The organism is Mucilaginibacter sp. P1_A3 (assembly GCF_056406855.1).
The window spans coordinates 115,344-173,014 of the sequence record NZ_JBFTZJ010000007.1; the positions used below are offsets into that span (position 1 = coordinate 115,344).

The window sequence follows — 57,671 nt, forward strand, 5'->3', positions numbered from 1 at the left end:
AATTATTATAGTTGATGATTGGGCAGGCGCAAGCGCACTTTATTTGAACAAGGTTTTTTGTGCGGAGATAGGATATGATATTCACGCAATCCCTGACAAGGCAAGCTGGTGGTTAACAGCGTATCCCGACCCTGACTACCGGGCAGAAATCATGCTCGCCTGGAATACAAAGCAAGCATTGGCCAAAAAAAGAGGCGATCCTCATTTTAGTTTAACAGCAAGAATACACTGTGCCGATAGCTCCATGAAATGGTACGAAGTTCATTGTGTAGAAGTTTATTGTTTAACTATGGGGCGGGTGAAAGTGGTCACCTTCCTGAACATTAACCGGATAAAAGAGAGAAACGAAAAACTGATTAATGTAATTCAGCAGAAGGCCTTATTGTTTTCTATCCTCACGCATGATATCAGATCGCCTTTAGGTAACATAAAGTCGATTTTGGATGGTTATGAGATGAATTACCTGAACAAGAATGAAATTTGCGAAGTAGCGGTGACATTAATTGATCAGATTGGGTACCTGCTAAATATGATAGATTCTACCCGGTTACGTGTTGGCAGCGAAAGGGGTACGTTCAAGTTTCGATCTGAGGAAATAAAATTGAATGTTTTTTTAGATAGTTGCCGGCACGTATTCAGCAAAGTGCTTAGCAATGCTCAGATCAATCTGATTTTTGAAATTCCCGAACCCGCCATCATTTATTATGATCAGTTTATACTGGAGATCATTTTCAGGAATATTATTGATAATGCTATAAAATATACGCCTAAAAATGGGGTAATTAAAATTTCGTTGATTCATCATGAAAAATACTCCAGTTTGGTTATCACCGATTCGGGAAAAGGAATGACGTCTAAACAAATTGATGCTATAGCCCATAACACCAATCAAAGAGCCGCCAGCCGGGAAATTGTTGATGGCTTTGGTTTAGGCCTTATAAGCGCAAAGGAAATCTTAGAAAAACACAGAGGTAAACTGGCTATTTCCAGCACGCCGGCAAAAGGCACCTCATGTGAGATAATGATATACAATTAATAGAACTAATTAGTGGTTGTGCAGAGCAGGAAGGTAATTGCGGGGTTATTATGTGTTGTTTTTGTTTTGGCTGAGCGTAAAAGCTACGCACAGTACAGGCAAAAACAAATTGACAGTATGCTTAATATAGCTACCCAAACAATTGACATTCAGCAAAAAGAAAAATTAGGGATTACAATTTACCAGGCATCTAAAATCATAAACTATGATGAGGGTATAGCCAAAGGGCTAATGATGCGCACCGGCGCCTGCTTCAACTCCGGCCGGTATGAAGAAGCTTTCAAATACGTTGTTGAGTCGGAAAGCGCAGCGCAAAAAATACATGATGTTTTATTGATTACACAGATCCAGACAGCAAAAGGAACTATATACAATAAGCTTGGCTATTATAAGGAGGGCTGGCTAACGTTGAATAGCGCCATTGTTGTTGCAAAAAAGATAAATGATCCAGGTTCGCGGCATTACTGGTTAGGGAACATTTATACAGGCCTGAGTCAATGTAAAGAGAGTTTAGACCGGGATTCAAAAGACCCGCTCTTTTTTATCAGAAAAAGTTACCTGGAGTTTAAAAATGTAAGCACCAACGCTAAATATGTTAGAGGCTATATACTGGCCACCTATAACATGGGCAGCATTTTTCTGGAACTTCACCAAATTGACTCAGCCTCGTTTTATTTACACAAAGCAGCAACCCTTGCCGAAAATTATAAAGACGATAATGTATGTGCCTTCACTTACAAAGAACTTGGTGACCTTTATTATACACTAAAGCTATATGCCTGGGCCGAAGATTATTACACCCTGAATATTGGCGTATCATCCCGTTTAAATAACGCGTACCAGTTAAGGGATGCTTACAAAGGCCTGGCTAACGTTTATTTCATGTTAAAGAAAACAGATAAAGCCGCCAATTTCCTGGAGCGGTATACTACACTTACAGATAGCCTGAATATAGTTGATAAATCGGCAGCAAAGGCCCCGCTGGTTTACCTCCTTAAAACACAGGACGAAAAAACCAATGAAAATAAAAAGCGGTTTGTCTGGCTCATCGCAGCGATATCACTTATACTTAGCATAGTAGTTTTTGCAGCACTGTTTATATCTGGTAAGCTAAGGAGAGAATTGAACCTTAGTGTTGCAACGGTAGATAAGCTGACTAAAGAAACTGAAAGTAATATTGCAAAAAGGAAAAAGGAGGATTTAAGTGAAATTTTACATCTGGCCATGGAAAATAACCCTCTTTTTTTAACCAGGTTTAATCAGTACGATCCCGAATTTGTACAAAATATACTTGATAAAGCTCCCCATATGGTTGCGGCAGAAGTGGAGATGTGCGTGTTACTGCGGATTAATTTTGACACCAAAGAAATTGCCCGTTTTACACAAAGTTCTGTTCGTTCGGTAGAAGGTAAAAAGCGCCGGATACGGAAGAAGCTAAGCATTCCATCGGCAATTGATATTAATGTTTGGATGGCGAATGTTTAATAAAAGAGGCGCCCCCTATAAATTTTACAAGTTAAAATACAGGCATACATCATCAATGATGTATCGCGGGTAAATGTGGGTAGTGATTATTGGCTCCCCCAAATTTTATAATTAGTTTTTTTGCACTTAATAAAATAGCCTTTAAAAGGCGTTAACCGAATTTTATGAATTACAACGATAGACCCTTTATCCGATGCCGTAAGTGTTCAGCTCCCTTTCATTATAAAATGCCGAGAAACTGGGTTGGGCGCAATTTGTTTTTTTTTCTTCCGGTTAAACGTTTTTTTTGCGCTAAGTGCCTCAAATCCCGTTATCGGATTATGACGTTGGAGCAAGAGCGGGCTTTTAAAGTGTGAAACTTATTGCCTTTTTATTTTTGAAATAGTATAGTGCTTACTTAATCCACCTACCTTGGAAAATATCACTAATTCTGACAGTTTTTTAAAAATTGCGGATATTATGGTTATGCCTGTTATGATCGTTAATAGTTCCGCTTCCGGCAATGATTATTTATACAGTAATAATGCCTTTTTAACGGAGATCGGTTACAATCTTCACGGTTTACAAGATTGGTTTGAGAAAGCGTATCCTGATCAGGACTACCGGAAAGAGATCATCTGCAGTCGCGACAAACGGCAGGAGATTGCTAAAAAATACGGGCACTCGTATTTCCATCTGGAGACAAAGGTTTGTTGCGCAGACGGATCATATTATTGGTACGATATATATGAAACCCGGATAGACAATTTAACCGTATTTACTTTTTTGAACATCAATGAGCTGGAAATAGAAAACAACCGGCTTAAAGATGCCGTTGAGGAAAAAAACCTGCTGCTTTCCCATATTGTGCAGGATGTGCGTGATCCATTATTAGTCATCAGAACATTGCTTGATAACCTTTATCATAACAATCAGGGTTTAGAGAAAAAACAGTTTGATAATATACTTTCCGATTTGGGTTTGCATGTGGGGCACGCCACAAACCTGCTCAATGCAGCGCTTTTTCGTACCGGAATTGAAAGGGGGGCTTTTAGTTTCCAGCCGGATTTAATTGAGCTCGAATCTTTTTTAAAGAAACGTTACGAAAGTTTAAGGCATCGTCTTACAAAAAAAAATATACGATTGCTTTTTAAGCTGGATTTTCATAAAATTATATTTTATGATCGCTTTATACTGGAGATAGCTTTTGTAAGTATTATCAATTACATTGTTTTGACCGGTAAACAGGATGGTGACATCGTTATTTCTAATATCGACGAAAATTATTTTCAAAGTTTGATCATCGCAGAGGAGCAACCGTCATATGATTTAGAGGGCAAACCAGGAACCCCAGGTAACACCAATTTGAATACAGATGGATTTAATGCCGGATTACTTAATGCAGAAAAGATCCTTGAAGAACATGGCGGCAAATTATTAACTTACAAAAAGCCTTATAATACTACTGTCTGGGAAATCAGAATAAACAAATACAATGTTTTATAAAAAAGACTCAACCTCCACCAAAATTAAAAGTATTTCAAGAAAGATCCTGCTCGCGTTTATAGCGTTAGCAATCGCCCTTGCAATAATTGCCTTGTTCGTAAATACTTCTATATCCAACCGGCTAAATGCATTATCAAAGCTCACACTAAACCTTGAATATGATCAGGCAAAATCACAAAAGGCTTTACTGTTGTTGCATGAGGCTGAGGATGACTTTCAGGCATCACTTTTAACCCCCAACGCTTTAAAAGACAAAGGCTACAAAACAAAGCTTTCAGAATCCTTTACCCTTATTGATAGTTTGCTTAAAGATAATGTAGATACCGCAAAATTAACAGCGGCGCAGCGTGCCAAAGTTAAATACCTGTACTTAAAGAAGCTAAAGCTCTCTGGCAGCCTATATGTTTTAAAGCATAGTTTTGATTCGCTTTTAACAGCGGCATCAGGCTTAAGCACGTTGAACGATGGTGCGGGCGAATACTCCACCACTGTTTATCGAAAAAAGGGAAAAGGGATGAGAAGCAGCGATACGGTGAAAAAAGAAGCCCCGATAAAAAAGAGAGGGGTTTTTGGCAGGATGAAAGATGCGATTGCCAACAAAAATGCAAATGCAGGAGTATCCAATTTAACAATCATCAACCGCAACCGAACTGATAGAATAATTGACTCTGTGAACAGGGGAATAGCCCGGCGCGACAAAGATCTGTACAGTCAAAAATTACAGCAGCTGCAACGGCGTAATTCTAAATTATTCACCACGCAAAAGCAAATGGTTGTTCTTAATATGCACATTAATAGCGAACTGGAAAGGATTGTTAATGAAGTAAACAGCATGAATGCTGGGCTTATTAATGAGCTAAAAGAAAACACGCTTAAAAACTATCGGGAAACAACCTCATTATTAAATAAGTTTTATCTCTCTTCGCTTTTTCTTGTTTTGGTGTTTGCTACCCTGCTTATTATATTTATAATTAACCTTAACCGGGCCGAAGTTTACCTGCTTCATGAGAATGAGCGATCTGTAGCTATGGCGCAGCAAAAAATGGATCTGTTACTGCACATGAGTCATGAAGTGCGTAACCCGCTTACGGCAATAAATGGTTTTTTATACATTTTTAGCCGCTCAAACCTTTCGGCAAAACAAATTGATATGCTCGGCTCCATCAGGCTTTCGTCAGAGATGTTGTTGCATACCCTTAATGATACGCTCGATGCCGCAAAAATGGAAACCAGTGAATTTAAGATCAACAAGGATCCTTTTAATCCGGACCATGTACTAAAAGAAGTATTGGAAAGCATTGAATTTAGCGCCGCTAAAAAGAAGCTGGAATTGGATTACAGTTTCGAGGGTAATAAAGTATCCATGGTGCTTGGCGATAGTTTCCGGCTTAAACAGATCATGATCAATTTACTGAGTAACGCCATAAAGTATACCCAATCCGGGGGTGTTAAAGTGAACGCAAATCTTACAGAGGTAAACGGTGCAGATAAGTTGCAAATAAGAATAACAGATACCGGTCCTGGCATTAGTATACAGCAGCAGGCGAGGCTTTTTTCAAAGTATTATCAAACAAATTCGGCCAGGGGGCAAACAGGCACCGGTTTGGGGCTATACATCTGTAAGCAGCTTGTTCAATTGCAGGATGGCGAAATTAACGTGAAAAGTAACGAAGGTACCGGAAGCACTTTTGATTTCTATATAACCTACAACAAAAGTACAGACGCAGTGATTGAAAATGCTGAGGATAATCTCTTGTGGAAATTAAATGGCCTAAGCATTTTAGCGGCTGACGATAATGAATTGAGCTTTACTTTCCTTAAAATGATGACAAGTAAATGGAACATTAAGTTTTACCAGGCATCCGGCGAAAAGGAAGCCCTGGAAATTCTATCCAAAGAAACAATTAATGTTGTGCTGGCCGATTTAAGTATGTGTGAAACAAGTGCGGAGAAATTGGCAACAAGTATAAAAAAATCAAAAAGCCTGTTAAGCAAGCCACCCGTAATTGCCATCAGCGCCGAAGAGCTATCATTGCAAGGAGAAAAATACTTAAAACAAGGCTTTACAGGGATTTTAGAAAAACCATTTACAGAGGCCGAGCTAATTAAACAGGTTGTATCTGCACTTGAAGCGTAAAAAGCGGCATCGCAAATTGTGGAAAGCGGTGCAATAATTGAGTAAAAAATACACACTTTTGATTTCTTAGCGCGTAGTCAGACTTTTAACTGTCGATCATATATTAAACTAACAGATAATTTTAATTATATAATGCGACTGACCGCCAAAAATAAAACCATATTTATATATCTTTAATCAAAGGTTGGTTTTAGTTTTGTTGACTCCTTATTGTTTAAATGTTCTCCTATGTCAATAAATTGTATCATTGTAGATGATGACGAATTTGCTATCACTCACCTGAGGGTGTTTGTTAATCAAATTCCGTTTTTTAATTTACTGGCATACTATCAATCACCTGCCGAGGCACTTTCGGCAATGGAAACAAATGATGTTCAGCTTATATTTATGGATATTGATATGCCTGAAATGAGCGGGATGGAATTTGCCAGGATATTACAATCTGCACACGGTGCCGCCGCGCCGCGTATTATTTTCATTAGCGGTTATGAAAGGTTTGCGCTGGAAGGTTACAAAGTAAATGCGCTTGATTATTTACTTAAACCGGTAGTGTATGAGGATTTTTTAAAATCAGCCTACAAAGCAAAAACTTATTTTACCGAAAAAGAGAAACAAAGCCCTGCTACAGAAAACTACCTGTTGAATGAGTTTATCTTTTTAAAAGTAGAGTATGAAATGGTACGTATTTATTTAAAGGATATATTATATGTGGAGGGGTTTAAAGATTATGTTAAAGTGTATTTAACAGGCGATTTAGGATACGTAAAGGCCCTTACCACGATGAAAGCCATGGAAGAAAAACTACCTGCTAATGGCTTTATACGGGTACATCGCTCGTTTATTGTTGCTGTTGACAAAATAGATGCCCTTACCAAAAACACCATTAAAATCAGGAAAACAACCATCCCGGTAACAGAACAATTTAAGGATGAGTTTAGGAAGTTTGCGCATAAGTGGCTGTAAATAGTTTATTTTAAAGTTTTCTCCCCCGTAAATTATGCTTTAATACTGGTCTGCTATAATGACCATTCCGTCGGTTGTAGTAAACAATCTGTCGAACCTTTTTTTTCGTTGTATGATCTTGTTTTTCTTTGCTGGTAAACCGCCTTATTTGAGGGCCAGGTTATGTTACTATCAGCTAAAATATGAGGACTAAGGAATTAGAAATATCCGATAATTTCAGTAAAACCCTGATTGCCATTTTGGCTCATGATCTGCGGCAGCCTTTCGCCACCCTGGTGATGACCGCGGATATGATTAAGCACACCAGGAAGTCGCTATCTGCCGGAGAAGTTCATTTACTTTTTGAAGAGCTGCGCAATACCGCTTCTAAAAGTATGGACCTGCTTGACGGCTTGCTTTATTGGGCAAAATCAACAAGTCTCGATTTTTCAATCAAAACAGAACCATTGCTTCTTCATGATCTTATTCACGAAGCCAACAGCCTGTATCTTTATGATCAGCTTAATAAGCATATTATATTGTATAATATCGTTCCGGAGCATCAGTTGGTTTACGCGCATAAAGAAATGATCCAGTTTATCAATAGAAATATACTAAGTAACGCTACCAAGTATTCTCCGGACGGAGGGGTAATTGGTGTAACGTGCAGCGAAGACGATAATTGGATAACGGTTGCTTTTACCGACCAGGGAAAGGGAATGACCGACTCCCAACTTCACGACCTTTTTCATTTAAAGGATAATCTTTCTGATACAGGTGACCTTTTAAAAGGAGCGGGAATGGCCATGAGTATTTGTAGTGATATGATAGCGCAAATGAATGGCAGGATCTGGGCAGAATCATTGGTTGGTGAAGGAACCACTTTTTACTATACTTTACCTAAGCTTTTATCAGATATTACCAATGAAAACAGTCCAAAAATGACAGCTGAAGTGTGAACTTCCTAAAGGCATTACAACACTGTTTCAATTTAATAAACCATTGTATCCCGTTGGGCCTTGGTTATATTTTTTATTTAATTATTTTTTTAATGTCCACAACAAGCTGCCGGGTAAAAACTCTACCGCCTGCGGCCTGGAGATGATACTGATCAAAAAACAAGCTATCGGCAAAAACAGCAGGGTTATAGTAATTAAGATAAACGCCTGCATGCTTTTCAATAATAGCCCGGCATTGATCAAAATGATGCTGCAATATTTGTTTTGATACCGGGGTATTCGCATATGATGCCTTGATGGGTACCTGGACGAAAATAAGCTTGATATGTTGTGCCTGGAGCCACACACAAAGGCTATCCAATTCATGATATTGGTAAGCGGTATATTTTGTGGGGAATATATTATGCTCGTTCCATTTTTCCCGGTTGATATCTTTGGCTTTAACAGTTAGCAAGGCGCCTCCCCAGCTATCAAGCTGAACGGGAAAAGCGGTATGTTTTCTGCGAATGATCTGGTGTATGGAGTTGTAATTTTTAAAATAAAAAACCTCCGGGAAGTTTTTTCTTATATAGCTATCGGTATTTACGTAATTGAGATAAGTTTCATTTAACGGCGCTATAAAATCGCCGATAGAGGAGCCAATGATAACATACCGGGACTGATAATCCTTTGCAAAACTTTTCACAAGCACCCGCATATCGCTTATCTGCAAACCCCAGGAGGCGAAATTATAATAAGACGTGTGCAGATTTTGTAAGATAATGTCTGAATTAAACTCATACAAACCTACCGAAGAGCCAACAGACATCACTTTTACACGCTTAATATGCTGCTTTTGCAAACGGATCATCTTTAGGTCGAAAATGGTGGAATTGGTGATGATAGGAAAGTAACCCAGGCGAAATAGCACCTCAAAAACAAGCAGTACCGGCAGCGCGAACAGCAGCGTTTTAAACAGGAATTTGACCGTGCTTTTCATGTTAAAATTTAAAGTAAATAAAGTCGCTGTTGCGGGTAGCCGTAAACGTGATAATAATGAGTATTAAGCCATAATATATGATAACCCTCACCGGCGACTTTTTTATAAAATCGATCTGCAAGGCATGTTGTTTATCGCGTTGCAGCCACTCGGCGGCCAACATGATCACGATACAAACCAGGGTTGCGGCGGTATTCACTTTTTCTATAATCACCGGGGCCGTGAACATGGAGCGCGAAAAAAGCCCCTGGTAATAATCAAAAGCCTGGGCTAAACTATCGGCACGGAAGAGAATAAAAGTGAACATGACCAGGATGAAAGTACCGACCACGCTGAGCAAAACGGGTAACGCGGGTTGAAACGGTTCTGTTATCTTTTTCTTTTTGTATAAGGTTCCGCGCAGTATAAGGGGGATGTAATAACAGCCGTTTAAAAAGCCGAAAAGGAAAAAAGTCCAGTTGGGGCCATGCCAGATGCCGATGGCAGTAAAATTGATTACAATGGCCAGTATGAGCCCCATTTTTCCCAGGTCTCTGAAGTAGATGGCAAGTGGGGCAAATACATAATCCGTAAGCCAGCCCGTTAGGGAAATATGCCAGCGCCGCCAAAAATCGGCGATATTTTGAGCAAAAAAAGGTGTATTAAAATTGCGGGTAACTTTAAAACCAATGAGGTTGGATAAGCCAATAGCGATATCTGAGTAACCCGAGAAATCCGCATAAATTTGTATCGTGTACAGAAAAGCGCCGAATAAGAGAGAGCTGGCCGGCAGTGTTTTATAATGCTCAAAAATATTGTCGGTAAATACCGCGCAGTTATCAGCAATCACAATTTTTTTGAATACCCCCCAAAGTATCTGGCGCATACCATCTGTAGCCTGTGCGTAATCAAACACCCTTTGCCTGGTTAACTGGGGGATGAGTGTTTTAGGGCGGTCAATGGGCCCCGATATAACACAGGGGAAAAAGGATACGTAACAGAAAAATACCACCCAATTTGTAGTGGGCTTAATTTTGCCATGCTTAATATCCAGTAAATAACTTATCGTGCGGAAAGTATAGAAACTGATACCAAGAGGTAGGATGATGTTCAGCGTATAAGTATCCAGCCTGATGTTAAACGTGGCAAATGCGGTAACTGTAGATTTTACGAAAAATTTGAAATACTTAAAGAAAAGCAAAGTGCCCAGTCCCTGCAGCAAACCTATCCAAAGCAACAGGTTACCTTGTTTTGTTTGCCGGGCTTTATATATGCCAATGCCTAAAAAGTAGTTAAGGGCAGAGCTGGCAATCAGCAGGGGCAGAAAGCGCCAGTCCCACCAGGCATAAAACACGTAGCCGCCTGCCAGGAGCAGGAGGTTTTGCAGTTTTACATCGCGGTTAAAAACAAACCAGTATAAAAGAAAAAACAGGCCAAAAAAAATAACGAATGTGATGGAGGTAAACAGCATCCCGATATTATTTTGAGCTTAATAATTCAATTAATCCATAGGAAACCTGCAAAAAGACAACTGCCCGGTTGTTGAACAATATTGCGGGTTTGGGAGGAGAAACTAATAGCGCCCCCTGGCCGGTCAGCCGCTCAATCTCAACATAGATATCATCAACTTCAAAACACAAATGATAATAGCTGATGTTTTTTTTCACAAAACCTTCTACCTGTTTGCCTGCAATCAGTTCAATTTGGGTTCCATCGCTTAGGGTAAGTAAAGCCAGCTCGGCATCTTGTTCCGGGTCAAAAACAGTGGCGCTTATGGCAGTAACAGTATGGAGTTTACTGATGCTGTTTATCTCCGTCGCTATATTTTTGCAGGCTACCCCTATGTGATGAAGTTTCATATGTTGCTAATTGATCTTATTGCTTATGGTGTTGATCAGTTCGCCAACATTGTTCCAGCTTTGAATTTCCCATGAGGTAAACCTGATCCCGAATTGTTTTTCAATGGCCACTACCAGCTGGATATGGTTTAAAGAATCCCACTCTTCCACATCGTTTGCGGTTGTTTCATGAGTTAGCCTAATGTTTTCGTCATCCAATACATCAATAAAAATATCGTTTACCGTTTTTAATATTTCGCCTTTATCCATGTGTATGTGGTTGTTTTATGTTGATGACGAGGCTTTTATGTAGTTTTTCTTCGGCATGCAGGTTTGGGTATCCAGTATCCAATGCCCGTCATGTTGCTCAAAGCCCAAATCCCGGTAGTGATGTTTTACAATTTCGTTTTTTGGGGTTTGCAGGTATTGCCCTTTTAAATATTTAAAACCCTTTGCTTTGGTAAAAGCGGCAATGGTGTTTAAGGTAAAATGCTCCATGCCTCTTTTTAACACCCGGCAACTCATAAACCAATTATCGATGAATAATGTATCTATAGATTCTTTCTTTAAAATGATTGCGCAGATGAGCCCGTTATCGCCAAATTTATCGGCTAACGTAAACGAAAAGCTAAAGGAATCAATGGAATCCGCAATGGCTTTAATATCAGTTTCGGTATACCTCACCGTACGTAAATTGAACTGGTTGGAACGTTGTGAAAGCTGAGCCACTCTTGGTGTATTAAAGCTGTTGAAAGGTTCTATCACAGATACCATGTTCAGGCTTTGCAAAAAAGCGTCTTCATCAGCATATTGCTGCTGCTCCGTATTTCGTTTGGCTGCGCTTTGATACTGCTTTGTACGTTCAGAATCTTCATTGGTAATAGATGTGGTTTCAAACAGGTTCAGGGTATATAAGTATTCCAGGTAATTTGCCGGATCTTCGGGCAGTTCGGGAACGGTAATGTTTGGTATATACTCACGTACCATAGCCCTTTCAAAAGGATTATCATCCAAAAACACCATAGCGTCAAAACCTATATTTAATTCGGCCTGAATTTGCCTGATATTGTCTGTTTTGTTATCCCAGTTAATTTTAAAAATCGCTATATCATCACGGCTCAGCACCATATCCGGATGCTTTTCAAATGGTTCCATGGCGATTGCTTCCGTATTTTTACTGCAGATAGCCAGGATTACGCCCCGGTTTTTCAATTTTTTTATCCAATGCTGAAACATTGTAAAGGCTTTGCCTATGCCAAGGTTTCCAAGTTGGATGTTTCCTATTCCGTCATCGCCAATTACACCGCCCCACAAGGTATTATCCAGGTCAAGGATCAGGCATTTTTTTAACCGGCCATACATAGAACCGATCAAATCGGCTGTTTGGGCGGCCACCCAGGGTAATACATCTATACTTAGCACCATCTCCGCATTTATATACAGCGATGGCTGGAAAAAGGTTGCCTTGCCTAACTGATTTTGTATGGATGAAATATCACAGATGTAAAAATTATCTTGCCCCATGGCATAGTGCATCAATTCATAATTGAGTTTTCGCAATTGAAACAGGAATGACGACGCTATTTTGCTGGCACCATTGCCAAATACCGCATCATTTATTTCGGTGTAGTTATAGTAAATGATCTTGGCGTTCAGATTGGCATTTAAAGCAGTATGGAGATCACTGATCAATGTTAACCTGTTTTGGGCCAGGCTATCGTATTCCGCGGGGCTTAGTTTGTTGTATTTGGCTAATAATTGATGCGAAGAATGGAATATGACAACCACTTCGGGAGCAAAAGCGTATAGTGCAGATTTAGGGTCAAATACCTGCAGTTCTACCTGGTTAAAATCGGCTTCCCATATCAGAAAGTCAAAACCCATATCAAAGCCTGTGCCCCTGAGCGCCTGTGTGAGTAATTGTGTGGAGGTATCGCCGAGGAGCGCGATTTTAACAGATCTTAAAGGCGAAAAATCATTCTTTAAGTTTTTTTTCAATTCCGAAAAGATCTTCATGGGCATTTTTAATAATGATGAAGGCAGGCAATGTTTTGCTTCGCTATAAAATTAGATACTTTACCTGATTGTAGAAAGTGAATATATTAACTATTGACTTATTAAAAAATCGGCTGCTTTCAGAAGGGTGGTCATTGGAAGCACAAATGACGGTTGATGATATCATAGCTACAAACTCTGCATATGCGCTTGTGGTAGTCTTTATAGAAAAAAACTAACCCTTGGTTGCCGCAGTTTAGTTATTTTTAGTAGAAGTATCGTCGTAAACATGAACGGCAGGCGGAGCTTCCCAACTCTTGATTACATTGGTTGTCAGAATATTGAATTTTTCAACGGTTCCTCCCAATTCCCCGCAGTATTTGCCAAACACTACCGAGGCAATTTTATGATGCCTGATAACATAAGAACAAAGTATACAGGGTTCTATATTTGAATACAATACAGCCTCCTTACAGGTTCCCCGCTTTTGTACAGCATCCAATATGGCTACTACTTCGGCATGGCGGGTAACATCTTGAAGCTGACGACTTTTTTCGTACCCTTCTCCTATAATTTCACCGTTAAGTACAACAACACTGCCCACTGCGCTTTCTCCCTGCGATGCCGCTATTGCAGCCAATTCATAGCAACGATCCATATATATTTTATGAGGGTTTGCATCCATAACGTGTACTGAAGATATTTGATCTTAAGGTGTGTATTAAAGGTACTAAAAATGATAAAACATACCATTGATGCTTACTGATCAATGGTATGTTTTTATGATGATATTATTTTTGAGTTCCTGTTTTTTTATCAAGGAACTGCCTTATTGCGGCGGCTATTTCGTTACCGTTACTTTCCAAAGCAAAGTGGCCGGCATCGTATAAATGATATTCGAGGTTTTTGATGTCTTTCTTATAAGCTTCAGCGCCGGCAACCGGGAATATATAATCGTTTTTACCATACACGATCAGCATCTCTGGGTTATAGGTACGGAAGTATTCCTGCCATTTAGGATACAAATCAACATTGGTGCGGTAATCGTAAAACATATCCAATTGTATTTGGTCGTTTTCTGGTCTTTCCATGGGTATACTGCCATTTCAATCCGTTGGCATCATGAAATCCTCTTAATGTGGCTTCGGCTTCTTTGTTATTCCTGTCTTTCCAATAAGCTTTAATCGGATCCCAGAAAGCTTCCAGGCCTTCGTCATAAGCACAACCATTTTGAACAATCAGGGTATCTATTCTTTCGGGATGGTTTGATGCAATACGCCATCCAACAGGTGCGCCGTAATCCATCAGGTATAAACTGTATTTTTTAATATTAAGCTGATCTAATAGTTCTTGTACTATTACAGCATAATTTTCAAAGGTATAAGCAAACTCAGCGATGGGAGGCTGTTCGCTTCTGCCATAACCAGGATAGTCGGGGGCAATTAAATGGTATTTGTCAGATAAGTCATTAATAAGGTTTCTGTACATGTGCGATGAACTTGGGTAGCCATGCAGTAATACTAATACAGGTGCATCTTTAGGACCCGCTTCACGGTAAAAAATGTTCACTCCATTGATCTTGATGAAGTGGTGTTGGGTTTGATTTTTCATGTTATTTAAATTTTAAGTTATTCAGTTATTGATTATTTAATTTACCGAACGTTCGGTAAATAATAAAAGTGCGAAAATCCTTTTCTCCGTTTAGTACTACTCATTTCAGGATTAGTACTACGGTTGTTTGTATTAGATTAAATTATGCCGCTAATAATGCAGGTATTTTGGCCAGGCTGTTTTTAAAATAGTTTTTATCGCTGGTGGCGCCGGCCAGTACAAGTGAACCCTGGATCAGTAGATTAATAAATTTTGCCTGTTGCCCCGCGGCTTCTGGCGATAAACCAAGGTCAATGGCAATATCTGCAAAACCATCTGCCAGCAGGTTAAAGCAACTGTTCACATTTTCTTTAAATGCATCAGCGTCGGTACCAATAGTTAATGTCCTGAGCAGGCAATTGTTTGCTCCTCCATTATACAATTCATCAATAGAAGCAATAACCTTTTTGAGCCGGGCTTCTGGTTTTATATTTTTATTTGCCGATACCGAAACAATATTTTGCTGGATCCATTCCTCAACAATGCTCAGGGCATGTTGTGCCATTTCCTTTTTTCCATCGGGGAAACGGTGGTATAAGCTGGCTTTCTTTAATCCTGTTGCCTTTGCCAGCAGTTGCATCGATGCTCCATCATAACCCAACTTACTAAAAGTTTCAAACAGCTTCAGATCTACATTTTCAGGATCAACTTTTTGAGTACGCATATTTTAAAATTGTTTTTTTAATATAAATGAATTCTGTTATTATGAGCTCCATTTGATATTGCTTTTTGAATTACGAATCAAATATACTGAACGTTCGGTAAAATAAAATAATTGTAGCATTAACAACGAAAAGTGCCACATAAAAGTTGAATAATACCACAAATGGAAGTTTACCTGGCGGTTTCAAAGTAACACCTTTCTGCAATTTCAGCATTAATTAGAGATGTTTTAGATAACAAAAAAATGTAAAGCATTCTCAGTCTATTCTAACCATAAAAATGATTGTATGTTAATCATCTTTTTATGTTTACGGAATTACGCATTTCTTCCATTTCTTTTTCAGAATAGCCAACGAGTCCTAAACACATTACTCCGGTTTTAATTGACGTTGTGTTTTCAACAACATACAACAGGCGATTTGCAACAACTACAGCAATTTTAGAATGTAGCAGATTGCCTGTACCTTCTGCCAAATCTTTAGTTCCTTTAGAGTCAAATGTTATACAAAGGCTCGTGTAGTCAACATCTTTTAGATGCGTTGTTTCAAGTTTTGTATTGCTTATATTTTTAACGGACGCAAACGGCAATCGTAAAATTGGATAAATCTCATCTGATTTATCTTTGCGCATGCTAACTCCCTTACCTTCTTCTGCAAGAAAATAGAAGCCAGTAGCCATGTATGTTGTATCTACTGGCTTTTCGCTCCTGGCTTTAATTAATGCAAGCAATTTTGGCTGGGGGATGGTTGTGCCTGACGGTTCGCCAGCCGTTTTAGTTTGATTTTCTGTATTTGTTTTTAGCTCCGCGTAATTTGCATGATTATATCGACCGATACAGGTTAATAACGCAAGCATAAACACAATCGACAAAGCAGTTGTCCACTTTGTTCTGCTATTGACCATGAAGATACTGCTGATTTCCTGCTTCCAAAGGAAAATCAGGATGGGGATATCTAAGAGAATAGTTAACAGCGAATAGGGTAAGAGACCCATTCCATGCTCCACTGGCCAATATTCGTTAAAATAAAATAACAGCGAAGGTTCAATTGTGAAAAATTTTACTCCAAAGAATGCTATCCATCCCCAGCGCATACGTTTATAAAACATATAATACACAAAAGGCAGGTACAATAAATCTATGTACGACAGCGCGTTTACCATTCTATACGGATAGTCTTGGCCATTAAGAAGATGGCCAAACACCACAGTGTCGGTGTATAGCAAATGTAAATACTCAAATACAGCTATAGCAAGGATTACATTCAACCATTTTTCATGGTTATAGCTACTGACCTTAAAAATATTTGCTAATATCCCTTTCTTTGGGGTTGGAGGGGTGTCTTCCCTAAAACCGTCTTCTGCCTTTTCTATATCTGCCTGTGTTATTATCCTGTTTTTTAATATTTCTGTTGCTTCAATGATGGCAGCTTGCTCATATGATTCAGGAAGCATCGTTATTTTCAGCAGGTCGACTGTAGAGTGGTCTTTGTATTGGTCATGCAGGCTAATATTCATATTTCTAAGATACTATTCGTTAAAACTATATTACCAATGAGTATGAAATAAATATGTAACGCCATCAGGTTTACAAAGCCCTAAAAAAAGAATGAAACTTGATTTCGCCCCTCCAATTTAAATGGGAAAGAGGCTTGTCAGACATTTATAGCCCCCGATCAGTGGGTACTAAAATTAAGAAGGCCTTACTTGCCTGAAGCTTACCATAAGCATATAAGACTTAGAATCCCAAATGATTTACTGTACTTATTTTAAAACAACAAAACCCGACAGTATTCGGGTTTTGTTGCACGTTGCGGAGAGGGAGGAATTCCAATCGAACACCTTATACCATTTTGACCTTTTTAGAGACTTTAAAAATTCAAATCGGATTTAAAGCCGTAGTTAAACTTGCCCGTTATAATTTGGGTCAAATTCCACAATCCATTTAATACCATATTTGTCTCTAAACATTCCGGCGTATGTACCCCAGGGACTGTCACCAATGGGTCCTTCAACATCTCCGCCTGCCGACAGTCCGTTAAATATTTTGTCTGCTTCCATTAGAGCGTGGCGAAGGTTTGTATATTAGAATATCTCATAAGCTCCATAGTGCTAATTTAAGTATTTGCTTTGATGAGGGAAAGTATATCAACAAAAAGGGGCAGTATCAAAAATCTACACTGGCCCCAAAGAATTAGACGCTATTTGGGGGCATTTTTATTGCCATAACTCTAATGCCCGTAAATCGGCCCGGCTATAGCTTTCCCCCAATAAAAATTAATATGGTTTTATTATCTGCCCTGTGTTTGCACCGAACACGCTTTTGCGAAAGCCATATTCCAGTTGTTTCATGGTTACGGGAATATCACCATGGAAAAAAGCAAAATATTGTGGAGAATCTTCAATCACTGTGGGGCTAACAGCATTAATACGAACACCATTTTCCAGCTCAATAGCCGCTGCGCGCACAAATGCTTCAACCGCGCCGTTGGCAGCCGATGCGTTGGCGAATTTCAAAACCGGCTCATGCGTTAAAGCGCCGGTGATTAATGTAAATGAACCTTTAGGATTGATGTAGTGTTGTCCAATGAGTACTAAATTAACCTGCCCCATCAGTTTGCCGTCGATACCTCTCCTGAATTCCTTATCCGTCATATTCTTCCAGGGACCAACATACGTAGGCCCAGCTGTACATATCAGCGCATCAAACGGACCAGCCTGCTTAAACATATTTTCTATGGATTCGGGCGAGGTAATATCTGCCTGAATATCTCCGCTTTTGGAGCCTACTCTTATTATTTCATGATCTTTTTCCAACACATTTGCCAGGTGCTTCCCCATGGTTCCTGTTGCGCCTACTATGACAATTTTCATTCTTTTTATAAATATTTTACTTTGTTAAGCTTGCATGTTTAAACCCCTGAAGTACGCTTTACCCCAGGTTTCACTCATAACTGTTAATTTAAAAACCCTCCGAAATAATTTTTCTGCTCACCGTTATACCGGCTGTTGTTCCCATGGCTACTGCATTTGCTACTGTACGAATACGCGTTGTATTATCGCCACAGGCAAAAACTCCATTAACTGTAGTTTCTTGAAAAGGATCAACCTTAACGTAGCCATCTTCAGTTAATTCGCATCCCAAAGACTCCGGTATCCGGCAATGTTGTTCAAAAGGGCTCCGTGTGTATATAGCCTTCACAGAAGATTTTGTGCCATCGTTGAAAATGATATTTTGAAGATACCCGTTGATGTGTTCCAATTTTTCAACTTCCTTGTTTACTATTTTTATCTGATGTTTTTCAAGTTTCCCGGTTTGTTCGGCGGTCAACGTGGATGGACCATTGGTAAAAAGCGTTAAATTATTTGTCCAATTTGAAATAAGGCTGGATAACTCATAGCCATCTTCTCCATTGCCGAGGATGCCGGTCTTTTCATTTCTCACCTCATATCCATGACAAAAAGGACAATGAAGAACCGAAATGCCCCAACATGCTGCAATACCCTCCATTTCAGGCAAAATATCCCTGATGCCCGTTGCAAAAATTAATTTCTGTGCGCTAAATGTTTCGCCCGATGCCGTCTGAATTTCAAAACCATTTTCGGTCTTATTGCCGTTTATGGCCAAATCGTTTAAAAACGTTACGGTGTGATACATTTGTACCTGCTGTTTTCCAAGAGTTGCAATTTCTGCAGGGGTTTTTCCATCCTGGGTGAGGAAGTTATGCGAATGAGGGGTTTGCTGATTACAGGGTTTTGCGCTATCAATAATTAAAACCTGCTTTAGTGCCCTGCCCAAAGCCATACCTGCTGCAAGCCCTGAATAACTTCCTCCAATGATTATTACGTCAAAATTCTTAAGGTTTGTCATTTTATGATATTTTAAAAATTGTATTCATTGATTGAAAAAGCGATGACGATTCGTACCGACTGTCATCGTATACTACTTGTTGTTATCCTTAGATGAAACCAAGCGGATAATAGAATCCACCAAAGGTACGCCGGCAAACACTATCCATGGAACTAATGGAATGGTCAATAACAGCGTTCTTTGATACAATGGCAATACCGATAACGGCTTACCAAACAAATAAAGGAATAATGTGATAGAGGGGTAGATTATTATCCAAACCTTTAAAGATGCTATTAACTTAGCTTTTGTTTTCATACTTTAGAAATTACTTTTCGGGAAGCGTTTTGCTCTGTACAAAGGTAATTTCAGCGGTAAACTGAAGGGTAGGACAAAAATGTGATTATGTAGGATTTATCTAAAGTTATGCCTGAACGCCTCGGGCGAATGTCCCGTGTGCTTTTTAAAAAACCGGATAAAATAAGAAACATCTTCATACCCCAGGTGGTATGCTATTTCATTTACCTGGTTAGAAGTTGCCAAAAGGTATCTCTTGGCTTCCAATATAATATGCTCGTTAATAAGCTCGGAACAGGTTTTGTTTAGTGTAGCCTTAGTGATTGCATTAAGCTGATAGGTGGAAAGATTCAGCATAACAGCATATTGAGATACTTGCTTATGAGTAAAGATATTTGCCTCTAAAAGTTCTAAAAACTTTTCAAGTCGTTCCTGGGTATAAAGGCTGACATCACCGGAAGGAGCGCTGCTGTTTTGCCGGATAAGTTCGATAAAGAAAACACCCATATTTGCTTTGATAACCTCTTCATATCGTTCTTGCTTATCGGCATACTCCTGAAAGATGTAGGTCATTATAGTAAGCAACTTTTGCAACCCATCAGCATTAAGCTGATAATGATTGACGTTGCTGGCTTCGTGTAATAGCTGGTTTGATACCCTGTCATGAGGGAAATAAAATTCATCTCTAAATTGCATCAAATACCCGGTGCTTCCTGCTTTTAGTACCAATTGGTGTACCTGGCCCGGGCGCATAAAGAAAACAGAATTATCATCAACTGTGTATGGCATAAAATCTATTTCATGGTGGCCGGCCCCTTTTTTTAAAGCGAGAATATAAAAAAAATCATGCCGGTGAAGCTCCTGAACCATGTCTTCCCCGGCAAGTAAATTATGAATATCCCGGATGCTAAAGCTTCCAGAAAAATCCGGCTCCTTTTGCGTTACATTAATATGTCTTATTGGTATTCTGTCCATTTTAACTTAAATACTAAAAAGCTGTTTAACTTTGATTTATTAATGTTTTTATGCTTATAATGAAGCACTTAACCACCCGTCATTGCGAGGCACGAAGCAATCCCCACCTTACAGAGTAGCTTTACAAATCCGATCTGCACAGTTTGGGATTGCTTCGTGCCTACCCATGATGTATTCGCTAAAACCCCTTTTGTCATCCTGAGGAACGAAGGATCTATTCGCAAACTGTACAGGGCGAAGAAGCACGGTGGAGAGTAGATCCTTCGTTCCTCAGGATGACAAACTTTTTTAACCTCATTTCTCCTTCAGTGTCTCCCAAATTTCATCACTCGCAATGATGTGCGGGTATGTACTTCATTTAGACCAGGCTGCTCATCACGTCGAAAGTAATCTGGCCTTCCTTAAAAAACTCGTCTGTGCTGTAGTTCAGTAAGCCTTCGGCAGCCTGTTTCATTTGCGATAAGGCCAATTTTAATAAACCCGGGCCTACGCTTACCCTTGATACGCCAAGACTTTCCAATTCTTTCAGGTCGCGGATTTGCCCATATAACAGGATGTTGATGGGTACATCTACGTTTTCCAGCAATTGAGCTATTTCATGATAACCAGGAATTACAATAGGGTACACGCAGTCGGCTCCTGCCAATTGGTAAGCTTTTGCACGTTCAACAGCCAGGTTCACGGTATCCTTTTGCATAGGCTGAAAAAACAGATCGGTACGGGCATTGATGACTATCGGCACATTATATTGAATACCTACTTCCCTTATGGCTTCTATCTTCAAACACTGTTCGTGAATGGGTGTCATCATTTTACCATGATCATGGCTGTCTTCTATATTTAAGCCGATGGCGCCGGCATCCAGCAGCATTTTTATATTATCCTTCAATTGCGCAATGTTATCAGCAAATCCACTTTCCAGGTCAACAGAAACAGGCAAATCAACGGCAGCAGTTATATGCGATACATTTTCCATTAACTTTTTGTACGGGATATGTTCGCCATCGGGAAAGCCTGCGATAAGGTTCGTAGCGACGCTTGCTGTAGCCAGAGATTGGTAACCAAGTGATGCGATAAGTTTTGCACTTAGCGGATCCCATATATTAGGCAGGATCAATAATTGCGCTGCCAAATGTTGCTGGCGAAATAAATCTGCTTTTTCTTTTTGTGTTAACAACATGGTAGTCTGTATTAAATTAATAAGTTTTTAATATTTAGCTGTTTAGGGGCGATCATAAATTATCCACACTCCACTTATAAGCAGGAATGGTTGATAACAATAATGAGCCTGCACTTACAGCAAATACCGAATAGTTAAATGGTGATTTGACGCCGAAAAAAAGTGCCATACACAAGGCAAAAGTTAATGTGAGCACAAAACTGCCCAATGCCATAATTCTTGTTTTATAGCCCGCAATCAGCAATATCCCGAAGATGACTTCTAAAAAAGTGGCCAGCCAGCCCATAACATCGGATACTGATTTAGCCACGAAAGGTAGCAATGCATGAACATAAGTGAGGAAACTATCCCAGTTACCCCAGTCAACATTATGCTGGCCCGCCGGCCCAAGCCAGCCAATACGATCCAATACGGGATAGATAAAACCAATCCCGAGCGCGAGCCGCAGATAAAGCTGGGCATAAACAATATGTTTTTTCATTGCTATAATATAAATAGATATTTGGTTTTATTAAGTACCCCTGTTTTCTGAACGGAAGATCATCCGTAGTGCCTGATCCCTGGTTGTATAGGCTACCAGCCAGCTATATAAGGTTTTGATCTTGTTATTATAATTAACCAGCGATATGAGGTGGATAAATAACCAGCTGAACAAGCCTAAAAAACCGCTAAAGTGGAGTTTGTGTTTAAGCAGATCAGCAACCGCCGTATTTCGCCCTATTATGGCCATATCCCCACGATCAAAATATTTAAATGGCTCCATAGGTTTTCCTTTGGCAATAGCCAGGAAGTTTTTAGCTAATGCCTTCCCCTGCTGTATGGCAGGCTGCGCCAGTTGCGGATGCCCTTTAGGATAAGCAGGATCTGTTTCCTGTATGCTGATATCGCCTATAGCCCATACATTGTCCAGGCCCGTTACCTGGTTATATGCATTGGTAACCATCCTGTTGCCGGCCCCAAGACTGGTTTCTGGAATACCTTCAAAAGTATGCGAGGTAACACCGGCCGCCCAAATCAAGGTTTTTGTTTCAATCTCCCCACCATCAGAAAGCTTCACTATATGACCATCATAGCTGTTTACGCGTGTATTTAGTTTAATCTTCACGTCGAGTTCTGTCAACGCCTGATAGGCTTCTTTATGGGTTTTATCACTCATTGGGGCCAGTAATACAGATGTGCCATCAACAATATGAATGCTGCCCCCGGCACCTTTTAGTTCGGGGTAGTCTTTTCCTAAAATATATCGTTTCATTTCGGCCAGCATGCCGGCAATCTCCACCCCAGTAGGGCCACCGCCCGCCACAACAATAGTTAATAACCTCTTTCGTTCGGCCGGGTCGGTTTCAATAACGGCCTTTTCCATAGTTTTCATCAATTCATTTCGCATATACAATGCGTCATCAATTCCTTTTATCGAAATGGCCTTTTCCCTGATACCCTCGTTACCAAAAAAGTTTGTTTTTGTGCCGGCCGCAAATACCAGGTGATCATATGAAAGTGCACCATCACTCAATTGGATAGTTTTATTTTCTGTATCAACCCTTAATAATTCTGCCATCCTGAAACGGACGCCTTTGTCCCTAAACATCTTACGAAAAGGGTAACTGATGCTTGACGGATCAAGAAAACTAGTGGCCACCTGGTAAAGCAGGGGCGTAAAGTAGTTGTAATTATTTTTATCAACCAGCGTAACCTGGTAATGCTTGTTTTTGAAAAGCAGCCGTGCAAAACTTAAGCCTGCAAAACCGCCGCCTACTACAATGATCTTTTCCCTGTTGTCAAATTCTTTTAAATTTTCCATATAGTATTAATTTATGAGGGATCAGTAGGGCAGGTATAGGCATTGCTTACTAATCCTGGTATTTGATTATTAATGTGCCCCAAACTTATTGCGGTAGTCATGGGGTGTTACCGTCGGCAAAACACAGTTCGGTTAATTACTACCACATGGGCAGCCTTAACAGAAGGCTTACCTTATAATAGGTACTATCCTTCAAGTGTGGATTCAGTAGTAAATAACCAGGTTACGAAAGCTCCTTTTTGGATGTTTTAAACACATTATCCTCAAACCAGCCTTTTGTTGCCCCCGTTAATTCAGGGGATGCTTTTTTATTAATCGTATCAAAAACCCATTGCAGGTTTTTTTCCCTGAGAGACTCCTTGATCTTATTTTCGGTATCAATCATAGCCTTATGGATGGTGCAATAGTCGCCTTTCTTCCAAGGCAGATTTTCCTGATCTAATAAGATACAATTGTCTCTTATCCCATTACATTCAAAAAAAGATATCTCGCTCTCAACCGCCAAAACAATATCCAAAAAAGTAATTTCGTCTGGAGCGCGGGCCAAAGAATAGCCGCCTTTTACGCCGATATTCGACTTTACAATTCCCGATTTTTTGAGTTTGGTAAAAGTTTTGGCGAGATACGTTTCAGATATATTTTGAAATTTAGCCAGGTCGCGAACGGTGATCGTGCTCCCTTTAGGGTTACCTACAAAATACACTAAAGAGTGTATCGCATACTCCACATTTTTTCCTAAAGTTGGCATCCAGTTAGTTTAAGTGATGTTTTTGTTTGTTGCTCAAAAATAAGCAATTGATTACTATGCTGATCGTATGTATTCTAATATACAGGCATTTCCGTAAACGAATCGCCCAGGGCCTGCTCTAAATTCTCAGCAAATCCGCCTCCAATAATTAGCAATTGTTTTACCATTTTTGTTTAATTTAGATAATTACGATAATACTTATCGCAAATAACGATAAATATTATCAAGTATTTATTGCCGTCCATTTGTAAACCCCGTATTTGTCAGAAATTGACGTAATTATGTCAGAAACAGCGGCGCAAAGTCCCTTATCGATTAATTAAAAGCATAGCTTCCTAACTCAGCCGCTGCAGCAACTCTTCCCGGTTGCAGGTTATTAAACAAACCTGTATTGTTTTTTTAAAACAACCCTTAAGTTTGTAAACATGACCATGGAAAACGCAAAAGACTGGATCGCCCATTTAAAGCTCCAGCCGCATCCGGAAGGTGGATATTATAAAGAAACATTCCGATCAAATCAAACGGTGTTTAGGGAAACCGGCGGCCCTCTTAAACAGGCCTGCACTTCTATCTATTATTTATTGGAAGGAAATGATTTTTCCGGGTTCCACCGCTTATCGTCTGATGAGATCTGGTATTTTCATAAAGGAATCCCGTTGTTGATCCACGTTATTGATCACGACGATAAGCTGGGGAGCTTTGAGCTATCGGATATAACAACGGGCAGTTTATCTTTAGCTATTGAGGCGGGTTGCTGGTTTGCCGCAGAAACCATTACACCCCATGGGTTCTCCCTTGTTAGTTGTGCGGTTGCTCCCGGGTTTGATTTTAGCGAATTTGAGATGGGTAAAAAGGACGTACTACAACTGCTATACCCGGAGCATAAGAACATTTTAAACAGGCTTTGCAGGGATTAAATGTACCTGTAAAAGAAAGTAAACCAGGAAGCACCAGTATATTACTGATGCTTCAGGTTACTCCCAGGTTTTAATGGTTTAGGCTTTGATCTCGAGATACTTGTTGTGTTTTCTGAGGATCTGTCCTGGGCTAAAGCTGTTATGCAAAACAGCATGATTATAAGTGTAGCGATAAGGTATTCCATTGTTTTTGAGGTTAACAAGTGCTTATAAATTGTATATTGTACCTGTTATTCCCGGTTGTAAACAGGCTTAACAGATGCTATTTTTTATTTTCCTTTTTTTGTTTTGGTAGTACAATTTTATGGAGCAGCCAGTCAGCACACAATACAAAGCTGTTGGTATTTTTTGCCGCATGAAGAAAAAGTAGATTTATAAATAATTACTACGATGGAAATGACAGCCGAAAAAATATCAGTGATCATAGCAGATGATCATACCCTGTTTATAAACGGACTTTGTATGTTATTGCAAAATGAGCCCGATATTGAGATCATGAATATTGCCGCTAATGGCAAAGAGGTATTGGGCCTGTTACATACCAATACACCCAACCTATTATTGCTTGATATAAATATGCCGGGCATCAATGGTTTCGAGGTGCTTAAACGGGTAAAATACTATCATCCTAAAATTAAGGTGATCATGCTTTCCACCTATAATGAAGAGCACCTGATTGAAAAAGCAAAAGCCGCGGGCGCCAACGGCTACCTGTTTAAAAATGCCGAAAAGAGTGAATTGTTAAAAGCTATGCGCCTGGTGGCGCAGGGCGAACTATGTTTTCCATACAAACAACCGGTTACCAATTCAACGTTTAATGAATCGGATCCTTTTTTAAAACAATTCCAGCTTACCAAAAGAGAAGCCGAACTATTACAATTCATTAAACAGGATTTCACCAATCAGCAAATGGCCAATCACCTTCATTTGAGCATTTATACGGTTGAAACGCACCGTAAAAACATCATGCAGAAACTGAATTTAAAAAACCCGGTAGAGCTTAGCCGGTTTATACTACAATATGATTTATAGGGCTTTATTGATAACGGGAATATAAACTGATACCAAAGTACCCTTGCCCACCTGCGAATCAAGCTCAACCTTACCGTTTAAAAAATTGATCCGCGATCGCAGGTTGCTTAGTCCCATCCCTTTGTTGATGCCGGGATTGCTGGCATCAAATCCTTTACCGTTATCTTCAATGGTTAAGCTGATATTATCCTTGTCTCTTATTAATGAAATATCAAGCCGGCTTGCATTGGCATGCTTCATTACGTTGTTTACACTTTCCTGTAGCACCCGGTATAAAATAATTTCTGTGGTATCATCAAACGGCGCATCAAAGCCCCTGCTAAAAAAGTTTATAGCAATGGCTTCGTTTTCAATATTCTCAATAAACTGTTTAACCACCTGCGCCAGGCCTGTTTTATGAAGCGCCCAGGGCATCATGTTGTGCGATATTGTTCTTACCTCTCTAAAACCATAATCAACCAGGTTAATTACTTTCTCAAACCGTTTTCGTTGTTCATCGTCTACGAAAGGCAATTCGCCGCCAATAACTGTCAGGTTAATTTTTGCTGCAGACATCGTTTGGCTTACGCTATCGTGCAAATCCTGGGCTATCCGCCTGCGTTCGCTTTCTTCCGCTACAATGATGGCCTGCATGGCGATGTTGCGTTGCTTTAGCTGTGTTTGCTTATAATAAATAAACCCTATTACAAGTATCAGCAGTATAAAAACAACGATGCCCGTCATCCAGTAATTACGCTTTGTTATCTCAAACTGCTGTTGCAATAGCTGGTCTTCCCGCTGTGTTATCTCGTATTTAGTCTGTAACTCATCAATGCTTTTTGAATTTTTGGTGTTATTCAAAGCATTTAATGCCATGTGCTTTTTTAAATAAATAAGCGCTTGCCTGTAATCGCCTGTTTGCCCGTACAAATCAGCTATCTCATTTACGGCGCTGGCTTGCATATCTGTGTAATTTATTTTAGTGGCGTATTGTAAGCAGCTTTGTAAGGCATCAAGTGACTGGGGGTACATTCGTTTACTCTTATACACTAACCCAAGATTAAAATAATTGATGGTAAGCGCCAGGGTATCGTTTAAGGCTTTTTTGGTATCGATAGTTTTTAAAATATCCTGGGCAGATTCATTTTTCTGTTTAATGCTCCCCATAACATCAACCATGAAGTTGTGACTGTAAGCTTCGGATGTATTTTCTTTTGCTTTTTTAACAAAATCCAAAGAGTCGCTTATATCAAAAGACTGCCTGAAATAGTTTAAGGCCTCGCGGTAGTTATGTTTGGTTTCATACAACAAGCCAACCTGGTTTAAAGCGGCCATCAGCACGCGCCGCGACCCGTTTTTAGGGGCATAGGAAATTGCCATGTTGTAAAACTCCAGCGCTTTATCGTAATTCTTTAGTTTGGCATATTGCGTTGCCAGCTCATTATAGTTGTCTGCTAAAATATCTGCCTGGTTTATTTTACTCAGAATGCCCGCGGCCTTGTTATAATAGTAAGCTGTAGAATCATAGCTGCCTGTTAAATACCAGGCTTTCCCAATATCTCTCCATATTAAGCCGAGCGCCTTTTTATTATCGAGTTTGGTTGCAAGCCCTAACCCTACCTTTGCAATTGCAAAAGTTTCATTTGGATTTTTTAGTGATGAATAGCTTGTAATTTGCGTAGCAGCGTTTAACCGTTTTTGAGCTGGGGACTTACTGAAAACTATTTTTTTTAAACTATCAATATTTTGACCGGAACACGGAATTACGGCTAAAATAAACAGAAGTAAAAAAGAGTATTTCATATCCGGGTATATGTTCCCAGCTAAAGATAGTGATTTATATGCTGTCGGAAAAAAACTGCAATTGTGTAATAATAATTATCAAAGCCGATAGTATAGCCAATAAAGAGAACAGCGTTTGCCGTTGCCTTGCGTCAATAATATCCGGTATTTTACCCGTACTCTGCAATCTTTTACACCTAAGCTTATACCTGTATGCTAATACAATAAATGGGATGGGGATACAGTAAATCAAATATTCCAAATAGCTGCTCATGACATTTTTCTTTAGGTTAAAAAATCTGTTGTTATAGCCCTGTGTTTAATAAAGTCATCAATTTTCCATCGTGACTTTTGGCTGTTTTTTATAATACAATTTTATGGACCTGCGCTAAGGCCTACAATACAAAGCAATTGGTATTTTTTGCGACCCTGTTAAAACGTAAGTTTACCGATAGTGAGTAGGGTGGATAAAGACAGAAAAAAGCGAGCGGAATGATGCTATCAAAAAGTGCAGATGCTTTTAGCATTAATGCACCTATAACCCGCGAATTAATAAAAAAGATTAACTTTAATAATGAATGATTTGGAATGAATTTGAAACATCTGGTGGGTATAAAACCGTTTAAAAACACATTGACTTTTGGTTTTTGAATAAAATTTCCTGGATATCCATCAGCTAACCAAATTCATCGTTGATAACGGTGTTGCCCGTCTTCTATAAAAAGATAATTATTGAATGAAAACATCATACCCACAAAAAAAAACGGAAAGAATCCGGGGTCGCACTAAACTACTGCCGATCTTGATTTTGACGTTTATAGCTCTTGCCTGCTCCTTAAATGAGGCAATGGCCCAAAAAAGTAATTTATCGGACTGGAACGTTCCGCCACCATTGCCACCCCGTAACCTACCAAAAGGAAATACAGGGAAATTGGTACCCGGTAAGCCAATTGTATTAACACTTAAGGATATCTCTGCAATTTCGCTGCCACCCGGACCGGCCGTGCAGATGCAGGCCCTGGCCGCTATTGCCACTACATCACCATTGGTAAACGCCCCCGACCAGCCAACTATATTGGGTATTGAAACAGGATCGGCAGCAATACCATTGCCCGGCGCGCCTGATGCACCACCGCTGCCGCGACAATCGCCCCAGGACGTACCGGTTACCTCCACTTTTGATCTGCCTGTTCCGGAATCGCCAGAGATGCCGGTTTCTGCCACAGAGCCGACACCATCGGGACAAACCTCGACTGCAAAGGGACCACTTCCTGTAATGCCGGATGTGATGAACCAGCCTACCCCCGTGTTACCCCAGGGTAATGGCCCGGCTATATGGTCTACTCCCGGTATCCTGGAAAATGTAAGCTTTAAGCTGGTAAAACCGGCAGCAAAAAAAGCGATCAGATCCCGCGGTAAAGGCGCAAAAAAAGTTAAATCTCCATCACCCAAAAAGTAATGGCAATAATGGCATAATGTCAATAGATACCTATAGGCATTATTACAAAAACACAAAAATGAAAACTACACCAATGGGGTTTAAACATATATTAATTATAATATTAACATTGATTAGTGGTGTTACATCTGCCCAGATGAGATTTAAGGCCGGGGATGAATTTCAAAGACATGTAATCACAAAATCAAACTGTGTACTGCAACGCGGCAGCCAAACCTTACATGTTGGCTCGGTTTCTATAGTTGTTAAAACTTACAAAGTAACCGATGCTTCTCCAAAGGCAGCCTCATTTACAATCACCACAGATAAGCTTGTTGATACAATAAATACCATGGATCAAAACCTCGTATACAATTCAGGCAAGCCAGCCGATCCTAATTCAGTTATTCAAAGTGGGTTGCAGAAAATGGTAAATGCCCAGTCAATGGTTTCGGTAAACAATAAAGGCGAAATATTGAATTTAAAACGCCCTGCTTTTGTAAATGATACCCTTTTGTCGTTCACCGGGATACAGCCAGAGCATTTGTCGCCAGGCAGCACGTTACAATTCATGGTAGATTTCCCGGTAAATCCCACGCTGAAAAAAGGGTATTCATGGGCCGATGTTACGCCATCAGCAACAACCAATTATACAATTTACGCTATAAATGGCCTAACCACTACCATAACCTACAAAACCTCCGTTTTAGGCGGTAATTTAAATAGCCGGATTAATGGTTCATTATTAATAGATAATAACACCGGTGTTGTTTTAAAACGATATTCGCAAACCGTTTCTACCGGGTACGAAATGGTAAATGGCATCGTTTACACAGCCACCCACAGAACCGCCATTACGGAGGTCAGCATTAAAAAATAAATATCATTATACCTATCCAGGAAAGTAATTGTTAAAGCCCTTTTTGTCATCCTTCGTTCCTCAGGATGACAAACTTTTCAAACGTCATTTTCCTTTCAGTGTTCCCCGGATAGTAAACCTACCCATGACGTATTGGATTTTGAGGCGTGTGGACCTGTCAGTCTGAGCCTGTCGAAGACTCGCGCGGAGAGGCCTTTGCCCGCTTATCCTTCGACAAGCTCAGGATGACAGCCCTTTTTTTGTTACGTCATTTTCTCCTTCAGAGGCCACCAGATTTTACAACTCGCAATGAAGATCTATTTTTTTTAAACAGCCTCTAAGAGATAGAAAAATCCATCATCCTATGCTATCGTCTTTTTGTATTCAACGGCTGCCATACCGGTGAAACCTGTATTTTTCCACACGAAGAGATTACCCGCAAGGGGCTGCTGTTTAAGCTCATCCTCTGTCAATCCTTTTTTTGCAGTAGTTATGTATAGATCCCCAAAATTCGAACCTCCAAAAGTGCAGGATGTTACGTTGGCTACCGGCAGGGGCAATGCAAATAGTTTTTCGCCTTTAACAGGGTCCCAACGTGTTACCTGCCAGCCATTCCAATGGGCAATCCAGAGCATGCCTTCACTATCTATGGTCATACCATCAGGATAGCCGTCCCTTTCCTCAATAACAATCACCGTTCTTTTGTTGTCTATATTCCCGGTGCTTAGTTCAAAATCATAGGCTACCACGGTCATGGTAGGCGTATCTATAAAATAAAAGGTTTTATTATCCAGGCTCCAGGCCAGGCCGTTGGATATTGTGGTATTATCAATTTTAAGGATAATGTCGTTATTGAGATCCAACATGTACAGGCTTCCCGCATTTGGCTGCTCGTTGATAGCCATTGAACCGATCCAGAACCTTCCCGCCGGATCACATTTGCCATCATTAAACCGATTCTCCAACAAATGAGATTCGGGGTGAGCAAACAGGCTGAGGTTTTCGCTTTCGCGGTTAATGATACCCAAACCATTTTTTAACGCCACCAGGAAATCCCCATCGTTACAGATAGCTACTGCACCAATCATCTGCCCAACATCCAGCGTTTTGCAGGTTTCCGTATCCGGGTTAAATTCGTGAATATGGCCGCCCAGTATATCTACCCAACACAGGGTTTTAGTTTTATCATCCCAAACCGGTCCCTCTCCTAAAAAGCATTCACTTTTAAAAGCAACCTCTACCATAGCTTTTTTTGATTAAGTATTTATTTTAACAATTACCTGCCTGTAGGTAATTGTAAACGCCTTTTATTTAATTCCGTTGGGCAAAGCGCTTACCGATGTCCACCCACCATCAACAATAAGGCTTTGGCCGGTAATATGTTTGGCTTCGTCAGACACTAAAAACAAAGCGGTGTTTGCTATATCAGCCACATAAGCAGGGCGACCCATCGGGGTAATGTCCGACCAGACGCGTTCATAGTCGGCCTCCTCCATAGTACGCTCGGTGAGTGTTGCCCCCGGCGCTACCGTATTTACGTTAATTTTATATGGCGAAAGTTCGATTACCAGGTTTTTGGCCAGCATTTCTAAAGCGGCCTTGGTCATGGCATAGGCCGCAAGGCTTTTTAATGCCTGGTGACCAACTACCGAAGATGTGAACAGGATAGCGCCCCCGTTTTCCTGCTGTTTCATTTGCTTTGCGGCCGCCTGGGCCAAAAAAAATGAGCCGCCGAGGTTAACATCCATTACTTTAGAAAAAGATTCTTTAGTATAGGTAAAAAAATCACCGTAAAGGGTGATGCCCGCATTGGCGATAACGATATCCAATCGCCCATAGCGCTCAACAGCGGTTTCCACCATTTTGTTGATAAAGGATAAATCGCTTGAGTCACCAACCATGGCTAAACATTGATCATTATTATTTTCATTAATCAGCGTTTCTGCTTTGTTGGCGAGGTCGGCATCAATATCGTTCAGGATCACTGTGGCCCCTTTTGCAGCAAGCATTTTACAGATCTCAAAGCCAATACCCTGACCCGCCCCTGTTACTATAGCTACTTTATTTTTAAAACTCATTGTATAAAATTAATGCGAATCCCTTAAAACCTTACTCCCGGAACCACCGATCAAAAAGTCCATATCGGCGCCTAAATGCGCCTGCTGAACATGATCTGTATATAGCTTTACATAGCCGCGATCTGTAATGGGTGGGGGTGGTATATATTGTTTTTTTCTTTCCGCAAGTTCTGCTGCGCTAATGTCAACATTTAATAGCCGGTTGGGCACATCAAGCGTTATCAGATCGCCGGTTTTAATCATGGCAAAATCCCCTCCGGTTGCAGCCTCCGGCGATACATGCAATACTACTGTTCCAAATCCTGTTCCGCTCATCCTACCGTCAGAGATGCGCACCATATCCGTGATCCCTTTTTCAAGCAGTTTTTTAGGGATACCCATATTGCCAACTTCGGGCATTCCGGGGTATCCTTTTGGGCCAACATTTTTTAATACCAGCACACTATTTTCATCTACCTCCAACTCATCCGTATCAATACGTGCCTTAAAATCTTCTATATTTTCAAAAACGACAGCTTTACCCGTATGCCGCATCAAATGCGCACTTGCCGCCGAAGGTTTGATAACCGCTCCCGCTTCGCACAAGTTCCCGGTTAATACGGCAAGGCCGGTGGCTGTATTAAATGGTGCGTCGACCGTGGTGATCACATCACTGTTGTACCCAATTACATTACTATAATTATCGCTGATGGTTTTTCCGTTCACGGTGATACAATCGCGATGCAGTATGTTATCCAGCGCCTTTAACACAACCGGTAAGCCACCCGCATAAAAAAGATCTTCCATGAAATATTTACCAGACGGCTGAAGGTTTGCGATCAGCGGGATGTTCTTGGACAGGTGATCAAAATCCTTTAACTCCAAAGGCACACCGATCCGGCCGGCGATAGCCAGTAAGTGGATCACAAAATTGGTTGAACCGCCGATGGCTGCATTGGTTTTTATGGCATTTTCAAAAGCGTTCCTGGTCAATATATCTGATAGTTTCAGGTCTTCCTTAACCATTTCAACAATCCGCAGCCCCGAAAGCTGGGCCAAAACCTTACGCCTGGAATCGGCAGCAGGGATAGCGGCATTGCCAGGCAGCGACAAACCCAAGGACTCAACCATACAGGCCATAGATGATGCTGTGCCCATAACCGCGCAATGCCCCTGGCTGCGGCACATGGCCGATTCAATGGTCAACAGTTCCTCTTCCATTATTTTGCCGGCACGTACATCATCATGATACCGCCAAACATCGCTGGTGCCAATTTGCTTCCCTCTGTGGTTTCCGGTTAACATTGGTCCGCCAGATACAACTATAGTTGGCAGGTTTACGCTGCAGGCACCCATTACCAATGATGGCGTTGTTTTATCACAGCCACATAGCAGCACTACACCATCCAAAGGATTAGCCCTGATGGATTCCTCCACATCCATACTGGCCAGGTTACGGTACAGCATGGCCGTTGGCTTCATTAAGGTTTCGCCCAATGACATTACCGGGAACTCCACCGGAAAACCACCGGCTTCCAAAATCCCCCGTTTTACAGATTCGGCAAGTTCACGAAAATGGGCGTTACATGGGGTTAACTCGCTCCAGGTATTACAGATGCCAATTACCGGTTTACCGTTAAATTCATAATCAGGGATACCTTGGTTTTTCATCCAGGCACGGTATATAAAACCATCTTTCCCTTTGCGGCCAAACCAGGCCCTGCTTCTTAATTCTTTGTCGTCCATTGTATAATTGGGGTTTTACACCTATTCAAATTTATAGAAGCAGAAGTAGCATAAAAAACACAAATTTTGCCATTACTGATACAATATTTACATTTGTTTCAACCAATACCCAAAAAAAACATCATTTGAAGAAGATTTTACGTGAGCTTTCACTTTCTACAGATGCAAGTTTTGTAGTTAAAGAAGAGATCACTTCCCAGTTTGCCGCGCCCTTCCATTTTCATGAGGGATATGAATTTACCATTATTGTAAACGGACATGGAAAATTTTACGGTGGCGATAGGATCATGAATTTCACCGAGGGTGATATGTACATTTTCGGGCCGGGCTTTCCTCATTATTTCATCAATGAAAAATCTTTTGTTGATTCCGGAGAATTGGCCCATTCCATGATCATCCAGTTTAAGGAGGATTTTTTAGGGCACGACTTTTATTTGAAACCCGAATTTAAAATTGTAAAAGAGCTGTTTAAATTGGCAAAAAGGGGTATCAGGATCAATCACCCAACAACGCAGTTAAAGAAGCTGATTTTTGATATTCACAAACAGAAAGGATTAAAAGCCTTAATTACGCTGATGCAGCTGCTGGAAAATGTCTCTTCCCTCCAAAAGGATAAAATTACCATGATCAGCTCTGAACAGTTTAAAGAACCGATCCGTGCCCGTGAGGGCGAAAATCGACTTGAAGCAGTTTTTACCTATGTGCTTGAAAATTTCAAAGAAGATGTTAATACCAAAAAAGCAGCTTCACTGGCATGCATGAACGAAGCCGCTTTTTGTCGTTATTTTAAACGGCGCACCCATAAAACGCTATCTCAATTTATTAATAACGTCAGGATCACCCACGCTTCATCTTTACTGGCCGAAAAAGAACTAAGCATATCCAAGGTAAGTTTTGAATGTGGGTTTGATAACCTTTCTTATTTCAACAGGCAGTTTAAAGCTATAATGGGCAAAACGCCGTTTGCGTACCGTAAGCAGTTTTTGTAGTTAATTGAGTTTATATGTGGAGAAATCGCTAAAAAAACACCAAGTCATGCCGGTTTATTTCGGCATCCCACGTGCAGGTAAGCACGGGAAAAGTGTGTAACAAGCAAGTCGGAGACCTGGCAGGTGTGATTGTCCTGTGGGATGCCGAAATAATCGGCATGACGTTCTCTATAAATTTTAAAAGACTTTTCCCGGAGTTTAAATCGCCTCATCAATCAAATAAAGGATTGATTCATAATTTTGAGCAACCGCTTTTGACATGGCCATTTCGCAGGTTTTTGTTGAGGAATAGTACCCATCATAATTATTTTGCTTTACTTCCAGCGCCTCGGCCATAGTTGCGGAGTCCGTTAACTCAGGAAACAAAAATCCCCGGTCGCCGGCCATACCACAGCAACCGCCATGTTTTGGCACGGTTACTTCTGCCGCAAAATGCCTGGCCAGCTCTACAAATTTATTTACCGTTTTCATTTTCTCCAAAGAACAAACGGTGTGCACGGTAATACTATCTTTCTTTTGTTTTACGGTAACAATAGGTTTTACGTGATCATGAAAAAAATCCACACTATCCAATATACGGAGTTTATCAAACTTTGCCTGGTTATCCGCAATAAGCACAGCCCGCATATTATGCAAAGTATAAGCACAAGAGCTTACATCTGTTACTACCGGCAGTTGCCCATCATTACTTGATGCCCATAGCCTTTGGACAATATCATTAGCGGTATGCTCATAGGCGTCTTTAAATCCTTTAGACGAATAGATCTGGCTGCAACAGCTGCCACTCAGGTTGTTTAACACACGTACTGCTACACCGGCTTTAGCGCAAACGCTCATAAAGGTATCCATGATATTCTTATCCTTCCCTTTGTAAGTTCCCAACATCCTGGAGATACAGGCAGGAAAATACACAATGGTATTTGCCGGGTTTGCATGAGCAAGGTTATTTACAGATTTGCTAAAAGAAAGATCAGGAGGATAGGTCATTTGATCTGACCATAAAGGCATTGCTGGTATAACCCGCTGCCCAAATTTGGTGAGCCTATACATGGCTTTATCCCCAAAAACCTTATTGATCCCGAAGCCTATTTTCAACCCTGCACGAATGCTCCACTCCACTGTTTTAAAGTTTTTAGCAACAATGAGCGCAAACTTATTTTGAAAGGGAGAATGATTTTCTCTTCGCAAACGCTTAACCAGGTCGCCGGTATTGATATCAACCGGGCAGGCTGTAGCGCAAAGGCCATCAACCGCACAGGTTTCCAAACCATCGTACTGGTACTGATCAAGCAGGAGTTTATAATTAGATTCATCACCGGCCTTTTGCAGTTTCTTTAGCACCCTTCTTATTACAATGCGCCGCCGTGGTGTGGTAGTTAAATTGCGGCTTGGGCATTTATGCTCACAATACCCGCATTCTATACACTTGTCTACTTCGCTTTCCACAGCCGGCATTTCTTTTAAATCTTTCAGGTGCGCTTCTGCATCATCATTGATGATCACGCCCGGGTTTAAAAGCCTTTTAGGGTCGATGGCCTGCTTGATGATTTTCATAATATCGTAAGCTTCACCACCCCATTCGGTTTCCACAAACGGAGCCATGTTGCGGCCGGTACCATGCTCGGCCTTTAAGCTGCCGTCGTATTTATCTACCACTAAAGCAACAACCTCCCGCAAAAACAAATCATAGCGTTTTACCTCTTCGGGTTCATCAAATGATTGCGTTACCACAAAGTGGATATTGCCATCCTTTGCATGCCCGAAGACGATGGCATTGGTGTAATTGTATTTTACAAATAACTCCTGCAGATCTAAAATGGCATCGCCCAATTTGCTTACCGGGAAGGTAAGGTCTTCCAGGATCACCGTAGTTCCGCTTGCCCGCACCGCACCTACCGCCGGGAAAAGCCCTTTCCTAACTTTCCAGAAAAAATCCTGCTCTATTGGGTCGCTCGTAAAAACGGGGGCATTTAGTAAAGAAAGTTCTGTTACTGATTGTAAAAACCCATTTACCTTAAATTCCAGTTCATCATAGGTATTTTCCTGAAATTCAATCAGCAATGCGGCCGCCGCCGGGGGCAATTCCTTTACAATTGCAGGCATCCCAACCATGTTTTCAACCGATCGTAATGATGCTCTGTCCATCAATTCTACCATCAGGGCCCCGGCATCAGTTAGCGGAATAATAGCCTGACAAGCCGAATAAATATCAGGAAAATAAATCAACGCGGTTGATTTGCACAGATAATCGGGAACGGTTTCTAACACGGCCCCCGCAATAAATGCCAATGTACCTTCGGCGCCAATTAATAAATGGGCAAGAATATCTAATGGATGGGTATGATCAATAAAGGCGTTTAACGAGTAACCAACTGTATTTTTGGTTTGATACTTATTCCTGATTTTACTATATAAAGTGCTATTTAACTCAATGCGAGCCTTCAGTTCTGTCAAGACTTGGTACAGCCCGGCACATTCATTTTTAAACCGGGAGTAGTCGTTTACCTCTTCGGTGCTAAACACCTTGCCATCGGGTAATATAAACCTTATAAATTTGGTAGTGTGGTAAGAGTTAAGTTTAACACCACAACACATGCCGCTGGCGTTGTTGGATAAAATGCCGCCCATCATGGCCGCGCTAATGCTTGATGGATCGGGACCTATTTTCCTGTTATATTTTTTCAGGAAGGTATTAACCATTTGCCCCGTAATACCCGGCTGTACCCGCACCAGGTTTCCGGATTCTTCGATTGTTATCTTATCCCAAAACTGACTAAGATCAACCAATATGCCATCTGTTATTGACTGGCCCGAAAGACTTGTACCACCGGTACGAAAAACCAGCGGGATATTATGCTGATGTGAAAACTTAAATAATGCAACAATTTCCTGCTCGCCGGCGGGTCGAACTACAGCCTTTGGTACTAAATAATAAAAGCCGGCATCTGATGCAAATGATACCAGGTCAATGTACCGGGTTTTGATACGGGCGGCGGGTAGTATCTTTTTTAATTCCTCCTCAATTTCCATCACAGTTTTAGTAGCGTAATTTATCCAAATCTATACTTTCAAAATCCAATTCCTCAAATTCTGGCAAATCAAATTTATTCAACTATCAAAGCTATAAAAAACACTGGGTTTGCTATTTATAGTACATTATTTACATGATGCATAGCCTATCATGATACAGATCATCAATAATTGTTGCCTGCCAATTTGTGACCCAGGTCATTATTATTACTGACACCTATCATACATACATCAACAGGTTTAATGAATCTTTGTGCTGTTGCTTACAGCAGGTTAAGTAATATTTTTTGATACTTAAAAGATGCTAAAAAGCACATTTTACTATTTATGGATACGGATCTGAAACTTTTGAATATAACCACGCCCTGTAACATTGGCGGCTTCTTAATTGCAGGCATCAATTACAAAAAAACGGATGCTTCCATGAGGGGCATGTTTACAATCAGCCATGATCAATATGAAAATATATTAACCCTGGCACCTGCTTTTGGTATCTCCTCGTTATTTATTATTTCCACTTGTAACAGAACAGAAATTTATGGATTTGCAGATCAACCTGCACAACTCATTAATTTATTATGTACCCAAACCCTGGGCAACGCAACCTCATTTAAACAGCTTGCCTACGTAAAAAACGGGAAGAAAGCCATAGAACATTTGTTTAATGTAGGGGCAGGCCTTGATTCACAAATTTTAGGTGATTATGAGATTATAGGTCAGCTAAAACAAGCCGTAAAATTTGCTAAGGACAGGAATTTTATCAACTGCTTTTTGGAGCGTTTGGTTAACGATGTACTGCAATCATCAAAAACAATAAAAAATGAAACATCGCTAAGTGATGGAACTGTTTCCGTATCGTTTGCCGCCATTAAATATATCAAGGAAACGGTAACTAACTTAGCTGATAAAAAGATACTGTTGCTGGGAACCGGTAAAATAGGAAGTAACACCTGTAAAAACATGGTGGACTATCTTGGTGCCACCGATATCACCCTGATTAACCGGACCGAAGAAAAAGCCATAAACCTTGCAGCAAAACTAAACCTGAAACATGCTCCAATGGACCGGTTAGATGAGTATATTGCATCAGCTGATATCATTATAACTGCCACTAATTCAAAAAAACCAACCATACTTTACACCCAGCTTGAGGCATCCGGCCCCAAATTAGTGATAGATCTTTCCATCCCCTATAATGTGGAAGCATCATCCAGGCAGCTTTCAAACATTAAACTGGTAAACGTTGATGAACTATCAAAACTAAATGATGTTACTATAACGCAACGCCAGGCCGAAGTACCTAAGGCAAAAAAAATCATAAACACCTATATCAGCAATTTTTTAGCCTGGAATCTGATGCGCAAAAACGCGCCGATGCTAAAAGCCATTAAAACTAAATTAAACGAGATAGCAACCTTAAGAGACGCGGGTTTTAAAACCGGAGAAACTAATGATACTTCAATACCAAATGAGCAGCTAATACAAAAAGTATTAAAGTCCACAGCTAATAAAATGCGACATCACAATCATGGGGGCTGCTATTATATCCAGGCGATTAATGAATTTGTTAAGGCTGCTTACCAATAATAGTTAGTAAGCATCAAATGCGAATTATAATATAAGGCACAAATTAGGGCCACCCGGCTACCAAAAGCCGACCGATCGGACTATTTTTAAAACTTTTGCGGCTATTTTAAGTATCTACATACATCTACATTTGTTGTGTATTATATACTTAAATAAAATAGCATGAACAATATCTTAGCACCCTATCACCAAAAGGGATTTCAATTAAAAAACCACCTGGTGATGGCCCCTATGACACGCAGCAGGGCAATAGGCAACATCCCTAATAACCTTATGGCTCAATATTATGGCCAGCGCAGCGGCGCCGGTTTAATTATAACAGAAGGCACCTCCCCATCGCCCAATGGATTGGGCTATGCCCGTATCCCCGGTATTTTTAGTAACGAGCAGGTTGAAGGCTGGAAAAAAGTAACTACCGCGGTACATGATGGCGGCAGTAAAATATTTGTTTAGTTAATGCATACCGGCCGGATAACTCACCCCGATAATTTGCCACCAAACGCCGACGTGGTAGGTGTTTCGGATATTAAAGCCGCCGGGCAAATGTATACCGATAGCCTGGGCCTGCAAGATTATCCTATACCCGTAACCTTAACAACAGCGGCAGTTAAAGCCACTATAACGGAACATGTAGCTGCCGCCGAAAACGCCGTTGAGGCCGGTTTTGATGGCGTTGAAATACACGGCGCCAATGGTTATTTGATTGAACAGTTTTTAAACCCCAATACCAACAACCGTACAGATCAATATGGTGGTGATTTTAAAGCCCGGGCATCATTCGGGCTTGAAGTAGCACAGCAAATTGCCGATGCCATCGGCAAAGAAAAGGTAGGTATCCGTTTTTCGCCCTTCTCAACACTTGGCGACCTACAGGACTATGATGCAGAAGAAATACATAATACCTATACTTACCTGGCGCATGAATTAAATAAAATAGGTATCGCTTATATTCACATCTGCTTTTCGCCAAAAATCGCTCAAAAAACATTCGATGAAATCCGTGCAGGGTTTAGCGGTACCATAATTATTTGTAATGGTAATACACCCGAGAGCGCCGCTGACACCTTAGCTAAAGGTTTTGCCGACCTTGTTGCTTTTGGCCGCTCGTTTTTAGCAAATCCCGATCTGGACGTTCGCATTGCAAACAACACACCGTTAAACGCGGTAGATTTTTCAACACTATATACACCAGATGCACAAGGATATACTGACTATCCAAAGTTGGCGATAACTGTTTAATCCCTTTGCAAACAATACACTATATATTTAAAGCAATATGGAAAATTTAAATAAAACGGTAACCATTGTTGGCCCACAGGAGGGGCAAGGCTTATCAATTGCAGGCAATTCATACCGGGTAATCATATCAGGCAAGCAAACTGATGGCAAGTATGCGCTTATTGAAATGTTGGTACCACCCGGTGGCGGCCCCGGCCCACATGCCCACGCCGATATACAGGAAAGTTTTTATGTGGTTGAAGGCGAGGTTGAGGTAAAATCAGAGGCGGGTAATTACACCGCGGGCAAAGGCTCATTCGTTAATATTCCCTTTGGTGGTATTGTTCACTGCTTTCATAATAATACGGATAAAACCGCGCAGCTGCTTTGCACGGTAACACCTGCTGGCCTCGACCTTCTTTTTGAAGAAATAGGCCGGCCAGCCCCTTTCGGCACCTTTTTGCCGCCGCCACCTATGGATGACGAATTAAAGAAAAAGTTAGGAGCCATCGCTGAAAAATATGGACAGAAACTTTACCCGCCAGATTACCTTGACCGCTAACCATATCTTTAAAACCAAAAGATCATGGCAATAGAATTTGAGTTTGAGGTAGATAAAGGTTTTCATTTTGGCGAAGCCTTTGCCAGTCGTTTTAATGTTGATGTTGTACAGAACCGTGTAAACTTGCCTGGAATGCTTGGCGAGGGCTATATACAGGAAGTTTTTCTTAATAATGGGCTCTCCTTATGTATTCACCATTACCACTTAAAAGAGGAATTGGTATTGCGGCGCATGGATACATCATCCTCGACTATGCTTACTATGAAGTTTGATTGCAGGAGGATCCCTGCAGGCCAAAACAATTTACCACATGACCCTCTGTTTACCGGCAGCAATGGCAGCGAAGTAGAATTGGGTACGGGCAATTTTTTCTCTGATCTTATTATACCTTCCAATCAGCATATTAATTTCCTGGTAATTGGCTCCGCGCGCCAGACCTTACTTGATATTTTAAATCTGCAGGAAGAAGGCTGCCCAATAGAATCTCTGATCAGGGATAGTCATTCATTTGTATTGCATGAGGTAATGACCCGGGAGATGGAAAATACGTTAAAACAACTGAGTCAAGTTGACCAAACCGCCCCATTGGCCATCTTGCTTTATAAAACAAAGGCTGAAGAATTGATCTATCTGCTGTTCTCCAAATTAATGACCCGGGCCGCAAGCGCCTCTATCACGGTAGACCAGGCCGATGCAGAAAAAATTTACAAGCTCAGGGCTGCTATTTTAACAGACCTGAGTTTAACACCCCAGTTGCCAGAATTATCTGGCAGGATAGGCATCAGTCTTACTAAAATGAAACAGCTTTTCATGCAAATATTTGGCGATAGTATTTACAACTACTATCAATCGGCAAGAATGAATGAAGCCGCCCGCCTGCTCGGCAACCTTTCAGTATCCGAAACCGGGTACCAGCTTGGCTTTAGCAACCTGAGTCATTTTGGGCGACTATTTGAAAAGCATTTTAAAATAAAACCCAAGAAATATAAAGATGGCTTAGCACTAAAATAGATTGTAATTTTCTATCAGAAACTTAATAATCCGTTGACCCTCAATATGGGTCAACGGAATAAACTTATACTATGACAATAACCTGTTTTCTATTTTAAGTTGAGCGTGAGCGTGGTATAATAAAACCCACCTATGGCCGGTCCGCCCAAAAACGAGTAATAGTATTTATTGGTTAGGTTACTCGCTCCAATTTTTACGTTGAGCCCTGTTTTCAGGAAATCATAATTAACCTGTGCATCAATAGTGCCATAGGCCTGCACATTGCCATTAACTAAAAACGATTGCCAGTAAAAACCGCTTTGCCATTTATAGGTTGCATTAAACCCCAAATTGCCAATCACCCGGTTACCGCCGAAAGAATAATTAGTGATCCATCGCGGTGTGTTAAAACCATCTTCCAAGGCATCCTCATTGGCAGTACGCTGTAATTTGGCATACGATACATTGCCCGAGAGGATAAACTTTTGCCATATTTTGTATTGCAAACCTAAACTGCCGCCAATGTTGTAAACCGTACTTTGCGAATTTGTCCAGGCGCGGTAACGGGCCTGTTTGGTTTTATCGTTCAGGTAATAGGGAATGGAATCCGCCTTTTGGGTGTTGGGTACGTTAATTTCAATCTGCCCGATGAAATTGTTGTACCTGTTGTAGTAAAAATCGGCATCCACACTCAGGTCGCCCTCAAAAAACAGGGATTTATAGCCTGCCTCAAAAGAGTTGATATGCTCTGGCTGCAGGTAAGTATAGGTATTCTTTTTAAGCAAACCTTTTTCCTTTTCAATGGCCGCGCTGGTGCTGCTGCCCGCGTTGAAATCGTTTTTAACAGCAGCCTGGAAAGCATCGATAGAAGTACGGATGTAGGAGTTTTCAAATACCCCGCTTGATACCACCCTTAAACCGCCAACCCGTTTTACGCCACCGCTATTCACGTTGGAGAAAGCCTCAAAAATGCTCGGAAAGCGGTAACCGCTCTGGTATGATACCCTGAAATTTTGCTCTGGAACCGGCGAAAAAACAGCCGTAAGCCTTGGATTTAATTTCAAACTAAAATAATCATTCCTATCGGCACGCAGCGTGGCCGAAAGTTTAAGCTTACTATCAAAAAACGATTTGCCTACCTGTATAAAGCCACCGGTTTTGCTGTAATCAATATTGCTGTACTCTTTGCCCTTTACGTAATTAATAAAATAGTTACCATCAGGGTGAATAATATAGGTACGATGATCAAACCCGGCTAACAGTTCAAGCCCTGTTGTTTTTTTAAAGGTTGATGAAATGGCGTTGGAGATATCAACCTGTCCCTCCGCATGCCACATATCATCCTTTACCCGCAGCGCCGATCCAATATCCCAGTTATTGATATCGGCCAGTTTATCAAGCGTATTTCTAAAAGCGGCTGTTCCCGGTTGGTAACGCCCGGCATCCGCTAATTGACGGGCCTGTTGCAAAGCCTGCGGCACGGTTGCACCACCTGCTGTGGCCGTATTAAAACCTTTTGTAAAATCGGCGTACCAGGTATTATCATCTTTATAGTTACGATCTACGTTTTCGCCCGCCGAGCGCAGGTTATATGATTTTCCGGTGTTCTCGCTCGTCCAGTAGGCGCGTACCTGGTAAATGTCATTTTTTAGTTCGAGCGCATGTTGTTGAAGCACATAGCCTGACAGCCTGAACCGATTGGCACGCTGGTAAATATTATCCAGATCGGCAAAGCGATAGGTGTAGGTTAAACGGGTATCATCATTAATTTTATAAACCAGGCCCACATCAACCTTCACGTTGTGCAAATTATAGCTGGTTACATCCTTTTCGGCATAGCCGGTACGGGCAATGGAATATTGCTTGCCACCAAGAGTAACGGTTTTCCTGTCGGATGATTCATTGCCGTAGCCATTCACCGGGTCGTACCCCGGATTATCCACCCCGCCGGGAATCCCGAGTTTAGCATTGGCGGCCGCGTTCAGGTCGGTACGGTTGTCGGCTATCCAATCATAACCTGTGGTGTAGGTACCATTTATTTTAAAGGCGAATTTTTTTGAGATAGCTTTTGCCAACCGGAAACTGGTTTCTGAAAACAACTTAGCCGATGTTTCTGAATCGCCAAGATGATTGATTCCTGTTTTTTGCTGAATACTGATCCCCTGGCTGGTAAATGGATCTTTGGTTATAAAATTAGCCAACCCATTAATAGCATTTAAGCCGTATAAAGCCGATGCTGTACCGGGGATGATCTCCACGCTTTCGATATCCATGTCGTTTGGCCCCATGGCATTACCTATCGGAGCGCCAATATGCGGCGCCTGGTTATCAACACCATCAACCAGCTGGGTAAAACGCACATTGGTGGTATTGGCAAAGCCCCGGGTGTTAATTATCCTGAAACCGAGGCTGGGCGTTATCAGCTGCACGCCCTTTACATTCTCCAGCGCATCAAAAAAAGATGGCGCGGCCGAGCGCCGGAAGTCGGCAGCGGTTATTTTTTCAATACTCACCGGCGATCGTAATATGCTTTCGCTGATGCGCGATGCGGATATTACTACCTCACTAAGTTCTTGTTTTTTTATCCGCATAGTGTCGCTTTTTACAGCAGTTGTATCTTTTGCTTTTCCTCTTTTTTGCGCAAAAAGATGGCCGCAGGTAAACGCCATCAACAATATTAAGGAGTAAAATTTCTTCATATAGCCGCAAGTTACAAATCGATATGCTTTTATTTATATAACGACAAATAAAAATAAACCGGTCGAACGGACCGGACTATAAAATTATGCTCTTCCGCCTGGTTAGACCTGGATAAGCGGACTGTTAGTTTTTAAAAATTCCTGGAATTTTTGTTGAAACAATTTAAACTGCTCAATTGCCTTAAGGCCTTTTTCGGTAAGCTCGGCACTGCCGCCACCCTTACCGCCGCGGTGCGAAATAACCACCGGCGCCCCAAAATGTTCATTCATATAATTGATCATATCCCAGGCCTGCCGGTATGACATTTTCATTTGCAAAGCCGCCTGCCTTAGTGATCCCGATTGCTGTATCCGCTCCAACAACTCCACCCGGCCATGACCTAATAACTTACCATCGGGAGTTTCAAACCAAATCCTGCCGTTTATACTTAATGCCTTGCTTGCCATGTTATAAATTGAAACCAAACATGGTGCAAATATATCATTAACAACTAACAGGAGGTTTTGAATTTTGCAGATCATTTTTAAACACCCTGTGAGCAGCAAAGTTCATTTCACAAAAAAGCGCCCCCAATTTAAAAAAGGAAGCGCAATCTTTATTTTAAAGCCCCAAAAAGGAAATACTTATTTGAAAGTTAAATCGATTATTAGGTTCTTGGTCTTTTAGGATTAAAGGCAACCAGGTAATTAAGATCCTCTGTTATAGCAACCCCACGACTATCAGTCTTAGGCTCTTCTTTCTGGAACGACTGGTTAAGTCTTGTTTTAATAGTATGAAACACCTCCATCAAAATTTCGGGACCAACTTTGGCAGCAATCGTTGGATAATAATCTTTTTGAATCCTTATTCTTTCGGTATTGGTTACCATGCTCAGTTCCCAGCTGTCGTCTGCCTTAAAGCCAAACTCTTTGGCAGTGTTCAGCAAGTCGTACATATACATGCGGGTTTCGGTTTCAACAGATTCTTTAGCAGCTATCATGAGAATTTTTTTATGGTTGTTGCAGCCTGCAGCAGGCTGGTATTATGTTAAAGCTTAACTATCACCGTATAAGAAAATGGCAATGCCTAAGTATTTAGCGGGAAGGAATTTCTTAAAGGTAGCTTTAATTTACCAAAAAGTGGCAGGTTTTAAATATTAATTAAAACATCGGGCGCTGGGGAAAGGTATACAAGTAAAAAGCACACTGCTTTCCTGCTGATTGTGTGCTAACTATGGGCCTTCGGCATGATTAGGTTAATTATCATTTTTTATAGAGGCATCGCCTCGACAAATATTGTAACAACGGATTTTAATCCGTTCATCATAAACCAAAAGAAAATGAGTGCCATCGGCACGAGGCATATCTTTAAGTGACTACCGGAATTTCCAGTTTATTGAATGTTAAATAACAGTTAACCGGCCGGGTATATGAGCCGAACCAATGGTTCTTTTTATATGTTGCTTCTTTTTCAACGGATTAAAATCCGTTGTTACAATATGAGCCGGGGCCACGCCCCTGGTTTATTTTTCAAATAATATTGGGGCTTCCCAGCATAATCTTGTTTCTCCAACGTCACGATGTCAATTATACTATACTGGCCGAGTAAAAAAGGGGGTACGCACCGCAGCCCCTTGAGAGAAAATTGAAATCTTCCGAGCACCTATTATGACCACACAAACCACAACAAAAGAGTCCCCAAAAAAGGCAAAATCCTGTTACTACCAGATAGAAAATATCCACACCTTTAGCCCCACTTTAAATATATTTGCTTAAACATATAACGGTGCAAACCGTTCTTAATTCAAAACAAACATCTGTCATGGCTAATAATTTTAAAGAAGCAAGCGTTGAAGAAATAAACCAGGTAATGCAGCAATCGCAGGCAGCGTTTGAGGCTTACCAAAAAACAAGCATCGAAGAAAAAAGCTTATTTTTAGAGGCTATCGCCGCAGAAATTGAAGCTTTGGGCGATGCCTTGCTTCAAAAAGCGTCCGAAGAAACCAACCTGCCAATTCCACGCTTAACGGGCGAACGCGCCCGCACAACAGGTCAGCTCCGCATGTTTGCAACCATGCTGCGCGAAGGCAGCTGGGTGGAAGCCAGCATTGATACTGCCATACCAGACAGAGCCCCGCTACCCAAACCCGATGTTCGTAAAATGCTGATCCCCCTGGGGCCGGTAGTAGTTTTTGGCGCCAGTAATTTCCCCTTCGCTTATTCAACCGCCGGCGGCGATACCGCAAGCGCGTTAGCGGCAGGCTGTTCTGTAGTGGTAAAAGCACACCCGGCACATGCAGAAACATCAGAGATGGTATATACCGCTATCAGGAAAGCCATTACAAGCAGCAATATGCCTGAGCATATTTTTCAGCATGTGCATGGCACTTCGTTCGAGAGCGGCAAGGCTTTGGTACAGGCAGCAGATACAGCTGCTGTTGGCTTTACCGGCTCAACCGTAGGCGGCAAGGCTTTATATGATTATTCGTCACAACGTAAAAACCCTATCCCGGTATTTTCTGAGATGGGCAGCATAAACCCGGTTATATTTTTACCGGATACCTTAAATAAAAACGCGGCCAGTCTTGCAGCTCAATACGCGGGTTCCATTACCCTGGGCATGGGCCAGTTTTGCACCAATCCCGGCCTCATGATAGCTATTGAAAGCGATGGTCTTTACAGTTTCCTGGATAGCCTGGGCAAGGGCATTGAGGCTGTGCAGCCAGCAAGAATGCTGCATGCCGGCATCCATTCGGCCTATGAAAAAAAGAGCCATGCCGCTTTGGAGCAGGATGGTGTAAAAGTGATTCAACAATCAGCCACGGAAGCAAAGGATATTGAAGCCTTGCCAACCGTTGCATTGGTTAGCGGACAAACATTTTTAGAAAACCCCTTATTGCACGAAGAGGTTTTTGGCCCTTACTCCCTCATGGTGAACTGCCAGGATGAGCTGGAATTGCTTAAAGTATTAAAATCAGTATCGGGCCAGTTAACTACCACGGTGATGGGTACCGATGATGATTTCGCCGGTCACTCCCGCCTGCTGCAATTATTGCCATCCATTGCCGGCCGCATCTTGTTTAATGGTGTACCAACCGGCGTTGAAGTTTGCCACAGCATGGTACACGGTGGCCCTTACCCGGCAACTACCGATAGCCGTTTTACCGCGGTAGGTACCAATGCCGTAAAACGCTGGGTACGCCCGGTATGTTTTCAAAGCTGCCCCGATGGCCTACTGCCATTGGCATTACAGAACGCTAACCCAACCGGGATTTGGCGCTTGGTAGATAATGAGTGGAAGAAGTAAATAACGAGGTCTTAGCATTTTTTTTGTCATCCTGAACGCAGTGAAGGATCTATTATTCGCCATACTCTTCGCCCTGTAAAGTCTGCGATTAGATCCTTCACCCCGTTCAGGATTACAAATTTTTAAGAAGGAAAAATCAATTTCCACCGCTTTATGGCGTAGTCACAATCGTATGCGTACCATCCGGATTTACAACAATAGTAGTATTTCCGCCTGCCTTGATCCCGACGGTATGTGTACCATCCGGGTTTACAATAACAAAAGTTGATCCGTTATCGATCATGGTAGAATGTGTTCCGTTTGGATTAACAATAGTACTTGTTTGACCATTTTTTATTACAACAGAATGCGTACCGTTTGGATTGACTATAGTAGCCGTAGCACCATTATCTATCCATAACGAATGAGTGCCATCAGCGTTTACCACCACGGATGTTTGACCTGTTTTAGTTATCAGGGTGTTGCTACCATCCGGATTAACAATTGTGGATATCATGCCATTTTTGATCACTACCCCAGGTTTGCCGGTGGGATAGGTAAAAGTAAAGGTGTACGCACTATCCCTGCTTGATGCCACAGCATTGTAAACAGCTAAATCATTTAAATTAAATGTATCTTTTTTTTTCGCAAACACATGGCTGGCAAACAGCATTGCTAACAGGATAAGGATAGTTTTTTTCATGATGTGGCGGTTTTGCAGTATGACGACTGTTAGCCGCTAAGGTTTAATGGGTTGCAGCGCTATTTGCCTATTTATTATATTGCCTTCTCTTATAACCTATGCTTTGAAAGATTTGTCATCCTGAACGTAGTGAAGGATCTATTCGCGAACTATGCAGAGCGAAGATGCATGGCGAATAACAGATCCTTCACTACGTTCAGGACGACAAATTTCTTTACTAATGTATTCGGTATGCCTCTTGGTTATTTTGGCGTTATCCTACTTCACAAACCTCGCCAACACATCAGGCGCGGCACCTATCATCTTTATTTTATAGCGATAGCCACCGTCAAAAAAATCTTCTTCTTTTAAAAACTCATGACCTTCTTTACTTATCCAATAGGTTTCGGTAAAATGGCGGCCCTTGTAATCGCTTTCGGTAAATAGTTTCCAGCAATCAGCTTTATCTCCTCCCGATGTGGTTATCACCTCGCTGCCTGTCACTTTATAAAGCACATATTGGGGTACATCGATACCTGCATCGTAAAAGTTAATGGCGAAAGTTTTGCCTGCTTCAAGGGGTAGCATCTCAAAAGTTTCAATATCCAGGTTCCAGTTAAAATTGGGCATGGTAAAATCAAGCTTAAAGTTTTTTTGATCGTTACCGGCAACTGTATCGGCACCCGTAATTTTATCCGTTTCCCAGTTATAGGCTTTTGTTTTTTTGCCAATGGTTTCCGCGTGATAAACCGGTGAAAAATCGGCCATTTTATTAAGCGAATAAACAGATCGGTACACCGCGCTATCGGCTCCATACCAGTGCTGGGCAATTGCAAAGTAATTTACTTTATTACGTTTCTCAATTTCCACATTGCGTAGCCAAAGCGAAAAACGCATCCGGCGACTGTCTTTTACATTTTGATAATAAACCAGGTATTGTTTAAGTCCGGGCTTTAGGGCCGACGTAATAAGGCGCAAGTCCTGTAAGCGGATGGTATCTGTTTGTGCGAATACCTTTGGTGTATGCGACAACAGCAACAATACTGTTAAACTGATGGCTATAACTTTTTCAACAATCTGTTCGGTTTTCATGGCAATTTAATGATAGGTGATCGATTGGTTAATTTTGTTGGTTAACCAAATTTGCCTTGTAATCACCTGTACAAAAAATCAATTCAACCATTGTTGGTCTTTATTTAACAGGTGGTACTATTTATTCAATAAGGCATGGTTTAGGCTGTCCGTTTAAAGTTTAGAGGTTTTTATTGAATAAACTGCGGCATCCGTTTAAAACAGGTACTATCAATCAAAAAGCTTTGTATTTTTAAGCATGCAACTGTTAAAAACCAGGCCAACCATTCTGCAGCTACAGTTATTGGTTTGGGTATCCGTCATCTTTATCCTCTTTTTTTCTCTATTGCCGATGGACGGCTTTAAGCAATCGGCTATTTATACCATTGTAAATACTTCCTTTTACGCGATTACTATATACGGCAACATTTTATTTCTGTATCCGCGGCTTTACCAAAAAGAGAAATACGTATGGTATGTAGTACTGGTTATCCTGTTTTTATTGGCTATAGGGCTGATAAGAGGCTATACAACCATGTGGCTATACAATCATTTCTTCGCCAAAACACCCGAGCTTATTACGGTAAAAACACTCCTCAACTTTATCTCGGGCGGGATACTGATATTTATCATGAGCCTTATCTTCCGGATAGCGCTGGCCTATTTTAAACTCAAGCAGCAAACCGAAGAGATCATGGTACAAAAAAGCCAGGCCGAGCTCAATTTGCTAAAATCGCAGGTGCAGCCTCATTTTTTGTTTAACACATTGAATAACATCTATTACGAGGCTTATAAAGAAGCCCCACGCACGGCGGCGCTCATAGAGCGGCTATCAGATATTATGCGGTATTTTGTGGATGAAAGTCCGAAGGATGATGTGGCTATTACAACCGAAGTGCAATTCCTCGAAAATTATATCGAGCTGGAAAAAATCCGCATCAGGCATGGGGTAGAGGTCAGTTTTGAAAAAATGTACAATTCAGATCTGCGCATTCCGCCTATGTTGCTGATGACGTTTGTAGAAAACATTTTTAAACACGGCATTGATAAATCAAGTATCGAAAACCGGGTTTCCATTTCGCTGAAGCAGCAGCAGGGTTACCTGCTTTTTAAAACCAGCAATTCTATTTATGATGTACCTTTAAATAACCAACCCAACGGATTTGGGATTGCCAATTTAAAAAAAAGACTTACCATGCTTTACGGCGAAAACTTTGAACTTGCCATTGATAGAAATGACCGAAATTTCAACACGTTTTTAAAAATACCATTAGCATGAGCTTAAGCTGTATTATAATAGATGATGAGCCCAATGCGGTAAACCTGCTGGAAATGCTAATACAGCAAAGCACTCCATGGCAACTAAAAGCCAAATGCTACAATGCTTTGGAAGCACTGGCATTTTTAAAAGGCCACAAGGTTGATTTTATATTTTTAGACATCAATATGCCCAACCTTACCGGCATGGAACTGGCCGGTCTGTTGCCGTCGCAAACCAAAATTGTGTTTACAACAGCGTACTCAGAATACGCCGCCGAAAGCTATTCCTTTCAAACAATAGATTACCTGCTAAAGCCGATAACCCTTAAACGCTTTTTGGCAGCGATGCAAAAGATAGAACATTATTTTGACAAGCCGGGGCATGTTGCGACCCAACCGTCTGCACCAAACCAGGAATACTTCTTTGTAAAATCGGGCAAGGAGCTGCGTAAGATATTACTTGATGACATCCTCTATTTTGAAGGCGAAAAGGAGTATGTAAGACTGGTTACCGCGCAGGAGCAATTGCTGATTTACCGCCGCTTAAAAGACATTGAAGAGCAACTGTTGCCACCCTTTGTGCGGGTCCACAACTCCTATATTGTAAACACCAAACAACTGGTAAAAATCCAGGATAATCATATTTATATAGGCGATAAGCGCATCCCGGTAAGTGAAAAATTTAAGGATGGGTTCATGGCGGTAATTAATAAAAGGGTGTTTTGAGGGTCCAAATTAAACACGTCGAGGTACGAAGCAATGACAGGTTCGCAGAAAAACTTTTTGTCATCCCGAACGCAGTGAAGGATCTGTTATCCGCCATACTCTTCGCCCTGTACAGCCTGCGATTAGATCCTTCACTGCGTTCAGGATGACAAACTTTTTAAATCGTCAATTCTCCTTCAGAGTCCCTGGATTTCGTTCGCAACGACGAGCGGAAGAACGGGAGTTTACGGCACCTATTTTACGATACCGTAATCTCGCCCCTTAAATCCGTTTCCATGTAATGTTTCACCATAGCCGGATCGTCAAACTCACCTAATAAGTACATCATTTTGGTTACGGCCGATTCAAAGGTCATGTCGTATCCGTTGGCTACTCCGATATCCTTCAATTGCTTGCTGGTTTCGTAGCGGCCCAGCTCAACGGTACCCACTTTACATTGGGAAATGTCAACAATAACTTTACCTTCTTTAATGGCTTTCTCCAGCAGATCAATAAACCAGCTGTCGGTTGTGGTGTTACCCGCACCAAAGGTTTCCATTACAACGCCTCTTACATCGGCATTTAAAATGGCTTCAACCACTTTGGGGCCAATGCCGGGGTACAGTTTCAGTACAGCTACTTCACTTACCAGGTTGTTATGAATAATTAATTTTTCACCATCCAATGGCTGCCTGATATCATTTACATTAAACTTCAGGTGCACGCCAGACTCGGCCAGAATAGGATAGTTTGGCGAGCGAAAAGCTTCGAATTTGGATGAATTATATTTAAACGCCCTGTTACCACGAAATAATTTGTAATCAAAATAGATACAAACCTCGGGCACACGTGAACGCTCATTCTTTTTGGCCTTGGCAATTTCAATGGCGGTCATTAAATTTTCCTTGGCATCGGTACGTATCGCGCTTATAGGCAGTTGCGAGCCGGTAAAAATAATGGGCTTCTCCAGGTTCTCGAGCATAAAACTCAATGCCGATGCCGTGTAGGCCATGGTATCCGAGCCATGTAATATTACAAAGCCGTCGTTATCATCGTAGTTAGACTCAATCAAGCCCGCCAGTTGGCTCCAGATTTCAGGATTCATGTTTGATGAATCAATGATCTCCTCAAAAGAGTGCACCTTAATTCGGCAATTAAGCTTTTCCAGCTCGGGCACGTTATCCATTATCTGCTCAAAGTTGATGGGCTTGAGCACCTTTGTTACGGGATCACTCATCATACCGATTGTCCCCCCGGTATAAATGATCAGTATCTGACTCATTAATTAAGGTTTATGCTGTTTAAATCAATTGCTGTTATTATTTATATTATATACCAAACACCTGCCTGGAGTTTTGCGTGGTGATAAAAGCCACCTCCTCCACACCGGTTTGGTGCAGATCCGCCACCTTTTGGGCTATGTAAATCAAGTATGAACTTTCATTAGGTTTACCACGAAACGGAACGGGCGTAAGGTACGGAGAATCTGTTTCTAAAACTATATGCTTTAAGTCAATTTCAGATACTACTTTATCCAAACCCGCATTTTTATAGGTAACAACGCCACCTATTCCCAAATAAAAGCCCAGGTCAATTACCTGTTTAGCCTGCTCCAGGTTACCCGAGAAGCAGTGGAAGATGCCGCGCAGATCTTCGTCACGCTCCTGCAGCAATACTTCGTACACCTCGTTAAAGGCATCGCGGCAATGTATTACTATAGGCAGTTTTAAACTTTTTGCCCAGTTAATCTGCTGCCTGAAAGCTTCAACCTGTTCGGTTAAAAATGTTTTATCCCAATACAGATCAATACCTATTTCACCGATGGCATATATTTTATTTTGTTGATGGGCGGCTTTTATTGTTGCCAGCTCCTGCTCCCAGTCTGCTTTTACCGAACAGGGGTGCAGGCCGAGCATGGGGTAACACAGATTAGGGTAGGCTTTTACCAGATCATACACCAGGGGCACCGATTCGGCATCCACATTGGGTAAAAACAACCTATTGATATCATTATCAATACAGCGCTGTACCAGGGCCGCGCGTTTATCGGCAATGGTTTCGTAGTATAGGTGGGTATGCGTATCTGTTAATACCATGCGGCAAAAGTAAAAAAGCCTTCCCGATAAATCGGGAAGGCTTTTTGCTTAATTTTTCTTTTTACTTACGGCTGTTTTTTTGCCCGCTGCCTTTTTTACCGGGTGCTTAACGCCTGGTTTTGCAACTACAGGGGCATGCTTGCCTGGTTTTACCTTTACAACTTCTATATCAAACAAAAGGGTGCTGTATGGCGGGATAACCTGGCCTCCACCTTTTTCGCCATAGGCTAAGGCAGATGGAATAACAAATTTAGCTTTTGAACCTTCGTGCAATAAAGCTAAACCTTCGTCCCAGCCCGGGATTACCTGGCCCTGGCCCAAAACTACGCTGATAGGCTCATACGGTCTGCCCGGCTGATCAAGACCTGAAGCTTTCGCCACCGACTCGATGCTGGTATCAAAAACTTTTCCGTTTATTAAACTACCCACGTAATTTACCAATACCGTATCACCGGCCAAGGCCTTGCGTAGTGCGGATGGTTTTGTAACTGTATACTTTAAACCCGAAGCTGTGGTAACAAGCGCAAGCTTATTAGCAGCAAGATAAGCATTGACATCAGTAGCTTCCTGTTGTTTTAGTTTTTCACCTGCTGCAGTTCTTTCTGCCATAGCCGCTTCTAATGATTGCACCTTAGTTATCTTAATAATAAAGGTTAAATAGCTGCTTTTAGGAAAAAACGGAGGGCGTGCCTCTTCATGTCCTTTAAAAATTGAATCGGTAGGTACCTTTACCATCGCGCTGTCATTAAGGGCAAGCAAAGGAAATATATCCATTAAATCGGCTACATTCTGAGAAGGATGGATCTGCGCCTGTACGGTATGACCCGCTACGTATGAACTAAATAAAACAGAATCCTTATCAGTTTTCTGGATGTAATGAAAGGTGATTACATCGTTCTGCTTTACCTTTTCGCCAGGGTTATGGGTAAATATCTGGCATTGCACACCTTTAGCTGTAGTTTGTAAACCACCTTGCGCATGAGCGGTTAAAGTAGCTATCCCCAACAGGGGGGTTAAGAAATAAAAAATGCTTTTCATAAATAAAAATAAAAAAGCCTTCCCGACAGGTTGTCAGGAAGGCTGTAAAAATTCTTTTTAATTACCTTGTTGTTGGTGGAGCCATCTGCGGCATAACCGGTTTTGGCGCGTTTGGATTCGGGTGAACAATATCAACCATTTCCATTTCAAAAACAATTGGTGTGTATGGACCAATTGGGCCTACGCCTTGTTCTTTATAAGCGATATCAGAAGGGATAACTAAAACAATTTTCGAACCTTTGTTCATCAATTGCAAGCCTTCATCCCAACCTGGTATTACTTTACCCTGGCCAACAGGGATACGGATAGGCGCGTATTGACGACCTGGCTCCATAGGTTGTTTTTCTTTAATAGCTACTTCTTTAACGCTGGTTTCAAATATTTTACCATTTGGAAGCCTGCCTGTGTAGTTTACTACAGCAGTATCGCCAACTGCAGGTACCGGACCAGTACCTGGTGTAGTGATCACATAATTTAAACCTGATGGAGTTTTAGTAGTTTTTAAGTTATGATCAGCAATGTATTTTTTGATCTTACCTGGCTCCTGGTTTTTCATTACATCAGTAAGGGTTTTTAAATAATCGGTAACCCTGCCGCGGAAAACCTGCTCAGTAAGCGCGCCTTTAGCAATTACTTTATTGATGTTAACCTGGAAGATTAAAAATTTACCCTTGATATTTGGTGGACGTTGCTGACCGCCTTTAAATATAGAATCAGTAGCTACTTTAAATGTAGCGCTATCGCCTTCGCCAAGCATTTCAATACCTGCGTATACGTCACCTTTTGATTGTGGTTTTGGCATTGGCATAATAATAGGCCTGCCTGCTTCGTAGCTGTTAACCAATATGGAGTCGCCATCGGTTTTCACAACCATGTTAAGACTCACGAAATCGCCTTCTTTAATATGCACACCACCTTTTGAGGTGTGGATGTTATAAAGCAAGCCTGCATCTCCTTTTTTAAAGCCGCCGTTACAACTTGCAAATCCAATTGCAGCAATGGCTAAGAACATTAATTTTTGTTTCATTTTATTGTTTTAATAGTTTTTTATATTCGGGTAATAGGGTTTTAAATTGTTGTACAACCTGTTCAAGGCTATCTGTTGAGAATCCGCCGGCAGCATTGCGGTGACCGCCACCACCAAAATATTTTTTACAAATTTCATTTGCGGGGAATTCTCCTTTTGAACGTAACGAAAGCTTTACCTTATCCTTACGCTCTACTATAAATGCAGCTAACTTAATGCTGGCCATTGATAGCGCATAGTTTACAATGCCCTCCGTATCGCCGGTATCAACATCGTATTTCTCCAAGTCTTCTTTATTAACGGATATTATGGCCGTATTGTATTCGGGCAAAACTTCAAGGCAGTTTGCAAGGCAATGCCCCAGGAACCTTAAACGGCTTTCTGACGCGCTATTGTATACTAATTCATGTATCCTCCAGTTCACAGCGCCCGCATCAATCAGGTCGGCTACTATGCGGTGTACGGTTGATGTTGTATTTGGCAGGCGGAAAGAGGCAGAATCGGTCATGATGCCTGTATAAAGGCAGGTAGCCACATCTTTATTCACCAGCTCTTTATGGTGCAGCTCATTAACTATAAAATCATAAATAAGCTGGGCAGTCGCGCAGGCGTTTATATTCCAATGCCTGTAATCGTCAAAATCCTCTGGCTCAAGGTGATGATCAATCATTATTTTATAGGCCTTGCTCTCGCCAACCAAAGCTCCCATTTCGTTAATACGGCCTAAAGCATTAAAATCAAGGCAAAATATAAGCGCTGCATTGGCAATAAGCGTGGCAGCCTTTTCGGGTTGCTCGGTATATATAATTACCCCATCGTTGCCGGGCATCCAGCTTAAAAAGTCGGGGTAATCGGTAGGCGCAACAACGGTGGCATGATGCCCCTGCTGTATTAAATAATTATATAAACCTAAAGACGAACCCATAGCATCTCCATCAGGTTTATGATGGGTAGTGATCACTATTTTTTGAGGGCTTGCTAAAAGTTCCTTAAGCGCGGCTAAATCTAACATCAATTTTAAAAAAGAGTTGCAAAGCTAAATAAATAAATTAAATACAAACCATCTAATTTAATTCAAAAAGCTTTATCATACAGATGTAAAACGCTACTTTTGCGCCAATTTTAAACAAACAGATAAAATATCATAAGCTACTTCTAAACAATAGAATATGCTTGCGATAAACATTACCCACAAAGAAACAATTAAAAATAATGGCAACTAACAGAACCTTTACCATGATAAAGCCCGATGCTGTAGCAAACGGGCATATTGGTGCAATTGTAGATAAAATAACCAAAAGCGGCTTTAAAATCATCGCGCTTAAATACACTTACTTAAGCCCGGAAAAAGCTGGTCAGTTTTATGAAGTACACAAAGAGCGTCCTTTTTATAAAGACCTGGTTAGCTTCATGTCATCTGGCCCCATCGTAGCAGCTATATTGGAGAAAGACAATGCAATTGAAGATTTCCGCAAGCTGATTGGCGCAACTGATCCTGCTAAAGCAGAAGAAGGCACCATCCGCAACCTGTTTGCAAAATCAATTGATGCAAACGCCGTTCACGGATCAGATTCTGATGAAAACGCCGCTCTTGAAGGCAGCTTCTTCTTCTCGGCTTTCGAAAAATTCTAACAATCAACAATTTA

51 protein-coding genes and 1 pseudogene (1 of these 52 only partly in view) are annotated in these 57,671 nt (G+C 41.2%); 19 read left to right on the forward strand and 33 right to left on the reverse strand.

What is annotated here, in order from left to right; translation table 11 throughout:
• From AC1D0K_RS15860 to AC1D0K_RS15885, 6 genes are all read left to right on the forward strand, one after another.
• Positions 1–1,036, forward strand: the 3' portion of a protein-coding gene (locus AC1D0K_RS15860; protein ID WP_477394410.1) for a sensor histidine kinase. Its footprint begins 56 nt before the window's first position; the window shows 1,036 of its 1,092 coding nt (coding positions 57–1,092); its start codon lies beyond the left edge, outside the window; it ends in the stop codon at positions 1,034–1,036.
• Between the two features lie 18 nt (positions 1,037–1,054).
• The gene (locus tag AC1D0K_RS15865) at positions 1,055–2,521 is read left to right on the forward strand and encodes a tetratricopeptide repeat protein (RefSeq protein ID WP_477442829.1); all 1,467 of its coding nucleotides are present in this window, start codon (positions 1,055–1,057) and stop codon (positions 2,519–2,521) included.
• A 411-nt stretch (positions 2,522–2,932) separates the two neighbouring features.
• A complete protein-coding gene (locus AC1D0K_RS15870) occupies positions 2,933–4,006 on the forward strand; it encodes a histidine kinase (protein WP_477394414.1) in 1,074 nt (357 codons plus the stop codon).
• Positions 3,996–6,143 (forward strand): hybrid sensor histidine kinase/response regulator, encoded by a 2,148-nt coding sequence (locus AC1D0K_RS15875; RefSeq protein ID WP_477394416.1) that lies wholly within the window; start codon positions 3,996–3,998, stop codon positions 6,141–6,143. Before AC1D0K_RS15870 ends, AC1D0K_RS15875 begins: the two co-directional genes overlap by 11 nt.
• Before the next feature lie 228 nt (positions 6,144–6,371).
• Positions 6,372–7,106 carry a LytR/AlgR family response regulator transcription factor gene (locus AC1D0K_RS15880; RefSeq protein ID WP_477394418.1) on the forward strand — a complete coding sequence of 245 codons (735 nt, stop codon included), beginning with the start codon at positions 6,372–6,374 and terminating at the stop codon, positions 7,104–7,106.
• Positions 7,107–7,288: 182 nt separating this feature from the next.
• Positions 7,289–8,044 carry a sensor histidine kinase gene (locus AC1D0K_RS15885; protein ID WP_477394420.1) on the forward strand — a complete coding sequence of 252 codons (756 nt, stop codon included), beginning with the start codon at positions 7,289–7,291 and terminating at the stop codon, positions 8,042–8,044.
• Between the two features lie 73 nt (positions 8,045–8,117).
• On the opposite strand, the gene AC1D0K_RS15890 is transcribed toward AC1D0K_RS15885, so the two are convergent.
• The 18 genes from AC1D0K_RS15890 to AC1D0K_RS15975 all read right to left on the reverse strand — a co-directional run bounded on the left by AC1D0K_RS15890 (position 8,118) and on the right by AC1D0K_RS15975 (position 23,996).
• Positions 8,118–9,023 (reverse strand): hypothetical protein, encoded by a 906-nt coding sequence (locus AC1D0K_RS15890; protein ID WP_477394422.1) that lies wholly within the window; start codon positions 9,021–9,023, stop codon positions 8,118–8,120.
• A 1-nt stretch (position 9,024) separates the two neighbouring features.
• Positions 9,025–10,473 (reverse strand): MBOAT family O-acyltransferase, encoded by a 1,449-nt coding sequence (locus tag AC1D0K_RS15895; protein WP_477394424.1) that lies wholly within the window; start codon positions 10,471–10,473, stop codon positions 9,025–9,027.
• Between the two features lie 7 nt (positions 10,474–10,480).
• A complete protein-coding gene (locus AC1D0K_RS15900; protein ID WP_477394426.1) occupies positions 10,481–10,861 on the reverse strand; it encodes a VOC family protein in 381 nt (126 codons plus the stop codon).
• A 6-nt stretch (positions 10,862–10,867) separates the two neighbouring features.
• Complete coding sequence (locus tag AC1D0K_RS15905) at positions 10,868–11,110, reverse strand: acyl carrier protein (RefSeq protein WP_477394428.1); 243 nt, start codon at positions 11,108–11,110, stop codon at positions 10,868–10,870.
• A 15-nt stretch (positions 11,111–11,125) separates the two neighbouring features.
• Positions 11,126–12,856: an HAD-IIIC family phosphatase gene (locus tag AC1D0K_RS15910; RefSeq protein ID WP_477394430.1), complete on the reverse strand. Its 1,731-nt coding sequence runs from the start codon at positions 12,854–12,856 to the stop codon at positions 11,126–11,128.
• A gap of 235 nt (positions 12,857–13,091) precedes the next feature.
• Entirely contained in the window at positions 13,092–13,493 is a 402-nt protein-coding gene (locus AC1D0K_RS15915) for a nucleoside deaminase (protein WP_477394432.1), read from the reverse strand.
• A 133-nt stretch (positions 13,494–13,626) separates the two neighbouring features.
• Complete coding sequence (locus AC1D0K_RS15920) at positions 13,627–13,890, reverse strand: alpha/beta fold hydrolase (RefSeq protein ID WP_477442834.1); 264 nt, start codon at positions 13,888–13,890, stop codon at positions 13,627–13,629.
• Positions 13,862–14,446 (reverse strand): alpha/beta fold hydrolase, encoded by a 585-nt coding sequence (locus AC1D0K_RS15925; protein WP_477393815.1) that lies wholly within the window; start codon positions 14,444–14,446, stop codon positions 13,862–13,864. The genes AC1D0K_RS15920 and AC1D0K_RS15925 overlap by 29 nt, the downstream gene beginning before the upstream one ends.
• 142 nt (positions 14,447–14,588) lie before the next feature.
• On the reverse strand, positions 14,589–15,149 hold the full coding sequence (locus AC1D0K_RS15930; protein ID WP_477393817.1) for a TetR/AcrR family transcriptional regulator: 561 nt from the start codon (positions 15,147–15,149) through the stop codon (positions 14,589–14,591).
• A 293-nt stretch (positions 15,150–15,442) separates the two neighbouring features.
• Positions 15,443–16,663, reverse strand: a complete 1,221-nt coding sequence (locus tag AC1D0K_RS15935) for a hypothetical protein (protein WP_477393819.1) — start codon at positions 16,661–16,663, stop codon at positions 15,443–15,445.
• 384 nt (positions 16,664–17,047) lie between these two features.
• Positions 17,048–17,206, reverse strand: coding sequence for a hypothetical protein (locus AC1D0K_RS15940; protein ID WP_477393821.1), 159 nt, complete (start codon positions 17,204–17,206; stop codon positions 17,048–17,050).
• 216 nt (positions 17,207–17,422) lie between these two features.
• Positions 17,423–18,019, reverse strand: a complete 597-nt coding sequence (locus AC1D0K_RS15945; RefSeq protein ID WP_477393823.1) for a short chain dehydrogenase — start codon at positions 18,017–18,019, stop codon at positions 17,423–17,425.
• Positions 18,020–18,107: 88 nt separating this feature from the next.
• Complete coding sequence (locus AC1D0K_RS15950) at positions 18,108–19,016, reverse strand: NAD(P)/FAD-dependent oxidoreductase (protein WP_477393825.1); 909 nt, start codon at positions 19,014–19,016, stop codon at positions 18,108–18,110.
• 393 nt (positions 19,017–19,409) lie between these two features.
• Positions 19,410–20,267, reverse strand: coding sequence for an AraC family transcriptional regulator (locus AC1D0K_RS15955; protein WP_477393827.1), 858 nt, complete (start codon positions 20,265–20,267; stop codon positions 19,410–19,412).
• A 358-nt stretch (positions 20,268–20,625) separates the two neighbouring features.
• Positions 20,626–21,447: an isocitrate lyase/PEP mutase family protein gene (locus tag AC1D0K_RS15960; protein WP_477393829.1), complete on the reverse strand. Its 822-nt coding sequence runs from the start codon at positions 21,445–21,447 to the stop codon at positions 20,626–20,628.
• Positions 21,448–21,499: 52 nt separating this feature from the next.
• Complete coding sequence (locus AC1D0K_RS15965; protein WP_477393831.1) at positions 21,500–21,928, reverse strand: DoxX family protein; 429 nt, start codon at positions 21,926–21,928, stop codon at positions 21,500–21,502.
• A 30-nt stretch (positions 21,929–21,958) separates the two neighbouring features.
• Positions 21,959–23,248 carry an NAD(P)/FAD-dependent oxidoreductase gene (locus AC1D0K_RS15970; RefSeq protein WP_477393833.1) on the reverse strand — a complete coding sequence of 430 codons (1,290 nt, stop codon included), beginning with the start codon at positions 23,246–23,248 and terminating at the stop codon, positions 21,959–21,961.
• A gap of 223 nt (positions 23,249–23,471) precedes the next feature.
• Positions 23,472–23,996 carry an RrF2 family transcriptional regulator gene (locus AC1D0K_RS15975; RefSeq protein WP_477393835.1) on the reverse strand — a complete coding sequence of 175 codons (525 nt, stop codon included), beginning with the start codon at positions 23,994–23,996 and terminating at the stop codon, positions 23,472–23,474.
• A 425-nt stretch (positions 23,997–24,421) separates the two neighbouring features.
• On the opposite strand from AC1D0K_RS15975, the gene AC1D0K_RS15980 reads away from it, so the two are divergent.
• Positions 24,422–24,913 carry a cupin domain-containing protein gene (locus AC1D0K_RS15980; RefSeq protein ID WP_477443274.1) on the forward strand — a complete coding sequence of 164 codons (492 nt, stop codon included), beginning with the start codon at positions 24,422–24,424 and terminating at the stop codon, positions 24,911–24,913.
• Between the two features lie 390 nt (positions 24,914–25,303).
• Positions 25,304–25,945, forward strand: coding sequence for a response regulator (locus AC1D0K_RS15985; protein ID WP_477393839.1), 642 nt, complete (start codon positions 25,304–25,306; stop codon positions 25,943–25,945).
• Here AC1D0K_RS15985 and AC1D0K_RS15990 read toward each other — a convergent pair.
• Positions 25,940–27,727, reverse strand: coding sequence for a tetratricopeptide repeat-containing sensor histidine kinase (locus AC1D0K_RS15990; RefSeq protein WP_477393841.1), 1,788 nt, complete (start codon positions 27,725–27,727; stop codon positions 25,940–25,942). The two genes, AC1D0K_RS15985 and AC1D0K_RS15990, sit on opposite strands and share 6 nt — an antisense overlap.
• Before the next feature lie 826 nt (positions 27,728–28,553).
• Here AC1D0K_RS15990 and AC1D0K_RS15995 point away from each other — a divergent pair.
• Complete coding sequence (locus AC1D0K_RS15995) at positions 28,554–29,165, forward strand: hypothetical protein (protein WP_477393843.1); 612 nt, start codon at positions 28,554–28,556, stop codon at positions 29,163–29,165.
• 58 nt (positions 29,166–29,223) lie between these two features.
• The gene (locus AC1D0K_RS16000) at positions 29,224–30,024 is read left to right on the forward strand and encodes a hypothetical protein (RefSeq protein WP_477393845.1); all 801 of its coding nucleotides are present in this window, start codon (positions 29,224–29,226) and stop codon (positions 30,022–30,024) included.
• 341 nt (positions 30,025–30,365) lie between these two features.
• On the opposite strand, the gene AC1D0K_RS16005 is transcribed toward AC1D0K_RS16000, so the two are convergent.
• From AC1D0K_RS16005 to AC1D0K_RS16015, 3 genes are all read right to left on the reverse strand, one after another.
• Positions 30,366–31,247 carry an SMP-30/gluconolactonase/LRE family protein gene (locus tag AC1D0K_RS16005; protein ID WP_477393847.1) on the reverse strand — a complete coding sequence of 294 codons (882 nt, stop codon included), beginning with the start codon at positions 31,245–31,247 and terminating at the stop codon, positions 30,366–30,368.
• Between the two features lie 63 nt (positions 31,248–31,310).
• The gene (locus tag AC1D0K_RS16010; protein WP_477393849.1) at positions 31,311–32,081 is read right to left on the reverse strand and encodes an SDR family NAD(P)-dependent oxidoreductase; all 771 of its coding nucleotides are present in this window, start codon (positions 32,079–32,081) and stop codon (positions 31,311–31,313) included.
• A gap of 9 nt (positions 32,082–32,090) precedes the next feature.
• Complete coding sequence (locus AC1D0K_RS16015; RefSeq protein WP_477393851.1) at positions 32,091–33,806, reverse strand: IlvD/Edd family dehydratase; 1,716 nt, start codon at positions 33,804–33,806, stop codon at positions 32,091–32,093.
• A gap of 125 nt (positions 33,807–33,931) precedes the next feature.
• Here AC1D0K_RS16015 and AC1D0K_RS16020 point away from each other — a divergent pair, with 125 nt between their 5' ends.
• Positions 33,932–34,795 carry a helix-turn-helix domain-containing protein gene (locus AC1D0K_RS16020; protein WP_477393853.1) on the forward strand — a complete coding sequence of 288 codons (864 nt, stop codon included), beginning with the start codon at positions 33,932–33,934 and terminating at the stop codon, positions 34,793–34,795.
• A 198-nt stretch (positions 34,796–34,993) separates the two neighbouring features.
• On the opposite strand, the gene AC1D0K_RS16025 is transcribed toward AC1D0K_RS16020, so the two are convergent.
• A complete protein-coding gene (locus AC1D0K_RS16025; RefSeq protein ID WP_477393889.1) occupies positions 34,994–37,825 on the reverse strand; it encodes an FAD-binding and (Fe-S)-binding domain-containing protein in 2,832 nt (943 codons plus the stop codon).
• 327 nt (positions 37,826–38,152) lie between these two features.
• Here AC1D0K_RS16025 and hemA point away from each other — a divergent pair, with 327 nt between their 5' ends.
• The 4 genes and pseudogenes from hemA (at position 38,153) to AC1D0K_RS16045 (ending at position 42,203) form a co-directional block, all read left to right on the forward strand.
• Complete coding sequence (gene hemA / locus AC1D0K_RS16030; RefSeq protein ID WP_477393855.1) at positions 38,153–39,412, forward strand: glutamyl-tRNA reductase; 1,260 nt, start codon at positions 38,153–38,155, stop codon at positions 39,410–39,412.
• A gap of 162 nt (positions 39,413–39,574) precedes the next feature.
• Positions 39,575–40,651, forward strand: a pseudogene (locus tag AC1D0K_RS16035) (alkene reductase).
• Between the two features lie 37 nt (positions 40,652–40,688).
• Complete coding sequence (locus AC1D0K_RS16040) at positions 40,689–41,192, forward strand: cupin domain-containing protein (protein ID WP_477393857.1); 504 nt, start codon at positions 40,689–40,691, stop codon at positions 41,190–41,192.
• A gap of 24 nt (positions 41,193–41,216) precedes the next feature.
• Complete coding sequence (locus AC1D0K_RS16045; RefSeq protein ID WP_477393859.1) at positions 41,217–42,203, forward strand: helix-turn-helix domain-containing protein; 987 nt, start codon at positions 41,217–41,219, stop codon at positions 42,201–42,203.
• Positions 42,204–42,292: 89 nt separating this feature from the next.
• Here the strand turns inward: AC1D0K_RS16045 and AC1D0K_RS16050 are convergent, their stop codons facing one another.
• The 3 genes from AC1D0K_RS16050 to AC1D0K_RS16060 form a co-directional block, all read right to left on the reverse strand.
• Entirely contained in the window at positions 42,293–44,881 is a 2,589-nt protein-coding gene (locus tag AC1D0K_RS16050; protein WP_477393861.1) for a TonB-dependent receptor, read from the reverse strand.
• A 102-nt stretch (positions 44,882–44,983) separates the two neighbouring features.
• The gene (locus tag AC1D0K_RS16055) at positions 44,984–45,403 is read right to left on the reverse strand and encodes a winged helix-turn-helix domain-containing protein (RefSeq protein WP_477393863.1); all 420 of its coding nucleotides are present in this window, start codon (positions 45,401–45,403) and stop codon (positions 44,984–44,986) included.
• Positions 45,404–45,528: 125 nt separating this feature from the next.
• Positions 45,529–45,861: a hypothetical protein gene (locus AC1D0K_RS16060; protein WP_477393865.1), complete on the reverse strand. Its 333-nt coding sequence runs from the start codon at positions 45,859–45,861 to the stop codon at positions 45,529–45,531.
• An 821-nt stretch (positions 45,862–46,682) separates the two neighbouring features.
• Between AC1D0K_RS16060 and AC1D0K_RS16065 the strand changes: the two genes are divergently transcribed.
• Complete coding sequence (locus AC1D0K_RS16065) at positions 46,683–48,167, forward strand: aldehyde dehydrogenase (NADP(+)) (RefSeq protein WP_477393867.1); 1,485 nt, start codon at positions 46,683–46,685, stop codon at positions 48,165–48,167.
• A gap of 151 nt (positions 48,168–48,318) precedes the next feature.
• On the opposite strand, the gene AC1D0K_RS16070 is transcribed toward AC1D0K_RS16065, so the two are convergent.
• Complete coding sequence (locus tag AC1D0K_RS16070) at positions 48,319–48,849, reverse strand: hypothetical protein (RefSeq protein WP_477393869.1); 531 nt, start codon at positions 48,847–48,849, stop codon at positions 48,319–48,321.
• A gap of 258 nt (positions 48,850–49,107) precedes the next feature.
• On the reverse strand, positions 49,108–49,920 hold the full coding sequence (locus AC1D0K_RS16075) for a DUF3108 domain-containing protein (RefSeq protein ID WP_477393871.1): 813 nt from the start codon (positions 49,918–49,920) through the stop codon (positions 49,108–49,110).
• 238 nt (positions 49,921–50,158) lie between these two features.
• Between AC1D0K_RS16075 and AC1D0K_RS16080 the strand changes: the two genes are divergently transcribed.
• Together AC1D0K_RS16080 and AC1D0K_RS16085 are read left to right on the forward strand one after the other, a co-directional pair.
• Positions 50,159–51,178, forward strand: a complete 1,020-nt coding sequence (locus AC1D0K_RS16080; protein ID WP_477393873.1) for a sensor histidine kinase — start codon at positions 50,159–50,161, stop codon at positions 51,176–51,178.
• Complete coding sequence (locus AC1D0K_RS16085; RefSeq protein ID WP_477393875.1) at positions 51,175–51,885, forward strand: LytR/AlgR family response regulator transcription factor; 711 nt, start codon at positions 51,175–51,177, stop codon at positions 51,883–51,885. Before AC1D0K_RS16080 ends, AC1D0K_RS16085 begins: the two co-directional genes overlap by 4 nt.
• Before the next feature lie 238 nt (positions 51,886–52,123).
• On the opposite strand, the gene AC1D0K_RS16090 is transcribed toward AC1D0K_RS16085, so the two are convergent.
• From AC1D0K_RS16090 to AC1D0K_RS16110, 5 genes are all read right to left on the reverse strand, one after another.
• Positions 52,124–53,146 carry an asparaginase gene (locus tag AC1D0K_RS16090; protein WP_477393877.1) on the reverse strand — a complete coding sequence of 341 codons (1,023 nt, stop codon included), beginning with the start codon at positions 53,144–53,146 and terminating at the stop codon, positions 52,124–52,126.
• Positions 53,147–53,192: 46 nt separating this feature from the next.
• On the reverse strand, positions 53,193–53,960 hold the full coding sequence (locus AC1D0K_RS16095) for a TatD family hydrolase (RefSeq protein WP_477393879.1): 768 nt from the start codon (positions 53,958–53,960) through the stop codon (positions 53,193–53,195).
• Between the two features lie 48 nt (positions 53,961–54,008).
• A complete protein-coding gene (locus tag AC1D0K_RS16100; protein WP_477393881.1) occupies positions 54,009–54,998 on the reverse strand; it encodes an FKBP-type peptidyl-prolyl cis-trans isomerase in 990 nt (329 codons plus the stop codon).
• A gap of 61 nt (positions 54,999–55,059) precedes the next feature.
• Complete coding sequence (locus AC1D0K_RS16105; RefSeq protein WP_295715490.1) at positions 55,060–56,025, reverse strand: FKBP-type peptidyl-prolyl cis-trans isomerase; 966 nt, start codon at positions 56,023–56,025, stop codon at positions 55,060–55,062.
• A gap of 1 nt (position 56,026) precedes the next feature.
• On the reverse strand, positions 56,027–57,037 hold the full coding sequence (locus AC1D0K_RS16110) for a DHH family phosphoesterase (protein WP_477393884.1): 1,011 nt from the start codon (positions 57,035–57,037) through the stop codon (positions 56,027–56,029).
• Between the two features lie 200 nt (positions 57,038–57,237).
• Between AC1D0K_RS16110 and AC1D0K_RS16115 the strand changes: the two genes are divergently transcribed.
• Positions 57,238–57,657, forward strand: a complete 420-nt coding sequence (locus AC1D0K_RS16115; protein ID WP_295715487.1) for a nucleoside-diphosphate kinase — start codon at positions 57,238–57,240, stop codon at positions 57,655–57,657.
• Positions 57,658–57,671 lie beyond the last annotated feature (14 nt).

Excerpts from the sequence above, each read along its gene's own strand:
- AC1D0K_RS15875 (WP_477394416.1), top strand. The coding sequence starts at position 3,996 with ATGTTTTATAAAAAAGACTCAACCTCCACCAAAATTAAAAGTATTTCA.
- AC1D0K_RS15880 (WP_477394418.1), top strand. The coding sequence starts at position 6,372 with ATGTCAATAAATTGTATCATTGTAGATGATGACGAATTTGCTATCACT.
- AC1D0K_RS15885 (WP_477394420.1), top strand. The coding sequence starts at position 7,289 with ATGAGGACTAAGGAATTAGAAATATCCGATAATTTCAGTAAAACCCTG.
- AC1D0K_RS15890 (WP_477394422.1), bottom strand. The coding sequence starts at position 9,023 with ATGAAAAGCACGGTCAAATTCCTGTTTAAAACGCTGCTGTTCGCGCTG.
- AC1D0K_RS15895 (WP_477394424.1), bottom strand. The coding sequence starts at position 10,473 with ATGCTGTTTACCTCCATCACATTCGTTATTTTTTTTGGCCTGTTTTTT.
- AC1D0K_RS15900 (WP_477394426.1), bottom strand. The coding sequence starts at position 10,861 with ATGAAACTTCATCACATAGGGGTAGCCTGCAAAAATATAGCGACGGAG.
- AC1D0K_RS15905 (WP_477394428.1), bottom strand. The coding sequence starts at position 11,110 with ATGGATAAAGGCGAAATATTAAAAACGGTAAACGATATTTTTATTGAT.
- AC1D0K_RS15910 (WP_477394430.1), bottom strand. The coding sequence starts at position 12,856 with ATGAAGATCTTTTCGGAATTGAAAAAAAACTTAAAGAATGATTTTTCG.
- AC1D0K_RS15915 (WP_477394432.1), bottom strand. The coding sequence starts at position 13,493 with ATGGATCGTTGCTATGAATTGGCTGCAATAGCGGCATCGCAGGGAGAA.
- AC1D0K_RS15920 (WP_477442834.1), bottom strand. The coding sequence starts at position 13,890 with ATGTTTTACGATTACCGCACCAATGTTGATTTGTATCCTAAATGGCAG.
- AC1D0K_RS15925 (WP_477393815.1), bottom strand. The coding sequence starts at position 14,446 with ATGAAAAATCAAACCCAACACCACTTCATCAAGATCAATGGAGTGAAC.
- AC1D0K_RS15930 (WP_477393817.1), bottom strand. The coding sequence starts at position 15,149 with ATGCGTACTCAAAAAGTTGATCCTGAAAATGTAGATCTGAAGCTGTTT.
- AC1D0K_RS15935 (WP_477393819.1), bottom strand. The coding sequence starts at position 16,663 with ATGAATATTAGCCTGCATGACCAATACAAAGACCACTCTACAGTCGAC.
- AC1D0K_RS15940 (WP_477393821.1), bottom strand. The coding sequence starts at position 17,206 with ATGGAAGCAGACAAAATATTTAACGGACTGTCGGCAGGCGGAGATGTT.
- AC1D0K_RS15945 (WP_477393823.1), bottom strand. The coding sequence starts at position 18,019 with ATGAAAATTGTCATAGTAGGCGCAACAGGAACCATGGGGAAGCACCTG.
- AC1D0K_RS15950 (WP_477393825.1), bottom strand. The coding sequence starts at position 19,016 with ATGACAAACCTTAAGAATTTTGACGTAATAATCATTGGAGGAAGTTAT.
- AC1D0K_RS15955 (WP_477393827.1), bottom strand. The coding sequence starts at position 20,267 with ATGGACAGAATACCAATAAGACATATTAATGTAACGCAAAAGGAGCCG.
- AC1D0K_RS15960 (WP_477393829.1), bottom strand. The coding sequence starts at position 21,447 with ATGTTGTTAACACAAAAAGAAAAAGCAGATTTATTTCGCCAGCAACAT.
- AC1D0K_RS15965 (WP_477393831.1), bottom strand. The coding sequence starts at position 21,928 with ATGAAAAAACATATTGTTTATGCCCAGCTTTATCTGCGGCTCGCGCTC.
- AC1D0K_RS15970 (WP_477393833.1), bottom strand. The coding sequence starts at position 23,248 with ATGGAAAATTTAAAAGAATTTGACAACAGGGAAAAGATCATTGTAGTA.
- AC1D0K_RS15975 (WP_477393835.1), bottom strand. The coding sequence starts at position 23,996 with ATGCCAACTTTAGGAAAAAATGTGGAGTATGCGATACACTCTTTAGTG.
- AC1D0K_RS15980 (WP_477443274.1), top strand. The coding sequence starts at position 24,422 with ATGACCATGGAAAACGCAAAAGACTGGATCGCCCATTTAAAGCTCCAG.
- AC1D0K_RS15985 (WP_477393839.1), top strand. The coding sequence starts at position 25,304 with ATGGAAATGACAGCCGAAAAAATATCAGTGATCATAGCAGATGATCAT.
- AC1D0K_RS15990 (WP_477393841.1), bottom strand. The coding sequence starts at position 27,727 with ATGAAATACTCTTTTTTACTTCTGTTTATTTTAGCCGTAATTCCGTGT.
- AC1D0K_RS15995 (WP_477393843.1), top strand. The coding sequence starts at position 28,554 with ATGGCCCAAAAAAGTAATTTATCGGACTGGAACGTTCCGCCACCATTG.
- AC1D0K_RS16000 (WP_477393845.1), top strand. The coding sequence starts at position 29,224 with ATGAAAACTACACCAATGGGGTTTAAACATATATTAATTATAATATTA.
- AC1D0K_RS16005 (WP_477393847.1), bottom strand. The coding sequence starts at position 31,247 with ATGGTAGAGGTTGCTTTTAAAAGTGAATGCTTTTTAGGAGAGGGACCG.
- AC1D0K_RS16010 (WP_477393849.1), bottom strand. The coding sequence starts at position 32,081 with ATGAGTTTTAAAAATAAAGTAGCTATAGTAACAGGGGCGGGTCAGGGT.
- AC1D0K_RS16015 (WP_477393851.1), bottom strand. The coding sequence starts at position 33,806 with ATGGACGACAAAGAATTAAGAAGCAGGGCCTGGTTTGGCCGCAAAGGG.
- AC1D0K_RS16025 (WP_477393889.1), bottom strand. The coding sequence starts at position 37,825 with ATGGAAATTGAGGAGGAATTAAAAAAGATACTACCCGCCGCCCGTATC.
- hemA (WP_477393855.1), top strand. The coding sequence starts at position 38,153 with ATGGATACGGATCTGAAACTTTTGAATATAACCACGCCCTGTAACATT.
- AC1D0K_RS16040 (WP_477393857.1), top strand. The coding sequence starts at position 40,689 with ATGGAAAATTTAAATAAAACGGTAACCATTGTTGGCCCACAGGAGGGG.
- AC1D0K_RS16045 (WP_477393859.1), top strand. The coding sequence starts at position 41,217 with ATGGCAATAGAATTTGAGTTTGAGGTAGATAAAGGTTTTCATTTTGGC.
- AC1D0K_RS16050 (WP_477393861.1), bottom strand. The coding sequence starts at position 44,881 with ATGAAGAAATTTTACTCCTTAATATTGTTGATGGCGTTTACCTGCGGC.
- AC1D0K_RS16055 (WP_477393863.1), bottom strand. The coding sequence starts at position 45,403 with ATGATCTGCAAAATTCAAAACCTCCTGTTAGTTGTTAATGATATATTT.
- AC1D0K_RS16060 (WP_477393865.1), bottom strand. The coding sequence starts at position 45,861 with ATGATAGCTGCTAAAGAATCTGTTGAAACCGAAACCCGCATGTATATG.
- AC1D0K_RS16065 (WP_477393867.1), top strand. The coding sequence starts at position 46,683 with ATGGCTAATAATTTTAAAGAAGCAAGCGTTGAAGAAATAAACCAGGTA.
- AC1D0K_RS16070 (WP_477393869.1), bottom strand. The coding sequence starts at position 48,849 with ATGAAAAAAACTATCCTTATCCTGTTAGCAATGCTGTTTGCCAGCCAT.
- AC1D0K_RS16075 (WP_477393871.1), bottom strand. The coding sequence starts at position 49,920 with ATGAAAACCGAACAGATTGTTGAAAAAGTTATAGCCATCAGTTTAACA.
- AC1D0K_RS16080 (WP_477393873.1), top strand. The coding sequence starts at position 50,159 with ATGCAACTGTTAAAAACCAGGCCAACCATTCTGCAGCTACAGTTATTG.
- AC1D0K_RS16085 (WP_477393875.1), top strand. The coding sequence starts at position 51,175 with ATGAGCTTAAGCTGTATTATAATAGATGATGAGCCCAATGCGGTAAAC.
- AC1D0K_RS16090 (WP_477393877.1), bottom strand. The coding sequence starts at position 53,146 with ATGAGTCAGATACTGATCATTTATACCGGGGGGACAATCGGTATGATG.
- AC1D0K_RS16095 (WP_477393879.1), bottom strand. The coding sequence starts at position 53,960 with ATGGTATTAACAGATACGCATACCCACCTATACTACGAAACCATTGCC.
- AC1D0K_RS16100 (WP_477393881.1), bottom strand. The coding sequence starts at position 54,998 with ATGAAAAGCATTTTTTATTTCTTAACCCCCCTGTTGGGGATAGCTACT.
- AC1D0K_RS16105 (WP_295715490.1), bottom strand. The coding sequence starts at position 56,025 with ATGAAACAAAAATTAATGTTCTTAGCCATTGCTGCAATTGGATTTGCA.
- AC1D0K_RS16110 (WP_477393884.1), bottom strand. The coding sequence starts at position 57,037 with ATGTTAGATTTAGCCGCGCTTAAGGAACTTTTAGCAAGCCCTCAAAAA.
- AC1D0K_RS16115 (WP_295715487.1), top strand. The coding sequence starts at position 57,238 with ATGGCAACTAACAGAACCTTTACCATGATAAAGCCCGATGCTGTAGCA.